Raw genomic sequence first — 57,671 nt, 5'->3', positions numbered from 1 at the left:
CTCCTCCTCGACCGGCCCGAAGCGCTTCCATACGACCTCGCAGGCCAGCGCATCCTGGTGAGTGCGGGCGGGACCCGTGAACCACTCGACCCGGTCCGCTATCTGGGCAACCACAGTTCCGGTAAGCAGGGGTACGCGCTCGCGCGTGCGGCCGCCCAGCGCGGAGCGCAGGTGACGCTCGTGGCGGGCGCCACCAGCGATCCCGGCGAGCCTGCGGCCGTGGACATCGTCCACATCGAATCGGCGCGCGAACTCGAGCACGAGATGTCCCGGCGTGCCCGCGAAGCCGACGTCGTCATCATGGCGGCGGCCGTCGCGGACTTCCGCCCCGTCGACGTCGCCGGATCGAAAATCAAGAAGGGCGACGACGGCCCTGCGCCCATCCGACTCGACACCAATCCCGACATCCTCGCCGGACTCGTCCGCGCGCGCGGTGCGGGCGACATCGCCCGCGACACGGTGATCGTCGGCTTCGCCGCCGAGACCGGCGACGCCGACGGAGGCGTCCTCGACCACGGTCGAGCCAAGCTCCGTCGCAAAGGCTGTGACCTGCTGGTTGTCAATGCGGTCGGCGACGGCAAAGCATTCGGCACCGAAGACAACGCAGGCTGGATTCTCACCGTCGACGGCAACGAGACAGCCCTTCCGTTCGGGTCGAAGACCTTGATGGCGAGCAGAATCCTTGACGAAGTAGCCGTCATCGTGCCTCATAGTTAGGCACACAGCACCGCTTTGTTCTGATTTGAAGTCAGCAGGGGATGACCCCTGTGATTGAGCACCCCGAGAGGAACCGATGACCGCCTCAGCGTCCCGACTGTTCACCAGCGAATCTGTGACGGAGGGACACCCCGACAAGATTTGCGACGCGATCAGCGACGCGGTGCTCGACGCACTGCTCGCCGTCGACCCCAATGCGAAGGTCGCGGTCGAGACGCTGGTCACCACCGGACAGGTGCATGTGGCAGGCGAAGTCAACACGATCGCCTACGTCGACATCCCGACGATTGTGCGCGAGAAGATCCTCGAGATCGGCTACGACTCGTCCACCAAGGGCTTCGACGGCGCGTCGTGCGGCGTGAACGTGGCCATCGGCGCACAGTCGCCGGAGATCGCGCAGGGGCTCACCGACTCGCACGAGAAGCGCACCGGCGGCGGCGGCGATGACCTGGACCATCAGGGCGCGGGCGACCAGGGACTGATGTTCGGGTACGCGACGGCCGAGACCCCCGAGCTGATGCCGCTGCCCATCGCGTTGGCGCACCGACTCTCCCGCCGTCTCACCGAGGTCCGCAAGACCGGCGTCCTGCCGTACCTGCGGCCCGACGGCAAGACTCAGGTGACGATCGAGTACGCAGGCGACACCCCTGTCCGTCTCGACACCGTCGTCGTATCGACCCAGCACGCCGCCGACATCGACATCGACAACATGCTCGCCCCGGACATCCGCAACCACGTCCTGCAGCCGGTGTTCGACGAACTCGAGCTGCCCGTCGCGCTCGACACCAGCAGCCCGCGACTGCTCGTCAACCCGACCGGCAGCTTCGTGCTCGGCGGGCCGATGGGCGACGCCGGCCTGACCGGCCGAAAGATCATCGTCGACACCTACGGCGGGATGGCCCGCCACGGCGGCGGCGCGTTCTCCGGCAAGGACCCGTCGAAGGTCGACCGCAGCGCCGCCTACGCGATGCGCTGGGTCGCCAAGAACGCCGTCGCTGCAGGTCTGGCCACACGCATCGAGGTCCAGGTCGCGTACGCGATCGGCAAAGCCGCACCGGTCGGCCTGTTCGTCGAAGCGTTCGGCACCGAGACAGTCGACGCGGGCACCATCCAGAAGGCGATCTCGGAGGTCTTCGACCTGCGTCCGGGCGCGATCGTGCGCGATCTCGAACTGCTGCAGCCGATTTACGCCCCGACTGCCGCCTACGGGCACTTCGGCCGTACCGACATCGATCTGCCGTGGGAGCGCACTGACCGCGTCGACGAGCTCCGTCGGGCCGCTGGGCTCTGAGGGGTTTCGACTCCGCTCGACCAGCGAAGGCTGGTTCGAGACCGGCGCGGTGAGGTCAGAACGGCGTGAGTGAGACGAAGGACCGCAATCGGCGGTTGCCCGCACCGGTGCGGCCCGTGGCTCGGGTGCTCCCGATGTTGAGCCTTGCCCACCTGGATCGGCCGTTCGACTACCTGGTCGACGAGAAGACCGATGCCGATGCTCAGCCGGGCGTTCGGGTTCGCGTCCGCTTCTCGGGCCGCCTCGTCGACGGCTTCCTGCTCGAACGGCGCGAGTCGAGCGATCACGGCGGGCAGCTCGCGTGGCTCGATCGCGTCGTATCACCCGAACGCGTGCTGACCGATGATGTCGCCGGCGTGTGCCGGGCCGTCGCCCAGCGCTATGCGGGCACTGTTCCCGACGTGCTCCGCCTGGCGGTTCCGCCCCGGCACGCACGCGTCGAGAAGGAAGCGGTCTGCGCGGGTCCCGTGCCGCCCGTCCAGGCGCCCGACCTCGTCGGCTGGTCGCCGTACACGGCGGGGGAGTCGTTCATCCGCGCAACGGTCGACGGCAGGCATCCTCGCGCGGTGTGGCAGGTACTTCCCGGCGACGATTGGGCCCAGCGGATCGCCGAACTCGTGACCGCCGTCGCAGCGTCCGGGAAAGGCGCGATCGTCGTCGTCCCGGATCAGCGTGACCTCGATCGGCTCGGCACCGCGTGCGAACCGCTGCTCGGTGACCGCTGCGTGATGTTGGCGGCCGGCCTCGGCCCTACCGCTCGCTATCGACGGTGGCTGTCAGTGCTGCGCGGTCAAGGGTGTGTGGTGATCGGCACCCGCAGCGCGATGTTCGCGCCCGTCGCCGACCTCGCATTGACGGTCGTGTTCGACGACGGCGACTCAAGCCTCCAAGAACCGCGCACACCGTACCCGCATCCCCGTGAGGTCGCAGTACTCCGAGCACACGCGGCGGACGCGGCGCTGCTCATCGGCGGATACGCGCGTACCGCCGAGGCTCAGGCGCTCGTCGAATCCGGGTGGGCGCACGACCTCGTCGCCCCGCGTGAGACGGTCCGCGCCGCTGCCCCGCGAATCGAGGGCGTCGCCGACGACGACCGACGACTCGGCGGCGACCCGCTCGCCAGGTCGGCGCGCATCCCGTCGACGGCGTTCGACGCGGCCCGCACGTCACTCGCTGCCGGATCCGCGGTGCTGTTCAGCGTGCCACGACGCGGCTACCTGCCGTCCGTGGCGTGCGCGCGGTGCCGCGCCCACGCGCGATGCCGCCAGTGCGGGGGGCCGCTGTCGATGAACGATCGCGGCGACATGTCGTGCCGATGGTGCGGTCGCCCGGAACTCCGCTTCGTCTGTCCTGCCTGCGGTGGAAAGGCCGTGCGCGCGTTGATGATCGGCGACAAGCGGACCGCCGAAGAACTGGGGCGGGCATTCCCCGGAGTCCCGGTGGTCACCTCCGGCGGCGACAAGATCGTCGACGAGATCCCGGCAGGCCCGCGCGTGGTCGTCGCGACGCCCGGTGCCGCGCCGCGAGCACCGGACGGTTACGGCTCGGCGATCCTGCTCGACACCTGGGCTCAGCTCGACCGGGAAGACCTGCGGGCGGGGGAGGACGCTATCCGCATGTGGATGGGCGTGGCATCACTGGTTCGTGCCAAAGGCGACGGCGGCCGCGTCGTGATCGTCGCCGACGCGGCCGGTCCCGCCGTGCAGGCGTTGATCTCGTGGAACCCCGTCGGGTTCGCGGCCGCGGACCTCGCCCAGCGGGACGAGCTCGGCTTTCCGCCCGCGGTCACGATGGCCTCGGTGGACGGCCCGGGGCCGGCCATCACCGCCTTCGTCGAGATGCTCGACCTGCCGGCCGGTGCGGAGACCCTCGGCCCGGTCCCGCTCCCGGCAGGTGCCCGCAGACCAGCCGGGATGGACGCCGACGGCGACGTCGAACGTCTGCTCCTGCGTGCCCCGCGCAGCGTCGGACGTCAACTGGCCGATGCACTACGCGCGGGGCAGACCGTGCGCCACGCACGGCACGACGACACCGCGGGCATCCGCGTCCAGATCGACCCGCCTACGATTGGGTGATTATGAGACTGGTCTTCGCGGGCACGCCCGACGTCGCGGTGCCGACGCTGCGTGCACTGATCGATACGCCCGACCACGATGTCGTAGGAGTGATCACCCGTCCCGACACCACCGCGGGCCGCGGACGACGCGTGGTCCGCTCGGACGTTGGATCCGTCGCGGATGCGGCGGGCATCGACGTCCTGACGCCGCGCCGCATGTCTGATCCCGAGGTGGCGCAGGCCTTGGCCCGGTGGGCGCCGGACCTCGGCGTCGTGGTCGCGTACGGCGGGCTGATCCCGCAGGACGTGCTCGACCTGCTGCCGCACGGCTGGATCAACCTCCATTTCTCGATCCTGCCCGCGTGGCGTGGCGCGGCGCCGGTCCAAGCGTCGATAGCCGCCGGCGACGAGGTCACCGGCGCGAGCGTCTTCGCCCTCGAAGCGGGGCTCGACACCGGTCCCGTGTACGGAACATTGACCGAGCCGATCCGACCGACGGACACCGCAGGCGATCTGCTCGGGCGACTCTCCGAATCCGGCTCCGGGCTGACCAAGGCCGTCGTCGACGGCATCGCGGCGGGCGAACTCGCCGCGGTGCCGCAGGGCGTCGACGGGATCTCCCATGCCGCCAAGATCACGGTCGACGACGCACGCGTCCGATGGGATCTGCCGTCGCACCTGGTGGATCGCGCGATCCGCGCGCACACGCCCGCTCCCGGCGCGTGGACGGCGCTCGGGGACACTCGACTCAAACTCGGTGCGGTGACGTCTGCCGACGACGACCCGGCGGTCCCCGGACCGCTCACCGTCGGGCAACTCGGCGTGACCAAAAAGGCCGTGTTCGTCGGCACCGGGACCGGCGCGGTCCGACTCAGTACGGTGCAGGCGCCAGGCAAGAAGGCGATGAACGCGGCCGACTGGGCGCGCGGCACACGAATCGACGAGAACGGACGGCTCGCATGACACAGGGCGGACAGGGAGTTCAGGGCGGACGGGGAGTTCAGGGCGGACGGGGATCTGGACGCGGCAAGAGCAGGGACCCCAAGACCAGGGATAAGGCCACCGACCCCGCGCGTCGCGTCGCCCTCGACGTTCTCCGCGCAGTCCGACGCGACGACGCGTACGCGAACCTGCTGTTGCCGCGCCTCCTGCGCGAACGCGGCCTCGATCGGCGCGACAAAGCGCTGGCCACCGAACTGACCTACGGGACCGCGCGCACCGCCGGTCTGCTCGACCTGATCATCGCCTCCGCTGCCGGCCGCGCGATCTCCGAGATCGACGGCGACCTGCTCGACGTACTCCGTCTCGGCTCGTATCAACTGCTCCGCACCCGGATCGGCTCGCATGCCGCCGTGTCGACGTCCGTCGACCTCGTCCGCGCCGAACACGGCATGGGTCAGGCCGGATTCGTGAACGCGGTGCTCCGCAAGGTGTCGCAACGCGACGAGCAGATGTGGATCGACGTCGTCGCACCGTCGATGGTCGACGACATCGTCGGTCATCTCGCGGTCACGTATGCGCATCCGCGGTGGATTGCCGAGGTGTTCGCCGAGTCCCTCGGGTCGATCGGCGAACTGCAGGCCGCACTCGCCGCCGACGACCAACGACCGATCGTCCACCTCGTAGCGCGCCCCGGGCAGATCACCGCAGAGGAGTTGGCGCTGATCAGCGGCGGCGAGGAGGGACGGCTGTCGCCGTACTGCGTCTACCTGCCCGAAGGCGACCCGGGATCGCTGGACGCCGTTCGCGACGGGTTCGCCGGGGTGCAGGATGAGGGCAGTCAACTCGTCGCACTCGCGCTCACCCGCGCCGACGTCGGAGAGGACGCGGGCCGGTGGCTGGACCTGTGCGCCGGGCCGGGTGGCAAAGCCGCGCTCCTGGGCTCGCTCGCCGACCTCGACGGCGCAGGCCTCGACGCCGTCGAAGTGTCCGAGCACCGCGCCAAGCTCATCGAGAACATCGTCGACGGACTACCCGTCACCGTGCACATCGCCGACGGTCGCGACAGCGGCCTGGAGCCCGGCTTCGACCGGATCCTCGTCGACGCGCCGTGCTCCGGCCTCGGATCGCTTCGCCGACGGCCGGAGGCACGATGGCGACGCACGCCCGAAGAAGTCCCCCAACTCGTCGAACTGCAGACCCAACTGCTCACCGAGGCGATGCGGCTGGTCCGACCGGGCGGCGTCGTCGTGTACTCGACGTGCTCACCGCATCCGGCCGAGACGACCGGCGTCGTGGCCGCAGTCCTCGGCGCGGTCGACGGCGCCGAGCAACTCGACGCACGGCCGCTCGTCGCGGGCGACGCGGTCGAACCCGAGAGTCTCGGCTCCGGACCGCACGTCCAGCTGTGGCCGCACCGTCAGGACACCGACGCGATGTTCATGGCGGTGCTCCGCAAGCCGGTCACACACTGACAGTGATGTAGCGAGACCGGGATGCCGCGGCACTGGGATTCCACGGTGCTGGGATGTCACGGTGCTGGGATGTCACGCGGTACTGGGGTGCCACTCGGTTCCGGGATGTCGCGCAGTTCCCGACGGCGGCCCGCGTTCTCGTAGACTGCTCCGCATGTGCAATCCCGCCCGCCCGGCTCCGATGATCGCCCCGTCCATCCTGTCCGCCGATTTCGCCGCTCTCGGTGCCGAGATCGCCGCGGTCGGCCCGTCCGACGTCGACCCCGGCGTCGACTGGGTGCACGTGGACGTGATGGACAACCATTTCGTCCCGAACCTGACCCTCGGCATGCCCGTCGTCGAGAGCCTGCTCAAAGCGACGGACATCCCGCTCGACTGCCACCTGATGATCGACGATCCCGGTCGTTGGGCTCCGCCGTACGCCGAAGCGGGAGCGCACAACGTGACGTTCCACGCGGAAGCGACCGACGATCCGTCGAGCGTCGCGCGAGACATCCGTGCAGCAGGCGGAAAGGCTGGGCTCGCGATCAAGCCGGGTACCGCGCTGGAGCCGTACCTCGAGATCCTCCGCGACTTCGACACCCTCCTGGTGATGAGTGTCGAGCCGGGCTTCGGCGGACAGAAGTTCATGCCCGAAGTACTCGACAAGGTCCGCACCATCCGCAAGATCATCGACGGCGGCGCCCTGCAACTGCTCGTCGAAATCGACGGCGGGATCTCCGACTCGACCATCGAGCAGGCGGCCGAAGCCGGCGTCGACTGCTTCGTCGCGGGCTCGGCCGTTTATGGCGGCGACGACCCGGCGGCTCGCGTCGCCGAACTGCGACGCAAGGCCACCGCAGTCCGCGTGAACGCCTGACCGGCATGATTGAGACCGCGATGCGGCAAGCCGTCGGCGTCTCCGCCGACGCGCGCGGCGCGAGTTCGCCCAACCCTCCGGTCGGCGCGGTGATCCTCGACGCCGACGGGTTGGTCGTCGGCGTCGGGCGCACCCAGCCGCCGGGCGGGCCGCACGCGGAGGTGATGGCATTGCGGGAGGCGGGAGACGCCGCGCTCGGCGGCACCGCGGTCGTCACACTCGAACCGTGCAACCACACCGGTCGCACCGGTCCGTGCGCGCACGCATTGATCGATGCCGGCGTCGCCGCCGTCCACTACGGTGTCGCCGACCCCAACCCGTCGGCGGCAGGCGGCGCACAGACCCTGCGGGCAGCCGGAGTCGAGGTGTCCGGTGGCGTCCTCGAAACGGAAGTCCGTCGTGGACCGCTGCGTGGCTGGCTGCGCCGCCAGGAGTCCGGGCGCCCGTACGTCACGGTGAAGATCGCGGCGACCGTCGACGGTCGGATCGCTGCGGCCGACGGGACCAGCCAGTGGATCACCGGGGCCGCCGCGCGTGAGCACGCGCATGCGCAGCGGGCCGCCGTCGACGCGATCATCGTCGGGACCGGGACCGCGCTCGCCGACGATCCGTCGCTGACCGCGCGACGCGCCGACGGATCGCTGTATCCGCACCAGCCGACCCGGGTCGTGATGGGATGGCGCGCGGTCGGCGCGACGGCACGGCTGCGCGACGGGACGTCGCCGTTCGTGCAGGTTCGGAGTCACGACCCCCACGAGGTGCTCGCCATGCTGCCGGATGCGCTCGCGGTTATCGTCGAAGGCGGACCCGCGATCGTCGGAGCTTTTCTCGCTGCCGACCTCGCCGACGAGGTGCACGCGTATCTCGCACCGACCATCCTCGGCCACGGTGCGGCAGCGGTCACCGACACGTCGGTGACGACGCTGGCGCAGGCGCATCGTTTCCGCCGCGAGTCGGTGACCGAACTCGCGGACGATCTGTTGGTGACCCTCATGCGGGACCAGAACTGAGTGCGGGACCAGACCGGACCAGAACTGAGTGCGGGACCAGACCGGACCAGTCAGTCCTGCTGGCGACGCCCGACGAACCAACCGACCACGAAACCGACGAGGACCGTGACCGTCAACGTCAGCCACAACGGCGAACTGACGGTCACCCAGCCGAGTGTCAGATCGGCGCTGTTCGTGTTCGTGAGGATGAAAACGATCACGAGAATGACGAGAATTATCGCGATCCAGTACCGCTTGACGAACGCCAAGACCTCGCGACTCGGCTTCCGGCCGTTCGCGGCGGCACGTCGACGCGGCGCGCGGCCTGCGGTGCTGGCCGACCCGAGACCGTCAGTAGGCCCGAACTGATGCTTAGGCCCGAACTCATTTTTAGGCCCGAACTCATTTTTAGGCCCGAACTCATTTTTAGGCATGGGGGCGGTGGCCTCGCAGTCTTGTCGGGCGGGCTCGGCGTTTTGGCCCGGCGTGAATCTATCTAACACCGCAGGCCGGAACTGGTGCGCGCGACACGTCGTGCCGCCAGCGTGCTACCTTCGAAAGGTAGTTCTCGGGGCGGGGTGAAAGTCCCCACCGGCGGTGATGCCCGGCAACGGGTCGAGCCCGCGAGCGCTCGCACCTCGTGTGCGGGGACAGCAGATTCCGGTGTGATTCCGGAGCCGACGGTCATAGTCCGGATACGAGAGAACGGCAGTGCGGCACGGTGCCGCGACCTGTCTGTCCCGAGCGCTCGCGTGCAAAAGGAGAGACGGTGTTCACCGGAATCGTTGAGGAACGCGGCGAGATCGTCGGCCGCGAAGACCTTGAAGAAGCCGCACGTTTCCGCATTCGCGGACCCCTCGTCACCAGCGACGCGTCCTTTGGCGACTCGATCGCGGTGAACGGCGTGTGTCTGACCGTCGTCGAACTCGGCGACGCGGACTTCGTCGTCGACGTGATGGCCGAGACCTTGAAACGCAGCTCGTTGGACGCCCTGTCCGCAGGAGCGCCGGTCAATCTGGAACGAGCGATGGCCGCAGACGGCCGATTCGGCGGACACATCGTGCAAGGCCACGTCGACGGAGTCGGCTCGGTGGTCTCGGTGTCGCCGAGCGAGAACTGGACCGTGGTACGTGTCGCGGTGCCCGCCGATCTCGCCAGATACGTGGTCGAGAAGGGATCGATCACCGTGGACGGTATCTCCTTGACGGTCTCGAGCATCGGCGCCGACGCGGAATACGGCGATTGGCTCGAAGTGTCGTTGATACCGACGACACTCGCCGAGACCACGCTCGGGACAGTGACGACCGGCGTCCACGTGAACCTGGAAGTCGATGTGATCGCGAAGTACGTCGAGCGCCTGCAGAGCGCCGGCACGGACGGAGGACAGCGCTGATGAGCGAGAAGAATGAGAATCGTGCCGTGTTGGACTCGGTGGAGCGGGCGATCGCCGACATCGCGGCGGGCAAAGCCGTCGTCGTCGTCGACGACGAGGACCGCGAGAACGAAGGCGACCTGATCTTCGCCGCCGAGAAGGCGACACCCGAGCTGGTCGCGTTCATGGTCCGCTACACCTCCGGGTACCTGTGCGTGCCGTTGGAAGGGGACGACTGCGACCGTCTCGGCCTGCCGCCGATGTTCTCGCAGAACCAGGACAAGCACGGCACCGCGTACACGGTGACCGTCGATGCCCGCGACGGCGTCACCACCGGTATCAGTGCGGCCGACCGCGCGACGACGATGCGTCTGCTCGCCGACCCTGCCGCGACGGCACAGGAGCTGACCCGTCCCGGCCACGTGGTGCCGCTGCGCGCGAAAGAGGGCGGAGTCCTGCGTCGCCCCGGACATACCGAGGCCGCCGTCGACCTGGCCAAGCTCGCCGGGCTCCGACCCGCAGGCGCCATCTGCGAGATCGTGTCGCAGAAGGAGGACGGTTCGATGGCGCAGACCGACGAGCTGCGCGTCTTCGCCGATGAGCACGATCTCGCCATGATCTCGATCGCCGACCTCATCTCGTGGCGCCGCCGCAACGAGAAGCACGTCGAACGCGTCGCCGACGCCCGCATCCCGACCACCCACGGCACGTTCCGCGCCGTCGGTTACTCCAGTCCGTACGACGAAGCCGAGCACGTCGCCCTCGTGATGGGCGACATCACCGGCGACGACGGCACCGGCGAGGACGTCCTCGTCCGCGTCCACTCGGAGTGTCTGACCGGCGACGTGTTCGGGTCGCTGCGGTGCGACTGCGGCCCGCAACTCGACGCCGCTCTGGAGATGGTCGCCGCCGAAGGTCGCGGCATCGTCCTGTACATGCGCGGCCACGAAGGGCGCGGCATCGGTCTCATGCACAAGCTGCAGGCGTACCAGTTGCAGGATGCGGGAGCGGACACCGTCGACGCCAACCTCGAGCTCGGCCTGCCCGCCGACGCCCGCGACTACGGTCTCGGCGCGCAGATCCTCGTCGACCTCGGTGTGCGGTCCATGCGTCTGCTCACGAACAACCCGGCGAAGCGAGTCGGGCTCGACGGATACGGTCTGCAGATCGTCGACCGCGTCCCGATGCCGTTGCGCGCCAACGCCGAGAACCTTCGATACTTGAAGACCAAACGTGACCGGATGGGCCATCTGCTCGACGGACTCGATGACTTCGACACCCCGGCCATCCAGGGTCGGGCAATTCAGGAGAACGGGGAAGGCGCATGAGCGGCAGCGGAGAACCGACCCTCGACCTCGACGACGCGACCGGCTTGACGGTCGCGATCGCGGCGTCGCAGTGGCACGAGACGATCTGCACAGCCCTCCTCGACGGCGCGGTGCGCGCCGCAGGACGCGCGGGAGTCACCGATCCGACCGTGGTGCGGGTTGCCGGAGCGATCGAACTGCCGGTGATCGTGCAGGCGCTCGCCCGCACCCACGACGTCGTCGTCGCGTTGGGAGTAGTCATCAAGGGAGGAACTCCACACTTCGAGTACGTGTGCGACGCGGTGACCGCCGGACTGACCCGTGTGTCGCTGGACGAGTCGACGCCGGTCGGCAACGGCGTCCTCACCACTCTGACCGAACAGCAGGCGCTCGACCGGGCTGGACTGCCCGAGTCGGACGAAGACAAAGGCGCACAGGCGATGACCGCCGCGATCGCGTCGGCGTTGACGCTCCGGAAGTTGGCGTGAACCCCGATTCGACGCCCGCCGACCAGTGGGACCTGGTGTACACGCCGCGTTGGATCCGGCGCGTCGCGTTCTGGGCGGCGGGCGTCGTCATCGCGATCCACTTGACGTTCGGGCTACTCCTGGACATCTCCTACACAGGGGTCGGTGTCGGCTGGTCGGACAAGATCGGTCTCATCGCCGTCGGTTTCGTCGTCGCGGGAGTGTGCCTGATGCCGACCCGGGCGCGTCTGCGTGTCGGCCCCGCCGGCGTCGGCGTCCGCAATCTCGTCGGTGAGCGTCTGTGGGAATGGGACGACGTCCAAGGTCTCGAATACCCGGAGAAGGGGTGGTCTGCCCACCTCCTGCTCCCGTACGACGAGCACATCCCGGTGCTCGCGGTACAGGCGCGCGACGCTGAACGTGCCATCGATGCGATGACTCGTTTCCGCGAACTGCAGGGCGAGTACGCGCCTGCGCGCTGATCACGCCGCGCGACTCAGATCGACCGGGACGACGACCTCCAGCGCACGGTTCCGCACCCGACGGAACACGTTGTCGGGGGTCTGCTTCGGCATGACGATCGTGAATCGCGGTTCGTCGACCGGCTGCTGTGCATCGGCCCGCCAGAACACCGGAGCCCAGGCCGCCGGTATCGCCGCCAGCACGTCGGACATTCCCTGGAGAGCGGCGAGATCGTCGCCTCGATCCCACGACACGTTCCCGTTCTTCTGCGCGGAGACGAGCTGACGCGGCCGCGTCGGGACAGTGCGGGCGTACTTGTCCAGCAGGGACGCGGTCGCGAACACGTCTCCAGTCGTGTCGACGTGGATCGAGGTCCCGAAGTCGGTGAGATCGGTCAGGCCGGAGGAGTCGGCGGCTAACGCCCGAACCGCGGCGACCCGTTCGACGAGTTCCGGCTCGCTCTGGCTCGTCCCGGAGACCGGTTCCAGATGTAGGGAGACCGACGCCTCGCCGCCGGAACCGTTCGTCGCCGAGAACCGCAGCACGACATCGTGCCGTTCGACGCTGCGCTCGGGCGGGTGCGAGACCAACTGTTCGGCGACGGCCGCGACCTGAGCGTCCGACAGTCCGCCGCGCAGAGTGACCAGCGAATTCACCGTGCCGTCCGACAGGACCGCGTTATGCCCGGAGACTGTGGCGCCCTCGACGTCGGGCAGGGATCGTGCGAACCCGGCGTACTCGTCGGCGTACCGGTCGGCGTTGTCGAACGAACACCCCGTTAACAGTCCGCCGAGCAGCACGGTCAGCGCCAACACACATGTCGGCAGCAGACGAGTGCATGGCCTCATGGATCGACTGTACGGCTCGCCGCCGGTTCAGACAGTCGGTCGCGCCGACAGCTGCCGCCCTCGTAATCGAACAGAGTTTCTTGTCAGGGGTGAGTTGTAGCATATTGGTAGTTCTCGGGTAGCGCCGGGGGCGGGGGTTGTTTGACAAGTTGATAGCGCGCCGCAGTCCGGGCGAACCCGTTTCACGACTGCTCGTTCCTCGGGGAGAATGCGAGCCGCGGGAGGAGTGCGGCGGCTGTGGCCGGGGTGATGTCCCGGCAGGTGGTGCCCTGTCGTGCGCTCACACGGTCGGCGGATCATGACCATCCACCCGACAGCCGCCTGACGAGGGGCGGGACGACGGCGGCGACGCGGGCGTCCCGAACTGTCTGACACGACGACTACCCTGGAGCCCGTGGCAGACCCGTCGACCTACCGCCCGGCCCCGGGGGCGATCCCGACCGACCCGGGCGTCTACAAGTTCCGCGACGCGCACCGGCGCGTGATCTACGTCGGCAAGGCCAAGAACCTACGCTCGCGACTCACGTCCTACTTCGCCGATCTCACCGGACTGCATCCGCGGACGCGTCAGATGGTGACGACGGCGGCGTCCGTTGAATGGACGGTCGTCGGCACCGAAGTGGAAGCGCTTCAACTCGAATACAACTGGATCAAGGAGTTCGATCCGCGGTTCAACGTCCGCTACCGCGACGACAAGACGTACCCGATGCTCGCGGTGACGCTCAACGAGAAGTATCCGAGAGTGTTCGTGTACCGCGGCGCCCGCAAACCGGGCGTCCGATACTTCGGCCCGTACTCGCACGCGTGGGCGATTCGCGAGACGGTCGACCTGCTGACCCGAGTCTTCCCCGTCCGGACGTGCTCGACCGGCGTGTTCCGCCGCAGCGAGCAGATGGGGCGACCGTGTCTGCTGGGGTACATCGACAAGTGTGCCGCGCCATGCGTGGGGCGGGTCGACGCCGACGAGCACCGGCAGATCGCGGACGACTTCTGCGACTTCCTCGCCGGACGCACCGACACTCTGATTCGGCGGATGGAACGGGACATGACCGCCGCCGCGGACGACCTCGACTTCGAACGGGCGGCCCGCCTGCGCGACGACGTGTCCGCGCTCAAACGAGCCATGGAGAAGCAGGCGGTCGTGCTCGGCACCGGCACCGACGCGGACGTGATCGCGATGGTCGGCGACGAGCTCGAATCGTCGGTCCAGATCTTTCACGTCCGGGACGGCCGGGTCCGCGGCGAACGCGGCTGGGTCGTCGAAGTCCAGGAGAACGCGACTCCCGCCGAACAGATCGAAGCGTTCCTCACCCAGTTCTACGGCGCCGAATCGGAGATGAGTTCGGGCATCCCTCGCGAAGTCCTCGTCCCATTCCTGCCCGACGACCCGACCCAGATGCAGGCATGGCTGTCCGAACGCCGCGGCGCGCGTGTCGACGTCCGCATCCCGCAACGCGGCGACAAACGGAACCTGATGACGACCGTCGAACGCAACGCCGCGGACGCGCTGACCCGCCACAAGCTGCAACGCGCCGGCGATCTCACCACGCGGTCGGCGGCCCTCACCGAACTGCAGGAGTACCTAGGCCTCGACGTCGCGCCGTTGCGTATCGAATGCATCGATATCTCGCACGTGCAGGGCACCGACGTCGTCGCGTCGCTCGTCGTGTTCGAGGACGGGCTGTCCCGCAAATCCGATTATCGGCACTACGGGATCAAAGAGGCTGCGGGCGAAGGACACTCCGACGACGTCGCATCGATCGCCGAAGTCACGCGCCGACGTTTTCTACGGCACCGAGGCGGCGACGCGACGCCGCCCCCGGTCGACGGCGACAAGCCCGCGGCCGTGGTCGCCGAGGCGGGGGCCGACGTGACAGAGCCCGCTCCGGACGCCGGAGGGGAGAAGAAGGCACGCAAATTCGCGTACCCGCCGAACCTCTTCGTCGTCGACGGCGGCGCGCCGCAGGTGCACGCGGCGGCAACCGTGCTGGACGAACTCGGCGTCACCGACGTCGCGATCATCGGACTGGCGAAACGGCTCGAAGAAGTGTGGGTCCCGGGAGATGATGAACCGGTGATCCTGCCGCGCAACAGTGAAGCCCTCTTCCTTTTGCAGCGCGTGCGCGACGAAGCCCACCGCTTCGCGATCACGTTCCACCGCAGCAAACGCAGCAAACGCATGACGGCGTCGGCGCTCGACGGCATCCCGGGCCTCGGCGCGACCCGTCGCACCGCGCTCGTGACGCACTTCGGCTCGGTCGCCAATCTGACGAAGGCGACGGTCGATGAAATAGCGCAGGTGCGCGGCGTCGGGGCGGCGACCGCGCAGGCCGTGCACGATGCGTTGCGGGGCGAGGCGAGTACCGATGAGTCGAAGACAGGCGAGTCGAAAACGGGCGAGTCGAAAATGGGGGATGCCGACGCCGCGGCAGACCCGTCGACACAGGAGGAACCAGTCCATGGTTGACAGCGACGGTTTGACGACGGTGCTCTTCGTGACCGGCATGTCCGGTGCCGGACGGACATCGGTCGCGAATGTGCTCGAAGACGACGGTTGGTACGTGACGGACAACGTGCCGGTGTCCGTGATCGCGCAGGTCATCGAGCAGGTTCGCGCCGAAGGTGTGCAGGGACAGAAGATCGCGATGGTCGTGCGCGCCGGACACTCGTCGTTCGGCGAGTCGGTCGCCGCACTGCGCGACGAACTCGAAGCAGACGGCACCCGCACCGGCGTCATCTTCGTCGACGCGTCCGACGAGGTACTCGTTCGACGGTTCGAGCAGGTCCGCCGCCGACATCCGCTGCAGGGTGACGGAACGCTCGGCGAGGGGATCGCGGCCGAACGGCTGCTGCTCGCCGACGTCCAGGCGGCGGCAGGCACCGTCATCGACACCTCGAACCTCAGCTCGACCCGCTTGCGCGCGATCGTCGAGAGCACATTCCCGAACGTCGGCGGCAGCGCCCTGTCGGTCGCTGTGCAGTCGTTCGGATTCAAATACGGTCTGCCGATCGACTGCGACCTCGTCATCGACGTCCGGTTCCTTCCCAATCCTTATTGGATTCCGGAACTCCGCGACCACAACGGGCGCGACGCCGCGGTCCGCGACTACGTGCTCGGGCAGGACGATGCCCTCGACTTCATCGAGCGCTATACCGAGCTCGTCGGCATCGTGGCCCGCGGCTACCGTCGAGAAGGCAAGGGATACATGACGATCGGGGTCGGCTGCACGGGCGGCAAGCACCGCAGCGTCGCGATGTCGACCGAGCTCGCACGGCGTCTGGCCGCCACCGTCGGCGAGGACGGAGAACCCGCATACAAGGTCCAGGTGACACACCGGGATCTGGGGCGCGAATGACGTCCGGCGGGCCGGGGGCCTCCGCCGGACAGCAGGCCGGGCTGAAGGCCGTCGCACTCGGCGGCGGGCACGGTCTGTTCAACACACTGACCGCCGTGCGGTACCTGACACCGCACGTCACCGCCGTCGTGACGGTCGGCGACGACGGCGGATCGTCGGGTCGGCTCCGCAACGAGCTCGGCGGCATCCCGCCCGGCGACCTGCGGATGGCGCTCGCCGCCCTCATGGGAGCGCCCGCCGCGGTCGACGATCAGCTCGCTCGTGATCCGGCGGCCGCGGCCCGACACAAGCGTTGGTCGCGGATCCTGCAGCACCGACTCGGTGGCTACGGTGCGCTCGCAGGCCACCCCGTCGGAAACCTCATGCTGGCGGGCGTCGAAGAGTTGACCGGCGACGTCGTCCAAGCGCTCGACGCGATGGTCGACCTGTTCGGGATCGACGGACGTGTCCTGCCGATGGCGACGGTGCCGCTGGTCATCGAAGCCGACGTGTCCGGGCTCGAATCGGATCCGCGGATGAGCCGCGTCATCCGCGGGCAGGTCGCCGTCGCGACCACCCCCGGCAAGGTGCGGCGAGTCCGGGTGATCCCCACCGAACCCGCCCCGTGCGGCGAGGCCGTCGACGCGATCATGGCCGCCGACGTCGTGACCCTCGGCCCCGGCTCGTGGTTCTCCAGCGTGATCCCGCACGTGCTGGTGCCGGGGCAGGTGGAAGCGCTTCGCGCCACGACCGCGCGCAAGGTGCTGTTCGTCAACCTCGCGAACGAACCGGGGGAGACCACCGGGTTCTCCGTCGAACGTCACCTGCACGTCCTGCACGCGCACGCCGACTCGATGCGCGTGGACGACGTGGTCGTGGACGCCGCATCGGTGCCCGCCGGATCCGAACGTGACCACCTCGAACGAGCAGCGGCGTCGTTCGGGGCGCGACTCGTCGTCGCCGATCTCGCGGTGCCCGGAACACACGAGCACGATCCGCGCAAGTCGGCGCAGACTCTGGCGCGCCTGTTGGGCGGCGGATCGTGACCGGTAAAGTCAGCTCCACTGCGCTGTTTGCCCGCGGCTCGAGTGATCGAGTCCGGAAGCGTGCGTGTCGGGGGAGAATCGTGTTGTTAACAGGAGGGTGCAACCAGTGGCGATGACAGGTTCCGTCAAAGACGAGCTGAGCCGTCTGTCGGTGACCCAGATCAGTTGCCGGAAGGCCGAGGTGTCGGCTCTGCTGCGCTTCGCGGGGGATCTGCACATTCAGAACGGTCGCGTGATCGTGGAGGCCGAGGTCGACCTCGGAAACGTCGCACGGCGTCTCCGCTACGAGATTCACGATCTGTTCGGGTATGCGGCGGACGTCCACGTGCTCCGCTCGGGCGGGGCGCGCAAGAGCGCCCGGTACATCCTCCGGGTCACCAAAGACGGCGAAGGCCTGTCCAGGCAGACCGGTTTGCTGGACATGCGCGGACGCCCGGTGCGGGGCCTTCCCGCTCAGGTCGTCGGCGGCACGGTCGGCGATGCCGAAGCGGCATGGCGCGGGGCGTTCCTCGCGCACGGGTCACTCACCGAGCCCGGCCGGTCGTCGGCCCTCGAGGTCAGCTGCCCCGGACCCGAAGCCGCACTCGCCCTCGTCGGATCGGCGCGCAGGCTCGGCGTCACGGCGAAGGCCAGAGAAGTACGCGGCGCGGACCGAGTCGTGATCCGCGACGGCGAAGCGATCGGCGTGCTCCTCACTCGGATGGGCGCGCACGACACGCGTCTGGTGTGGGAGGAACGTCGGATGCGGCGCGAAGTGCGGGCCACCGCGAACCGCCTCGCCAACTTCGACGACGCCAACCTGCGCCGTTCGGCACGCGCCGCCGTCGCCGCAGCCGCCCGAGTCGAACGCGCGCTGGAGATCCTCGGCGACGAGGTACCCGACCATCTGGTGGCCGCTGGCTCGCTCCGCGTCCAGCACCGGCAGGCGTCGCTGGAGGAACTCGGTCAACTGGCCGATCCGGTGATGACCAAGGATGCCGTCGCCGGACGCATCCGCAGACTGCTCTCGATGGCCGACAAGAAGGCCCGGTCGGAAGGGCTGCCCGACACCGAGTCGGCAGTCACCGCAGATCTGATGGACGACGCGTAACCGCTCACGTTCGTCACCGGCGCGTCAGCGCCGGCACGTACTCCGCGTGGGAGTCGTCACACCCAAGGCCACCCCGTGACCTCGGGGGAGACGCACACTACGCTGGACACAACGGGTCGCGCGAACACCGCGGCTCTTCACACACCGCTAAGGAGCTCAACAGTGACTGTTCGCGTAGGCGTCAACGGCTTCGGCCGTATCGGCCGCAACTTCTTCCGCGCCGTGGACGCGCAGAAGGCGCTGGGAACCACCGACATCGAGATCGTCGCAGTCAACGACCTGACCGACAACGCGTCCCTCGCGCACCTGCTCAAGTACGACTCGATCCTCGGCCGGCTGCCGCACGACGTCTCGCTCGAAGGCGATGACACCATCGTCGTCGGTGATCAGAAGATCAAGGCTCTGTCGCACCGCGGTCCGCTGTCTGAGCTGCCCTGGGGCGACCTGGGTGTCGACGTCGTCGTCGAGTCGACCGGTATCTTCACCGACGCAGCCAAGGCGAAGGGGCACCTCGAGGCCGGCGCGAAGAAGGTCATCATCTCGGCTCCCGCCAAGGGCGAGGACATCACCATCGTGATGGGCGTCAACGACGACCAGTACGACGGCAGCCAGACGATCATCTCGAACGCGTCGTGCACCACGAACTGCCTCGGCCCGATCGCCAAGGTCCTCGACGACGAGTTCGGCATCGTCAAGGGTCTGATGACCACGGTCCACGCCTACACCCAGGACCAGAACCTGCAGGACGGCCCGCACAGCGACCTGCGTCGCGCCCGCGCGGCAGCGCTCAACGTCGTGCCGACCGGCACCGGCGCTGCGAAGGCCATCGGCCTGGTCCTCCCGCAGCTGCTCGGCAAGCTTGACGGCTACGCCCTGCGCGTCCCGATCCCGACGGGCTCGGTCACCGACCTCACCGCGAACCTTCGCAAGTCTGCCACCGCCGACGAGATCAACGCCGCGATGAAGGCTGCAGCCGAGGGCCCGCTCAAGGGCATCCTCAAGTACACCGAGGACCCGATCGTGTCCTCGGACATCGTCACCGACCCGCACTCGTCGATCTTCGACGCGGGCCTGACCAAGGTCATCGACGACCAGGTCAAGATCGTCTCCTGGTACGACAACGAGTGGGGCTACTCGAACCGCCTCGCCGACCTCATCGGCCTCGTCGCGAAGTCGCTGTAAGCATGGCTGTCCGTACCTTGAAGGACCTCCTCGCCGACGGCGTGGAGGGCCGGGGAGTACTGGTTCGCTCTGACTTGAACGTGCCGCTCGACGGCGCGGAGATCACCGACGCCGGACGCATCATCGCGTCGGCGCCGACGATCAAGACGCTGGTCGAGGCGGGCGCGAAAGTCATCGTGACCGCGCACCTCGGTCGTCCTAAGGGCGAAGCGGATCCGACGCTGTCGTTGGCGCCGGTCGCGGTGCGCCTGTCGGAGGAGTTGGGCCGCAACGTGCAGCTCGCAGGCGATGTCGTCGGCAGCGACGCGCTCGCCCGCGCCGAAGGCCTCACCGACGGTGACGTCCTCCTGCTGAAGAACATCCGCTTCGACCCGCGGGAGACCAGCAAGGACGACGCCGAGCGTGCACAGCTCGCTGCGGCGCTCGTCGAACTGGTCGGCGACGACGGAGCATTCGTCTCCGACGGGTTCGGCGTCGTGCACCGCAAGCAGGCGTCGGTCTACGACGTCGCCAAGGTGCTGCCGGCGTACGCGGGCGACCTGGTCGCAACCGAGGTCGACGTGCTCGCCAAGATCACCGGCGACGCCGTGGAACACCCGTACGCGGTGGTTCTCGGCGGGTCGAAGGTCTCGGACAAGCTCGCCGTCATCGAAGCGCTCGCACCGAAGGTCGACACCCTGGTGATCGGCGGCGGCATGGCGTTCACCTTCATCAAAGCGCAGGGCAGCCCGGTGGGCGACTCGCTGCTGCAGGACGACATGATCGACACCTGCAAGGACCTCCTCGAGCGGTTCGGCGACGTCATCCACCTGCCGCACGACATCGTCGTCGCCGACAAGTTCGCTCCGGACGCGTCGACGTCGATCGTGAAGACCGCGGACGGATTCACCGAAGGAATGGGTCTGGACATCGGCCCGGGCAGCGTCGAACGATTCGCCGCAGTCCTGACCGGCGCCAAGACTGTGTTCTGGAACGGCCCGGCCGGCGTGTTCGAGTTCGACAAGTTCGCGGCAGGCACCCGCGGCGTGGCCGAGGCCATCGTCACAGCCACCGCGGGCGGCGCGTTCTCGGTGGTCGGCGGCGGCGATTCGGCGGCTGCCGTTCGCGCGCTCGGCCTCGCAGACGAAGCGTTCTCGCACATCTCGACCGGCGGCGGAGCGTCGTTGGAATACCTTGAGGGCAAGGAACTCCCGGGCCTGTCTGTGCTGGAGGTGAATGCGTGATGGCCGCATCGAACGGGCCGCGCAAGCCCCTCATCGCAGGCAACTGGAAGTGCAACCTGAACCACCTCGAGGCGATCGCGCTGGTGCAGAAGATCGCGTTCGCGCTTCCCGAGAAGTACTTCGAGAAGGTCGACGTGACGGTGATCCCGCCGTTCACCGACATCCGCAGCGTGCAGACGATCGTCGACGGCGACAAGCTGCTGCTCACCTACGGTGCGCAGGACGTCTCCGAACACGATTCGGGCGCGTACACCGGCGAGATCAGCGGCGCGTTCCTCGCCAAGCTCGGCTGCACGTACGCGGTCGTCGGTCACTCCGAGCGTCGCACGCTGCACGGCGAGTCGAACGAGACGGTGCTGGCGAAGACCAAGGCCGCGCTCAAGCACGGTCTCACCCCGATCGTGTGTGTCGGTGAAGGTCTGGACGTGCGCGAAGCGGGCGAGCACGTCGCGTACAACATCGCACAGGTCAAGGCGTCTCTCGCGGGGCTGAACGCCGCCGAGATCGCCAAGGTCGTCGTCGCGTACGAGCCCGTGTGGGCCATCGGCACCGGCCGAGTGGCCAGTGCGAGCGACGCTCAGCAGGTGTGTGCCGCCGTCCGCGGTGCGCTCGCCGAGCTCGCCGACCAGGCGACCGCCGACGCGGTGCGCGTCCTGTACGGCGGCAGCGTCAACGCCAAGAACGTCGGCGAGATCGTCGGACAGACCGACGTCGACGGGGCCCTCGTGGGCGGTGCGTCACTCAAGTCGGACGAGTTCGCGCAACTCTCGGCGATCGCCGCGGGCGGGCCGCTGCTCTGATCGGCGCTTGCATCGCGTAGACTGTGGCAGGTTGCTCCTATGCGGAGCGACCTGCCACAATGCTTTCCGGCGGCCCACTGGCCGCGACCCACAGACTGACAGGACCATCGACTCGTGACTCTCGCGCTCGACATCGGCTTGATCATCACCAGCCTCCTGCTGATCGTGCTGGTTCTGCTTCACCGGGCCAAGGGCGGCGGACTCTCGTCGCTGTTCGGTGGCGGCGTCCAGTCGAGCCTGTCCGGTTCCTCTGTCGTCGAGAAGAACCTCGACCGTTTGACTATCTTCGTCGGGCTGCTGTGGGTGATTCTGATCATCGGCATCGGTCTCGACATCAAGTTCGGCGCGTAACCCGCAGCAACACGCGCGCACCCGCACCCCACACCCGCACACTCGGCGTCCCGGCCGAGTAGTTTGGGGCACATGGCATCCGGAACGAACTCCGAATCTGTCCGCCGCGCAGTCGCCACGCCGATGGTCGATCGCATCCTGGTCGAGGACGCCGGACGCGCGGCCACCGAACCGCTGCGTGACGACATCAGATTTCTGGGCGGACTGCTCGGCGATGTGATCCGGTCACAGGCGGGCGAGGACGTGTTCGATCTCGTCGAGTCGTCCCGCCGGGATGCATTCGGCATCCGCTATCAGGATGTCTCCCGCGACGAACTCGCAGGCCGCTATCGGGGCCGCGGCGTGTCTCAGCTGATGCCCGTCATCCGGGCGTTCAGCAACTTCGCCCTGCTGGCCAATCTCGCCGAGGACCTACACCGCGAACGGCGACGGCGTATCCACATGATCGCGGGCGACGCCCCACAGGCGTCGTCGCTCGGCGCGACCGTCGCCCGACTCGTCGCCGCAGGCCTCGACGACGAACAGGTGCACCGTCTGATCGCGGACGCCAATGTCGTCCCGGTCATCACCGCGCATCCGACGGAGACCCGTCGCAAGAGTGTGTTCGACGCCCAGAACCGCATCAACGAACTGATGCGAGTGCGCGGACGGACCGAACTGACCGCCGACGAGGAGTCGGCCAACACGCGAGAGATCTCCCGCCACATCCTCATGCTCTGGCAGACGGCGCTCATCCGGATGCGCCGCCTGACGATCAGCGACGAGATCACCACCGGACTCCGCTATTACGGCGCGTCGTTCTTCGAAGTGATCCCGTCGCTGAACAACGACGTCCGGGCCGCTCTGCGCGCCGCGTTCCCCGACGCAGACCTCAATCCGTCGATCATCACGATGGGGTCCTGGATCGGCGGCGACCGCGACGGCAATCCGTTCGTGACCGGCGACATTGTCACCGAGGCCACGTCGTCGGCGGCGGCCACCGTGATGGCACATCACCTCGACGAACTGTCGGCACTGCACCAAGAGCTCAGCATGTCCGTCAGGCTCGTGAGCGGTGTCACCGACGACCTGGCGGCCCTCGGGACGGGATTCGCGCCGGAGACGCCGGAAGGGGTCGACGACGAACCCTTCCGTTCGGCGGTCACCGCGATCCGTTCACGGTTGGCGGCGCGCGCCGTCCAAACCCTCGGCGACGACGTGGTCGGCCCGGCGGACCGGGCCCTCGCCGCCCGGTCCCAGGCTTACGCGGACGCCGGAGAGTTCCTCACCGACCTCGACGTCGTCGACGGTGCGCTGCGGGCCGTCGTCGACGACGCGATCGCCGACGACCGGCTCGCGGCGCTGCGCGAAGCCGTCCGGGCCTTCGGTTTCCACCTGTCGGGTCTCGATATGCGGCAGAACTCGGAGACTCACGAAGAGGTCGTGGGGGAGTTACTCGCGTGGGCCGGGGCGGTCGACGACTACGCGGCGCTCGACGAAAACGCGCGGGTCGCGGTCCTGTCCGCTGAACTGTCCTCTCGTCGACCGTTGACCAGCCCGGACGCGCGATTGAGCGACCTGGCGATCAAGGAGCTCGGAGTGGTCCACGCGGCGGCCGCCGCCGTCGAGCGGTTCGGCCCGAAAGCCGTCCCGGTCTACATCATCAGCATGTGCCAGTCGGTGTCGGACATGCTCGAGGCGCTGATCCTGCTGAAGGAAGCGGGCCTGTACGACGCAGGTGGGGGCTCGCCGTCGTGCAGTGTGCGCGTGGTTCCTCTGTTCGAGACGATCGAGGATCTGCAGGCGGGTGCCGCGATCCTGACCGCCGCGCTCGACGTCCCGTTCTACCGGGAGCTCGTCCGGTCGCAGGGCGACGTGCACGAGGTGATGCTCGGCTACTCCGACTCCAACAAAGACGGCGGATACCTCGCCGCGAACTGGGCGTTGTACCGAGGCGAACTCGACCTCGTCGACGCCGCGCGCACCGCCGGGATCCGGCTGCGGCTGTTCCACGGGCGCGGCGGTACTGTCGGGCGCGGCGGAGGCCCCAGCTATGACGCGATCCTCGCACAGCCGCCGGGAGCCGTGCAAGGCTCGTTGCGTCTCACCGAGCAAGGCGAGATCATCGCCGCGAAGTACGCCGAGCCGGTGCGTGCTCGCCGCAACCTGGAATCGCTGGTCGCAGCGACCGTCGAGTCGTCGCTCCTCGACGTCGAAGGCCTCGGCGACGACTCGGCGGACGCCTATCAGGTGTTCGACGAACTCGCCGCTGCGGCACGAACCGCCTATTCTCGACTGGTCCACGACACTCCGGGATTCGTCGAATACTTCACCGCGTCCACACCGCTCTCCGAGATCGGTGCGTTGAACATCGGCAGCCGTCCGACGTCACGCAAGCAGACCACGGCGATCTCGGATCTCCGGGCCATCCCGTGGGTGCTGTCGTGGACGCAGTGCCGCGTAATGCTGCCCGGCTGGTACGGCACCGGGACGGCATTCGCCGAGTGGATCGGCGACGACCCGGACCGGCTCGCAGTCCTCTCCGACTACTACCGCCGCTGGCCCTTCTTCCGATCGGTGATGTCGAACATGGCCCAGGTGCTCGCAAAGAGCGACATGGGACTGGCGTATCGGTATGCGCAGCTCGTGCCCGACGTCGAACTGCGCGATCGGGTGTTCTCGATGATCGTCGACGAGCATGAGCGCACCATCGCGATGTGCGCGGCGATCACCGGGACCGATGATCTCCTGGCCGACAACGATGCATTGAAGCGGTCGGTGGTCAACCGGTTCCCGTATCTCGAGCCGCTCAATCTGCTTCAGGTCGAGCTGCTGGAACGCTTCCGTGCGGGCGACGACTCGCCCCAGATCCGGCGCGCGATCCAGCTGACGATGAACGGTCTGGCGACGGCGCTACGTAACAGCGGGTAGCCGCGGGCACTGCCTGACGAGTTGGTCGTCTCCGCGACGACTGACGAGATTCGGGTTCTCACCCTGGAGCATCCCGCCACGTGGCGACGGTTACGGCAGCGCGGACGCCGCAGCTCGGTCGAGGAACCAGACGGTGGCCTCGGTTCCGTTGGCTCCTGCGCACGGCCAGTCCGCGCGCGAGGCGCCGTTGTGGGCGGCGGCCACGGCCTCCGCCTTCTCGGCTCCGGAGACGAGGAACCATACTTCCCGCGAGCGGTTGATCACCGGGAACGTCAACGTCAGACGAGCAGGCGGCGGCTTCGGAGAATCGGTGACGGCGACGACGGCCGCGGACTCCTCGGCCGTCGCAGCAGTGTGCGGGAACAGCGAATTGATGTGGCCCTCACCGCCCATGCCGAGCAGGTGGACGTCGAACACCGTGTCGGACCCGACCAGTCGCGCGTAGTCGCGCGCGGCGGCGGTGATGTCGTCGCCGAACTCGCCGTCGGACGGCGCCATCGCATGGATTCGCGCCGGGTCGACCGGGACCGACGAGAGCAGTGCCTCGAACGCCTGACCGGAGTTGCGTTCGGGATGTGACGTGGGGACGAAACGGTCGTCGCCCCAATAGATCTCGACCCGACCCCAGGCGATATCGCCGGAGTCGGATGCGAGCGCGCGGAGCAGCCCGATCCCGTTGGATCCGCCCGTCAGTGCGACGGACGCGACACCGCGCTCCTCCTGGGCGCGTACGACGGCGTCGACGAAACGGGCACGAGCGGTCTCGACCAACTCGGTAGACGAGTCGAAGACGAGAGTCTCGGGCGTCGTCGCCGCTCGATCAGCAGGGAACGTCATATCGACTCCTCAACTTCCACGGCGGGCAGACCGAGCAGTGCCGCCTCGTAGACTTCGTCCGCATCCAGGCTGCGGAGTTCTTCGGCCAGGCATTCGGCTGTGGTGCGTCGCGCGTACGCGACCCGACCGTCCGGGTGCCCGGTGCTGGCGACGGTCCCACTCACGCCGTCGTCGTTCACCGACATCGACAGCGTGGAATCGCTGCGGAAAAGGCGGGCCGCGAGTGACCCGGGACGGCGGACGACCCGAGTCTGCAGCGCGGCGGCCAGCCAGCCGGCGAACAGGTCGAGGCCCGGCATGTCCAGCGGGCCGGTGATCTCGGCTCCGGTGATCGGCGTGTGCGGCGGCCGATCGAGCGCCGACACGAACAGGGCGCGTGTCGGCGTGAGGGCCGACCACGCCAGGTCGGTGTCGCCGGGAGAGTAGCCCGCTCGCCGCTCGGCGAGGAAGGCAGCGGGATCGGCCGACTTCCGCGCATCGGTGATGCGGCGCGAGGCCAGGCGCCCCAGACGGTCCTGCGCCGGGTTCTTCGGCGCGCGGTCCGGCCACCACGTCACGACTGGGGTGTCGGGGAGCAGGAACGGCGTCACCACCGCGTGGGGGTGCTCGGCGAGCTGCCCTGACAGCGTCAGCAACACGACTTCGGAGGCTCCGGCGTCACCGCCGACACGGATCTGCGCGTCCAGCCGGGCGTCGCCGGTCCGGTTGCCGCGTGAGACGACGATGACGCGGCACGGATGTTCGCGGCTGGCCCGGTTCGACGCTTCGACGGCCTCCTCGGTGGCTTCGCCCGCGTCCACGTCGATGATCAGGGTCAGCACGCGGCCGAGCGTGACGGCTCCGCCGCTGCTGCGCATCCGGACGAGCTTCTTGCTGATCGCGGTGGTATCGGTGTCGGGCAGGTCGACGATCATCGACGGCTCCTGTTCTGCGCGGACGTCACGGACGCCTCCAGACGCGACCGGTGCGGCTCATCATCATCTCGGCGGAGTGCGGACCCCACGTCCCGGCCTCGTACTCGTCCGGGGAGCCGGCCGCCGCCCACTCGGCGAGTACCGGATCGAGGATCTGCCAGCTGAGTTCGACCTCCTCGTTGACCGGGAACAATGACGGTTCGCCGAGGAGCACGTCCAGCAGGAGCCGCTCGTACGCTTCGGGCGACGAGACGGTGAACGCACCGCCGTAGCTGAAGTCCATGTTGACGTCGCGTACCTCCATCGACGATCCGGGCACCTTCGACCCGAACCGCAGTGTGACGCCCTCGTCGGGCTGCACCCGGATGACGAGCGCGTTCTGGCCGAGTTCGGCGGTCATCGTGTCGTCGAATGGGAGGTGTGGCGCGCGTTTGAAGACTAGGGCGATCTCGGTGACGCGACGACCGAGCCGCTTACCGCTGCGAAGATAGAACGGGACCCCCGCCCATCGTCGCGTGTCGACCTCCAGCGCGATCGCCGCGAACGTCTCCGTCGTCGAGTCGGCGGCGAACCCCTCCTCGTCCTTGAGACCGACGACGGATTCAGATCCCTGCCAGCCCGCCGCGTATTGGCCGCGCGCGGAGTTCTCCGCGATCGGCAGGATGTTGCGCGTCGACTCGAGGACCTTGACCTTCTCCGTCTGCAGATGGTGCGGCGAGAACGAGACGGGCTCTTCCATCGCGACCAGCGCGAGCAACTGCAGCAGGTGGTTCTGGATGACGTCGCGCGCCGCCCCGATCCCGTCGTAATAGCCGGCGCGTCCGCCCAGCCCGATGTCCTCGGCCATGGTGATCTGCACGTGATCGATGTAGTGCGAACTCCACAACGGGTCGAACAGTTGGTTCGCGAACCGGAGCGCCAGGATGTTCTGGACCGTCTCCTTGCCGAGGTAATGGTCGATGCGGAACACCGACTCCTCGGCGAACACGCTGTTGACGAGTTCGTTGAGTTCGGTCGCCGACTCCTGGTCGTGCCCGAACGGCTTCTCGATGACCACCCGGCGCCAGGAATCGCCGGTCTGGTCGGCCATGCCGGTGCGCCGTAGTTGACTTAACACGACGGGAAACGCGTTCGGCGGGATCGACAGGTAGTAGGCGTGGTTTCCGTCGGTGCCCCGTGCCTCGTCGAGATCGGCCAGGGTGGCCTGCAGTTGCTCGAACGCGGCGTCGTCTTCGAACGTCCCGGGCACGAAGCGGACGCCCTCGGCCAAGCGATCCCAGACTTCGGCGCGGAACCCGGTCCGACAGTTGGCCTCGACGGCCTCCCGGACGACGTCGGCGAAGTCTTCGTGCTCCCAGTCGCGTCGCGCGAACCCGACCAGGGCGAAACTCGGCGGAAGAAGTCCCCGGTTCGCGAGATCGTAGATCGCCGGCATCAGTTTGCGGCGGGCGAGGTCGCCCGTTACACCGAAGATGACCAGCGCCGACGGCCCCGCGATACGCGGGAGCCGCCGGTCGTGCGGGTCACGAAGCGGATTGGACCATTCCGGCTGGGCCGAGTGAGGCACGCTGTTGACTTCCTGTCGCGTCGTTCCCGCGGAGTTCTATCGGTTGGCGTCCAACTGCGCCGCGGTCGCGGTCAGCAGTTCGCCCCACGCCTGCTCGAACTTCGCGACGCCTTCACGCTCCAGGAGCGCGAACACGTCGGGGAGGTCGATGCCGACGTCGGTCAGGGCGTCGAACACCTGTCGGGACGCCGGACCCTGGCCGATGATCGAGTCGGTGTTGACCCACCCGTGGTCGGCGTAGGCCTCGAGCGTCTTGCCGGGCACCGTGTTGACGGTGTTCGGTGCGACGAGCTCACTCACGTACAGCGTGTCCGGGTAGTCGGGGTTCTTCACGCCGGTCGACGCCCACAGTGCGCGCTGGGGCACGGCCCCATGCGCCTGAAGATCCGGGAACCGCGTCTCGGTCTCGAAGACTTCCTGGTAGGCGGCGTACGCGAGGCGTGCGTTCGCCAGACCGGCCTTGCCGCGCAGCGCGAGCGCTTCGGGCGTGCCGATGGCTTCGAGGCGTTTGTCGATCTCGGTGTCCACGCGTGAGACGAAGAACGACGCGACAGAGGCGATCGCTGCGGCGTCGTGGCCGTTTCGCAGGGCGCGGTCCAGCCCGTCGAGGTAGGCGTCCATCACTTCGCGGTAGCGGTCAACCGAGAAGATCAGGGTGACGTTGACGCTGATGCCCTGGCCGATGACGTCGGCGATCGCCGGAACTCCCGCCGCGGTCGCCGGGATCTTGATGAAGAGGTTCTTCCGGTCGACGACGTTCCACAGTTCGACGGCCTGCTCGACAGTCTCGGCGGTCTTGTTCGCCAGACGCGGGTCGACCTCGATCGAGACGCGGCCGTCTGCGCCGCCCGACGCCTCGAACACCGGCGCGAGGACGTCGCACGCGGCACGCACGTCGTCGGTGGTCAACGCAGAGATCGCCGCGTCGACGTCTCCTCCCGACTTGGCGAGGTCGCTGATCTGCGCGGCATACGCGCTGGCACCCGACGAGATCGCGTTCTGGAAGATCGCCGGGTTGGTCGTGACACCGACGATGCTGCGCGTGTCGATCTGCTCCTGCAGACCGCCCGACGAGATCAGGTCGCGCGAGAGGTCGTCGAGCCACACGGATACGCCGGCTTCGGAGAGCGCGACGAGATTGCTGTTCTGAGTCATGTTCTGCTCCAGACCTTTCGGAGGGACGCTCAGCGGCCGAGGAGGCCGCGAGCTGCGGTGGCGACGGCGTCGGCGGTGATGCCGAACTCTTCGTACAGCTTCGCGTACGGGGCTGACGCACCGTAGTGCTCCAGCGAGACGATCGCGCCGCCGGCGACGACGGCGTGCCACGGCATCGCGATGCCTGCTTCGACGGAGACACGCGGTACACCGGTCGGCAGCACCGACTCGCGGTAGTCGGTGTCCTGCTCGTCGAACCATTCGATGGACGGCATGGAGACGACGCGAGCGTTGATCCCGTCGCCGGCCAGCGCGTCGCGGGCCTCGACGGCCAGCGACACCTCGGATCCGGTGCCGATCAGCACGACGTCGGGCGCACCGTCTGTGTCGGTGAGCACGTAGCCGCCGCGCGAGACGCCCTCGAACGACGTCCCGTCCAGGATCGGCACGTTCTGGCGGGTCAGCGCCAGGCCGACCGGGTGATTGCGGCGGGTCAACAGGTGACGCCACGCGTACGCGGTCTCGTTGGCGTCGGCGGGCCGCACGACGTCCAGGTTCGGGATCGCACGGAGTGCGGCCAGGTGCTCCACCGGCTGGTGGGTCGGGCCGTCCTCGCCGAGGCCGATCGAGTCGTGCGTCCACACGTAAATCGGGTCGATCTCCATGAGTGAGGCCAGCCGGACCGCGGGGCGCATGTAGTCGGCGAACTGCAGAAAGGTGCCGCCATACGCCCGGGTGGGCCCGTGCAGGACGATGCCCGAGAGGATCGAGCCCATCGCGTGCTCGCGGACGCCGAAGTGCAGCGTGCGGCCGTACGGCTCCGCCTGCCACGTCGCCGTCGCGATCGAGGTCGGACCGAACGACGGCTCACCGGCCATCGTCGTGTTGTTCGAGCCGGCGAGGTCGGCCGAGCCGCCCCACAGTTCGGGCATGACGGGGGCCAGCGCGCCGAGTACCTTGCCCGACGCGGACCTGGTGGCGACGGCCTTGTCGCCCGGCTCCCACGTCGGAAGCGCATCGATCCAGCCGTCGGGCAGTTCACCTGCGTGGAGGCGATCGAACAGCGCCTTGTTGTCGGGGTTAGCGGCGGCCCAGGCGTCGAAGCCCTGCTGCCACTCCGCGCGGATCGCGGCGGCACGGTCGGCGAGTCCGCGAGTGTGCGCGATGACGTCGTCGGCGACGTCGAAGTTCTTCGACGGATCGAATCCGACGGCCTCCTTGGTCGCGGCGACCTCGTCGGCGCCGAGCGCACTGCCGTGCGCGGCTCCGGTGTTCATCTTGCTCGGTGCCGGGAACGCGATGATCGTGCGGAGCACGATGATCGACGGGCGGTCGGTCACGTTCTTGGCGGCTTCGACGGCCTCTTCGATGCCGGACACGTTCTCGCCGCCCTCGACGGTCTGCACATGCCAACCGTAGGCCTCGTACCGTTTGGCCGTGTCCTCACTGAGCGCGATCGCGGTGTCGTCCTCGATGGAGATCTCGTTGGCGTCGTAGAAGACGATCAGGTTGCCGAGCTGCTGAGTGCCGGCGAGCGACGACGCTTCGGAGGTGACACCCTCCTCGATGTCACCGTCGGAGGCGACGACGTAGATGTAGTGGTCGAACGGGCTCTGCCCGGTGGGCGTCTCCGGGTCGAAGAGTCCGCGCTCACGGCGGGCCGCCATCGCCATGCCGACAGCCGATGCGAGGCCTTGGCCGAGCGGGCCGGTGGTGATTTCGACGCCCTTGGTGTGCCGGAACTCCGGGTGGCCCGGGGTCAGCGAACCCCAGGTGCGAAGCGCGACGAGGTCGTCGAGTTCGAGACCGAAGCCGCCGAGATACAGCTGGATGTACTGGGTGAGGCTCGAGTGGCCGCACGACAGGACGAACCGGTCACGGCCGACCCACGCGGGATCGGTGGGGTCGTGGCGCATGACACGCTGGTAGAGGCTGTAAGCGAGGGGAGCGAGGCTCATCGCGGTGCCGGGGTGGCCGCTGCCGCAGTTCTGCACGGCGTCCGCGGCAAGAATGCGGGCGGTGTCGACTGCCTTGGTGTCCAGCTCGGTCCAGTCGGACGGGTGGACGGGTCGGGTCAGCGCGCGAATCTCGTCGGTGATGGGCACGATCGTGGTGTCTCCTGTGCATCGATGGCTCTTGCCCCCGCGGACAAATGGTGACTTCCAGCCTAGCGGGGCGGTCGACCTGTCCGCGCGGCTGCCGGTAAAGAGCGGGTGTGGCGATCGTCGCACCCGCCCACGCCCGATTCCTCAACGCATGATGCCGCGGTCTACCATCGCTTGTAGTAGCCGTCGGCGTGGACGCGTCCGATACACGGCTAGTGCTGATGTGAGGAGCTTGTGTTGAGGACTCGGGAGAGCGCCGGTGCCGACGTGACTGAGTCCACCGCCTGGACTCGAGTCCGCACGACGGTTCTCGCTTACATCGCGCTCACGAAGCCACGCGTCATCGAGCTCCTCCTCGTCTCGACGATCCCGGTGATGCTGCAGGCTCACCGCGGACACATCGACATCTGGTTGATCCTGGTGACAGTGGTCGGCGGCTGGTTGGGCGCGGCGAGCGCCAACAGCCTCAACATGGTGGCCGACGCGGACATCGATCAGAAGATGAAGCGCACGCAGAAGCGTCCGCTGGCCCGGAAGGCCGTGCCGATCCGGCATGTCCTGATCTTTGGGATCGTGATGGCGGCGGCGTCGTTCGCGGTCCTGTACTTCGGCACGGTCGACGACGACGGCAACCGGTCCTTCCTGCCGTCGATCCTCGTGATGATCACCATCGCGTTCTACGTGTTCGTGTACACGCTGATCCTCAAACGTCGCACCTGGCAGAACGTGATCTGGGGTGGGGCCGCGGGGTGCATGCCCGCGCTGGTCGGCTGGGCTGCCGTGACACACGATTTGAGCTGGCAGCCGTTCGTCCTGTTCCTCGTCGTCTTCTTCTGGACCCCGCCCCACACGTGGGCGCTGGCGATGCGCTACCGCGAGGACTACCGGGCCGCAGGCGTCCCGATGCTCCCGGTGATCGCGTCGGACGAGAAGGTCACCTTTCAGATGCTCGTGTACACGGTCCTCACCGTGATCACGTCGTTCTTCCTCATCCCGCCGACCAGTTGGATCTACCTTGCCGTCGCTGTCGCATCCGGTGTCTGGTTCATCTGGTGGGTCGGGAAGCTGTACGTGCAGACCCGTGCAGGCGTGGAGCTCAAACCACTCAAAATCTTCCTCGTCTCCAACGAGTACCTGGCCCTTCTGTTCTGTGGTCTGGCCGTCGACGCCGTCATCAATCTGCCGACGATCTCCAGCTACTTCTCCTGACTGAGCGCACGGCCGAGATGTCGGACCGAGTCCGGACGCAATAGGCTGTGCGGGTGACAGAGTCGTCGAAACCGACACCGACCGCGATCCTCGTCGGTGCGGCAATCCTCGCAGTCGTGGCGTTCGTCGTCGCAGGCACCGTCGACGACACGGCGATTCGCATCCTCGGTGCGCTCGTCGGCCTGACCGCGACGATCGGCGGCGTGGTCGTCGCCTCGAAGTCGTCACGGACCGCTGGACTCATCGGCGTCGGGGCGATCCCGTTGGCGGTGCTCGTACTCGGCGTCCCGATTGCGGGCCTGATCGACACGGACGACGCGTCGACGTCGGCGGACACGACCAAGACCACGAACCCTCCGCGAGATCAGCTCGTCGCAGAACACAGCCTTGACGCGCAACTGGTTGAGGCGCTCACGCACGCCGACACGATGGTGCCGAACGGGTCGGCGTCGATTCTCTCGCTCAGATTCGGCTGGGCCCCGGAGATCGCGGTGCTGGACACACGCAGCGGGAACAAGGTGACAGCGAGCCGAGACGGTGATGGCTGGAGCATGCCCTCGAGGTCCCGCGCCACCGAACGCAACACGTTCGGTCGAGCAGACCTGGAGAACCTGTCCCTGTCCGACGCCGCGGCCAAGGTCGCCGAGGGTGCGAGGAAGATCGGCGACTCGGGAGTCGTGACGAACCAGACCACGATTGAGATCAGACGCCGCACCGACGACGACCTGCTGCTCGTCTCATTCGACAGCGACGACATCATGCGCAAGATCCAGGTGGACGCGGACGGGAACCTGCCCGACACTCTCGACGCCGGAGCAGTCGACACGGTGATGGTCGCGGCGGCGCGGATCATGAAGGCGGCGGGTGTCGGTGCACGTACGCCGCTCACCGGGTTCGACTTCAAATCGACCATCGATGAGGCCACGATTCCCGCTGCGTCGCCGGTCCAGAGCAGCGGCGGCATCGCGATGGACTTCGACGACGGGCCCGTCGAATCGATCGTCGCGGTACCGGGCGAGTTCCCGAAGGTCGCTCGGCGTGAGGGCCTGGGATACCCGCGGACTCCGAGGTTCGTGTTGAGCGAGCTGTCGCAGGCCTCGGTGCTGCGCGCTCGCGACGACCTCATGCGACGCAACGATTCGCCTACCTACGACGAGGACGTCGTCGGATTTCAGGCAGGCGACATGCCCGGCGACAGCGGCGGTGACGCGCCCGCACGGATCCGGATCTCAGTCGGCCCGGTCAACGGCAACGTCGAAGGCGTCTACTCGCTCAACGGACGTTTCGTCCGCGACGGGTCATGGTGACCAGCGGTCAGCCGCCTCACGCGGACAGCGCCTTGCGGGCCTGGGCTTCCAGCGCGGCGTGGATCGTCGGTGCCTTCGCTACGATGCCCCGTTCGGTGAGTCGGTCGACCGTGCTGATGACCTGCTGCAGGTAGGCGGCTCGCTCGGCGCCCGCCGTCCCGTTCGCGTGATCGAGCAGTTTCAACGCGCGACGGCAGTCTCGGGCATCGTCGTCGCCCAGCTGCGACGTACCGGTGCTGCGAGCGAAACGGTCGGCCCTGTGCCACGCGCTGCGCAGGATCGCGATCGAGTCGATGTACTCCTGACAGATGCTGTCGTCGGTGAACTGCTCAGTTCGCAGCGTGCCCGCCAGTTCGAGTGCGTCGTGGAAGTCCATGATCTCCTGCGCGCTCAAGTCCCACATGCCCGGGTAGCGGAGCAACATCGCCGGATCGAGTTCGTACGCGCCGTACGCGGCCAACACGCCGTCGTGATGCGTGCAGGCACGGTCCCATCGGTGCCGCCGTGTCTGAGATGACTGGGAATGGGATGACTGGGAATGGGGTGACTGGGAATGGGGTGACTGGGGTGTCGGCGTTCGGTGCCGTCCGGAGTCAGTGCGGATCGCCGCCCTCGCTTCGCTATCGCGTCTGAGCTGCGCAGCTTCCACGGAGATGTCGTCGACCCCGGGCCACGCCGCGGCCACCGCCGCGATGCCGAGTAAGACCGCGAAACAGACGAGAAGTGGGACGGCCGAGACCGGGCGGGTGGCGGCGAGCGCGATGACGCCCGCTGCTGCCGCGGCGACCGTGCCGACGCGGATCTGGGTCGCCCGGCTCACGGGATCAGCGCGGTCGCACCGGTGGTGGCGCGGGACTCCAACGCGCGGTGCGCATCAGCGGCGTCGGCCAACCCGAACGTCTGACCGACTGAGACGTGCAGACGGCCCGTCGTGATCGAGCTGAAGAACTCGTTGGCACGCCACTCGAGTTCCGCACGGTCGGCGACGAAGTGGGCGAGTGTCGGGCGCGCAACCGACAGCGATCCCGCCGCGTTGAGACGCTGAAGGTCGAACGGCGGGACCGGGCCGCTCGCCGCGCCGAACAGGACGACGGTCCCGCGGACCGCGGTGGACGCGATCGAAGCGTCGAACGTCGACGCGCCGACCCCGTCGTATGTCACCTGGACTCCGTGTCCGCTGGTGACCTCGTGGACGCGGGCCGCGATGTCGTCGTCGTAGCGGAGGACGTGCGCCGCGCCCGCCGTGCGCGAGAGTTCCTCCTTGGCGTCCGATGACACCGTCGAGATCACGGTGACGCCCCGAGACGTCGCCCATTCGGTGAGGAGCAGGCCGACACCGCCTGCCCCGGCGTGCACCAAGATCGTGTCGCCGGTCGCGGGATGCGCGCTGCCGTCGAGAAGGTAGTGGGCCGTGAGACCTCGCAGGAGCGCCGCCCCGGCCACCTCGTCTCCGACGCCGTCGGGCACCGGTAGCGCCCGGTCGGCTGCGACCACGGTCTTCTCCGCGTACGACCCGGCGGCGTCGGTCCACGCGACGCGGTCGCCGACCGTGAATCCCGTGTCCGGCGAACCCGTTCCGATCACTTCGCCGCACCCTTCGATCCCGGGAACATACGGGGGACGGGACGGGTACAGGCCCGCCCGAAGGTACGTGTCGATGAAGTTGACGCCCGCGGCACGCACGCGAACGAGGAGTTCGCCGGGAGCGGGTTCGGGATCGGGAACTTCGACTGCGGTGAGGACATCGGGACCGCCGTGAGCTGTCACATGGATCGCGCGCATTGGCCCATTCTCGCACGCCGGTATGATCACCCGCATGAGTGAAGAATCCGCTGTGAAGACGCCCGCGACCGCACCGTCCGACGTGGTCTCGTCGATCCGCGGCTTCGTGGCCGCCAACGGGGGCTCCGCGAAAGCCGTGCTTCAGCCGACCGGCCAGGCCGGAGTCCGGGTGACCCTCGTCGGCGACGACGGCGGCGCACTCGGCGACCGGGTCGTCGACGACATGGACACCGCGACTGCGGTCGTCGACGCCGTCGACGGGCTCGAGACCGCTGAGTGGGACCGCGAACTCACGTCGGCTGCCGACGTCCGCCCCGCCCACTGGCGGAAGATGGCCGGTTGGGTCGCCCACCAGAAGCGCTTCCCGAAGCCGCGCAACCGCAAGATCCTCGACTGACCGAGGCACTTCTGGTGCCGGCGGCTGGGTCCGCGCGATCAGGCGGCGGCTTCGGCCACCGCACGATTCGCGCGGACCGCGCTGACCACCAGGTACGTCGCGCCCGACATGAGGACGGCGCTGCCGAACATGTGTAGGACGACCATCCACTCGGGGAGTTCGGTCGCGTACTGGATGTAGCCGATCAGTCCTTGGAACAGAATGATCGCGCCGAACACGACGGCCGCGCGCCGGGCGATCGTCTTCGCGATGAGCGTGATGACGATGAGTCCTGCCGTGATACCGACCAGGGTCCAGACGGCGTCGACGTGCAACTGCGTCGCCTGGGTGGGTTCGAGGCCGTTGCGTTTGGAGTCGATGTCACCCGCGTGTGGACCCGAGCCGGTGACGACCGTACCGAGGTAGACCGTCGCCCACGTGACCGCGTAGACGGCCCACGACGCCACCACCGTGATCCGCGTGATGACCGGTACCGCGCCCGAGAGTTCGCCGACGGCGCCGACTGCGAGGGTTGGCGAGGTGCGGGCTGGCGAGGTGTGGAAGACCAGCCAGGTGGCGAGTGAGATGATCAACATCGTCGCCAGGAAGTGGAACGACACGATCCACGGGTTGAGATTCGTCAATACGGTGATGCCGCCGACGACCGCCTGCAGCGGGACGCCGAGGCCGATGCCCAGCGCCAGTCGGCGCGCCAGCCGGTCGACCGGGCGGTGCCGCATGGCCGCGACGAAGGTCGCGATGGCCACGACCACCAGCACCCACGTGAGCATGCGATTGCCGAACTCGATGACACCGTGGATGCCCATGGCGGCGTGCGGGGTCAGCGAGCCCGACGTGCACTGCGGCCATGTTGGGCAGCCCAACCCGGAGTCGGTGACGCGGACGGCGCCGCCGGTGACGACGAGGAGGATGTTCGCAGCGAGGTCGGCGATGGCCCAGCCGTACAGGAACCGTCGGGTCGGCGTCCGGAAGCCGGCCCACGACCGGACCAACGATTGCTTGCTCGACTGCTCGGTTGCGGACGAAGACGTCACTGGAATCGAAACCACCTCACTGCGAGGGCGCCGCCGACGACCGTCCAGGCAGCCAACACGCCGATGCCGAACAGATCGACCGACGAGTCGAGCGCCTGGATGAGCGCCTCGGTGAGAGCGCCGGACGGGGAACAACGAGCCGCCCAATGGACGGCAGAGGGCACGTGCTCGTCGAAGACGACGAGACTGCTCAACCCGAGCAGCACGAACCAGATTAGATTGCCGAGGGCCAGCACGATCTCGGCCTTCATCGTCCCGCCGAGAAGCAGCCCGAGAACGGCGAACGCGACGGTGCCGAGCGCGATGATCGTGGCGCCGAGAAGAAGCCCGGCGATCGCGGGCCGCCACCCGAGGGCGAGACCGATCGCGCCGATGATGAGCGACTGCAAGACGACGACGATGACCACAGCGCACGACTTGCCTGCGATGATGCCCCACCGCGGGATCGGCGTGGCACCGAGTCGTTTCAGCGCCCCGTACCGTCGGTCGAAGCCGACGGCGATGGCCTGCCCGGTGAATGCGGTCGACATGATCGCGACGGCGAGGATCGCCGGGACGAAGGTCGTCGCGCGGGCGGCAGTGGTGTCGCCGGATCCGGTGTCGATCGGCAGGAGGCTCAAGCCGATCATCAGTGTGATCGGGATGAACATGGTGAGCAGTAGTTGTTCGCCGTTACGCAGCAGGAGGGTCAGCTCCATGCGCGTCTGCGCCGCGACCATGGCGAACAGCGGTGCGGGCGCGGGCGCCGGGGCGAACGTGCCCGCCGGGAACCGGTTCGGAGCGTCGCTGGACGTCTCGCTCATGCGCGCACCTCGCGTCCGGTCAGTTCCAGGAAGACGTCCTGGAGCGAATTCGTGTCGACGGTCAGCGACGTGACGAGGACATCGTTCTGGGCGCACCACGCGGCGACCGCGGACACGATCTGCGGAGTGATGTCCCCGTGCACGAGGTGGTCGCCCGTCTGGCTCCGACTGCACGTGTAGCCGGCCGGAAGCGCGGACGCCAGGGCGTCGTCGTCGACGCCTTCGGCGGTGAGACGGAGCTGGCCTTCGGCATCGCGCCGCACGAGGTCGGCCGGGGTGCCCGACGCGACGGCCCGTCCCCGATCGATGATCACGATGTGGTCGGCGAGCTCCTCGGCCTCCTCGAGATGGTGTGTCGTCAAAAGGACCGAGACCCCGTCGGATTTGAGGCGGGTGATCAACTCCCACACCATGATGCGCGCGTGCGCGTCGAGGCCTGCCGTCGGCTCGTCCAAGAACACGAGTTCGGGTCGTCCGACGAGGGCGCAGGCCAGCGACAGTCGCTGCTGCTGGCCACCCGAGAGGCGACGGAACGGCGTGCCCGCGATGTCAGCGATCCCGAGGACATCCATCAGCCACACCGGATCGAGGGGATCGGCGCAGTACGACGCGCACAGCCGCAGCATCTCCGCGGCCTTCGCTCCCGGATATGCTCCGCCGCCCTGCAACATCACGCCGATGCGGCTGCGCAGGGCGTCGTTCTCGGCGATCGGGTCAAGCCCGAGGACGCGGATCTCGCCTGCATCGGGTCGATCGAAGCCCTCGCAGATCTCGACGGTCGTCGTCTTGCCCGCGCCGTTGGGGCCGAGAAGTGCCAACACTTCGCCGCGACGCATGTCGAGATCGAGTCCATCGACGGCGACGACGTCGTCGTACCGCTTGACCAGACCTCGAATGCTCAGCGTGGTCTCGCCCGCGGCACGATCGACCGAATCGCTCGAAGAGGCAGGGGCGTCGCGCACGATCATCAGCGTAAGCGAGTAACGGCCGCGCACCGGCATCGGGTCGCAACGATGTGCGCGGGGGCACACGTGCGTTCCGGCCCGCCACGGCGGGGACGCGTCATCCTCGTTTGGCTCGGCGACGACGCCACAGCCACAGACGTACCGGACTGTCGATGAAGAACGCCATTGCCGTGATCGCGACCATGAGCAGCCCGGTCAGTAGCCCCTGTGCGACGACGAGCGGCGGGGTGTCCGAACTCGTGGGCATCACGACGACGGACATGATCGCGGAGATGACGACGGTGCCGACTCGGAACCAGCGGGTCGTGGCCCACGCGGCGAGCGGGATGATCGCCCACAGCAGGTACCAGGCCTGTACGAATGGGAAGAAGACGACGAACGTGGCCATCGCGATGCCGAGACCGCCGAGTGGGTGCACGCGGCCCGCCAAGCACGCGAGGAGCCAACGGACGACGAGGATCGCCGCGATCAGCTGACCGATGGGCCGAGCGATATCGAGGATGGCCTGTGTCTGCTCGCCCATCCCGAGCCACAGTCCGACGCGACCGGCGACGACCGATAGCAGAGTCGGCATCGACATCCAGGAGCGGACGATGCCGCCGGTGCTGAGCGTGCCCGTCCAGCCGAACCCGAGGCCGGTGCCCAGACAGATCGCGACGATCACGGCGACCGTCACTGACAACAGGGCCGACGCCGCCTTCGTGAGAGCGAAGAACGATGTCCGCGAGCGGTCCCACCACTGCGCGGGCGGAGCGTTCCGCAGAGCGGGGAGTGTCGCACCCCAACGTCGTGCGAGAGCGATGCCGATGAAGCCGAGTGCGAGCATCGACGAGACCTTGACCATCGCAGACGCGGCGATCAACGCGACGCCCGCCAGGAGGATCCAGCCGGTTCTGGAGGGGAGGAGACGGTCGAGTCGGCGCAGACGTTCGGAACCGTCTATGGCGCGGAAGGACCACTCCATTCCGACCAGCATCATGCCGAGCATCAACGCTTCGTTGTGAATGCCGCCGATCAAATGAAGGACCAGCAGGGGATTGAGCGCGCCGAGCCAGAGGGCGGTGACGCTCGACACCCCGCAGCGGCGGGCCAGGCGGGGGAGCGACCACACGATCATCGCCACGCCGAACAGGGCGACCACGCGGTGCAGCAGGACGGCGACGGTGATGTTCTCCCCGGTGATCGCCGTGATGTGTTCACCGATCCACAGGAACAGCGGTCCGTACGGGGCGGGCGTGTCCTTCCATAGGTTCGGCACCGACAGGGTGAGCACGTGGTCGACGCCGAGTCCGCGCATCGGACTGTAGGTGTACGGATCCATTCCGCGGTACGCGATCGCGCTCTGCGCGAGATACGAGTACACGTCCTTGCTGAGCAGGGGAGGCGCGATGATCAGCGGAGCCGCCCACATCACCATCGTCTGATAGATCTGGCTCCGGGACATTCGGCGGGCCGGACTGCGATGTTCGGCCACCTCGACCGACATGCGCCCGATGGTGAACCTCGACAGGAGCAGCCATGCGAGGACCAGCGTCATCATGCCGCCGATGGACACCGTCAGCGCCGTCGAATACATGCGTGACGGCAACGACAGGATGCGGGTGCCGACGATCGGATTCTGCAGGACCGGCAGCATGCCGGTGCCGAGCGATCCGATCAGGATGAGCACCGAACCGGTGGTGCCGAACAGTTGGATGCGTCGCAGTCTCGACTTCTCGAGCGCGTTGAGCGGTCCGACTTCAGCTTCGTCGGAGTGCATGCGCGCGAGTCGAGTGCCGTATTCCCCGGTAGCGTCGGGATCGCGCTCGACGACGGGGCGGGAGACACCGAGATAATCGAGGCCTCGACGCAGCAGCGGGAGTTCTGGCACACGAGCACTGTATCGGTTGGCGTGCGGTGCGGGCCCGCACGTGCGGCGGTTCCTGGAGCAAGGGCGATTAGGTCACCCTTGCTGGATCGGGGGAATCAATTACGTCACACTTGTGTTGTGAAAAGCATGACCGACTCGAAGCGACTGCTGTGGCAACAGCAAGCAGACGGATCTGGCGCCGATGGCCAGACCCGGGCTGCGGTCGTGTCGTTGCTGGTCGATGAGGGCCCGATGACGGCGAGCGACATCGCCGAACGTCTCGGCATCAGTGCGGCGGGAGTCCGGCGTCACCTCGACATCCTCACTGACGGCGGTGACGTCGAGCTGGCGCCCGCCGGATTCAACAAGGGTGGCCGCGGCCGCCCGGCGAAATGGTTCCAACTGGCGCCTGCCGGACGAGGCAAGCTGCGGCACGCCTACGACGATCTCGCGGGTGCCGCGATCCGATCGCTCCGGGACGTGGCGGGGCAGGCTGCAGTCGAGAAGTTCGCCCGCGACCGCGTGGACGGCCTTGTCGCCGGTGTCGAGCCGGTGTCCGAGTCCGGCTCGGTCATCGCCACCGTCGAACAGATCTCGGCCGCGCTGACGGGCGCAGGCTACGCGGCCGACGTCCGCGAGGTCGGTGCCGGCGTGCAGATGTGCCAGCACCACTGCCCGGTGGCGCACGTCGCCGCCGAATTCCCCGAACTGTGTGAAGCCGAGACCGCGGCCTTCACCGAACTACTCGGCACTCACGTGCAACGGCTCGCCACCATCGCCAACGGCGACTGCGTGTGCAGTACGCACGTACCGGTCCACCGGCCCGCCGACTTGGCCGAACCCCAGAACGTTCTCGACCCGAAGGCGACGTCGCAGCCCGTCGTCGCCGACAACCCCGATGGAAAGGTCCCCCGATGACGGTCACCGATCCCGCCGCCACCCAGCTGTCCCAGGAAGAGACGATTGCGTCCTTCGACGGCTATGGCTACGGCTGGTCCGACAACGACGACGCAGGCGCCGCTGCCAAGCGCGGTCTGTCCGAGGAAGTCGTCCGCGACATCTCGGGTAAGAAGAGCGAACCCGAGTGGATGCTCGAGCAGCGACTCAAGGCATTGCGCATCTTCGATCGTCAGCCGATGCCCAGTTGGGGCGGCGACCTGTCGGGCATCGACTTCGACAACATCAAGTACTTCGTGCGTTCCACGGAGAAGCAGGCCGAGTCGTGGGAGGACCTGCCCGAGGACATCAAGAACACCTACGACCGTCTCGGTATCCCCGAGGCGGAGAAGAACCGACTCGTCGCAGGCGTCGCCGCACAGTACGAGTCGGAGGTCGTCTACCACCAGATCCGCGAGGACCTGGAGGAGAAGGGCGTCATCTTCGTCGACACCGACAGCGGTCTGCGCGAGCACCCGGAGATCTTCGAGGAGTACTTCGGCAGCGTCATCCCCGCGGGCGACAACAAGTTCTCCGCGTTGAACACCTCGGTCTGGTCCGGTGGGTCGTTCATCTACGTGCCGCCGGGCGTCCACGTCGACATCCCGCTGCAGGCGTACTTCCGCATCAACACCGAGAACATGGGCCAGTTCGAGCGGACGCTGATCATCGTCGACGAGGACGCGTACGTCCACTACGTCGAAGGCTGCACCGCGCCGATCTACAAGTCCGACTCGCTGCACTCTGCGGTCGTCGAGATCATCGTGAAGAAGGGCGGCCGCTGCCGTTACACGACCATTCAGAACTGGTCGAACAACGTGTACAACCTGGTCACCAAGCGCGCCAAGGCCGAAGAGGGCGCCACCATGGAGTGGGTCGACGGCAACATCGGTTCCAAGGTCACCATGAAGTACCCGGCCGTGTGGCTGACCGGCGAGCACGCCAAGGGCGAAGTCCTCTCGGTGGCGTTCGCGGGTGAGGGCCAGCATCAGGACACCGGATCCAAGATGGTGCATCTCGCGCCGTACACGTCGAGCAACATCGTCTCGAAGTCGGTGGCGCGCGGCGGCGGCCGATCGTCGTACCGCGGTCTGATCAAGGTGAATCCGGGCGCGCACGGCAGCCGTTCGACGGTCCAGTGCGACGCGCTGCTCGTCGACCAGATCAGCCGCAGCGACACCTACCCGTACGTCGACATCCGCGAGGACGACGTGACGATGGGGCACGAGGCCACCGTCTCGAAGGTCAGCGACGATCAGTTGTTCTACCTGATGAGCCGTGGGCTCACCGAAGAAGAGGCGATGGCCATGGTGGTCCGCGGCTTCGTCGAGCCCATCGCTAAGGAACTCCCGATGGAGTACGCACTCGAGCTCAACCGGCTCATTGAACTGCAGATGGAAGGATCGGTCGGCTGATGGCTGAACTCACCCCGACGAAGGAAGTCGTCGTCAACAAGGGCGAGATGTTCACCTCGTTCGACGTCGACGCGTTCGAGGTGCCCGGCCAGCGCGAAGAGGCGTGGCGGTTCACCCCGTTCCGTCGTCTCCGTGGCCTGCACGACGGAACCGCTCCCGCCACGGCGACCATCGACTATGACGTCGACGGCGTCGTGGACGGCGTAACGTCCGAGCTCGTCGAACGCGACGACCCGCGACTCGGTGAAGGCGGCGTCCCGTTCGACCGGATCGCCGCGCAGGCGTACTCGTCGTTCACCAAGGCTCGCGTCGTCACGATTGCCGCGAATGCTCAGGTCGAGGTCCCCGTCGTGGTGACCCTCGACGGACCCGGCGAGGGCGAGGTCGCGTACACGCACCTGCAGATCCGCGCCGAAGCGTTCGCCAAGGCCGTCGTGGTCCTCGACCAGCGCGGCAGTGGAACGGTCGGCGAGAACGTCGAGATCGTCACGGGCGACGGCGCGCACCTGACCGTCGTCAACGTCCACGACTGGGCGCACGACACTGTGCACGTAGCGGCGCACCACATCTCAGTGGGGCGCGACGCCGTGATCCGCCACTTCGCGATCAGCCTGGGCGGTGACCTCGTCCGACTGTCGCCACACGTGAAGTACCGGGCGCCGGGCGGCGACGCCGAACTGTGGGGCCTGTACTTCGCCGACGCCGGTCAGCACCTGGAGCAGCGTCTCCTCGTGGACCACTCGGCGCCGCACTGCCGTTCGTACGTCACCTACAAGGGTGCGCTGCAAGGAGACACCTCGGACGGGCCGGGCTCCAAGCGGTCCCGCGAGGCGCACACGGTGTGGATCGGCGACGTTCTGATCCGCCCCAGCGCCGAAGGCACCGACACCTACGAGCTCAACCGCAACCTGGTGCTCACCGACAACGCACGCGCCGACTCCGTCCCGAACCTCGAGATCGAGACGGGCGAGATCGTCGGCGCCGGGCATGCCAGCGCGACCGGGCGCTTCGACGACGAGCAGCTGTTCTATCTGCAGTCACGCGGCATTCCCGAAGACCAGGCTCGACGCCTCGTCATCCGCGGCTTCTTCGGCGAGGTCCTCGCCAAGATCTCCGTCCCCGAGCTCCGCGAGCGACTCGAAGCGGCCATCGAAGCCGAACTCGAAATCGCAGGCGCCTGAGCCCCTATCCCCGCATCTCTGCGGCCCCACATCTTTTTGGCCCCACATCTTTACGAAGGAACTACTGATTCCAGTGACTACTCTCGAAATCCGCGATCTCCACGTCGACGTCGCCGACAGCGATTCCGACGCTGAGCCGATCCACATCCTCAAGGGCGTGGACCTGACCATCACCTCCGGTGAGAAGCACGCCATCATGGGCCCGAACGGCTCTGGCAAGTCGACCCTCTCGTACGCGATCGCAGGGCACCCCAAGTACAAGATCACGTCCGGCACCGTCACCCTCGACGGCGAAGACGTGCTGGCGATGAGTGTCGATGAGCGTGCGCGCGCGGGCATCTTCCTCGCCATGCAGTACCCGGTGGAAGTGCCCGGCATCTCGATGTCGAACTTTCTGCGCTCAGCCGCGACCGCGGTCCGCGGCGAAGCGCCCAAGCTTCGGCATTGGGTGAAGGAGGCGCGCGAGGCGATGAACGACTTGGACATCGATCCGGCGTTCGGTGATCGCAGCGTTAACGAGGGTTTCTCCGGCGGTGAGAAGAAGCGTCACGAGGTGCTGCAGCTCGGTCTGCTCAAGCCGAAGATCGCCATCCTCGACGAGACCGACTCCGGTCTCGACGTCGACGCGCTCCGCATCGTTAGCGAAGGCGTCAACCGGTACGCCGACCGCGAGAACGGCGGCATCCTGCTGATCACGCACTACACGCGGATCCTGCAGTACATCAAGCCCGACTTCGTGCACGTGTTCGTCAACGGCCGCGTCGTCGAATCGGGCGGCCCGGAACTGGCCGACGAGTTGGAGCGCAGCGGATACGAGCGTTTCACCGCCGCTGCTGCGAAGTAGCGCAGATGACCGTGGCAACGGGCTTCGACATCGCCGCCGTCCGTGCGGACTTTCCGATCCTGTCGCGGACGGTGCGCGACGACAAGCCGCTCGTGTACCTCGATTCGGGTGCCACGTCGCAGCGGCCGGTGCAGGTGATCGACGCCGAACGGGACTTTGTGCTCAACCACAACGCCGCAGTCCATCGCGGTGCGCACCAGTTGGCGGAAGAGGCGACCGACGCGTACGAGTACGCACGCGACGCCATCGCATCGTTCGTCGGCGTGACGGCTCACGAGATCGCGTTCGCCAAGAACGCGACCGAGGCGCTGAATCTCGTCGCGTACACGCTGGGCGACGACCGGTCGGCACCGCTGTTCGGCGGAACCCGCCTCGGGGACGGCGACACCATCGTCGTCACCGAACTCGAACACCACGCGAACCTCGTTCCGTGGCAGGAACTGGCGCGCCGTACCGGAGCACAGCTGCGTTGGTACTCGGTGACAGACGACGGACGCATCGACCTCGACTCGCTCGACCTCGACGAGACCGTCAAGATCGTCGCGTTCACGCACCAGTCGAACGTGACCGGGGCGGTGGCCGACGTCGCCGAGCTCGTCTCGCGGGCACGCGCGGTCGGCGCATACGTCGTGCTCGACGCCTGTCAGTCCGTGCCGCACATGGCGGTGGACTTCCGGGCGCTCGACGTCGACTTCGCGGCGTTCTCCGGACACAAGATGCTCGGACCGTCGGGTGTCGGCGTCCTGTACGGGAAGTCGGCGCTCCTCGAACAGCTGCCGCCTTTCATCACCGGCGGATCGATGATCGAGACCGTCACCATGGAGGGCTCGACGTACGCCGCGCCCCCGCAACGATTCGAGGCCGGCGTCCCGATGACGTCCCAGGTCGTCGGACTCGGTGCGGCGGTCGACTATCTCGACGCGATCGGCATGGATGCGGTCGCCGCTCACGAGCACGAACTCGTCGTGCACGCGCTGGCACGCCTGAGCGAGATCGACGGTCTGCGGATCGTCGGCCCGCGTGAGGGGACTGCGCGAGGCGGAGCGGTCGCGTTCGACGTCGCGGGCATTCACGCCCACGACCTCGGGCAGGTGCTCGACGACGAGGGCGTCGCCATCCGCGTCGGACACCACTGCGCGTGGCCGCTGCACCGGAAGCTCGGTGTCGCCGCCAGCGCCCGGGCCTCGTTCGCGCTCTACAACACGGTCGACGAGGTCGACGCTCTCGCCGATGCCATCCGCGTCGCCCAGAACTTCTTCGGAGGACGCCCATGAGAATGGAGCAGATGTACCAGGAGGTGATCCTGGACCATTACAAACACCCGCACGGGCGTGGCCTGCGCGAGCCGTTCGACACCGAAGTCCACCACGTCAACCCGACGTGCGGAGACGAGATCACCCTCCGGGTGTCCGTCGTCGACGACGCCGTCGCCGACATCTCCTACGACGGCCAGGGCTGCTCGATCTCGCAGGCCTCGACGTCGGTGCTGTTCGACCAGATCGTCGGCCTCTCGCTCGACGACGCCATGGCCGCGCTCGACTCGTTCAACACGATGATGACCTCTCGCGGCACCGACGCGGGCGACGAAGACCTCGTCGGCGACGGTATCGCCTTCGCCGGAGTCAGCAAGTATCCGGCGCGCGTAAAATGTGCGTTGCTCGGATGGATGGCGTTCAAGGACGCGGTCTCCCAGACCGTTGCGGAAAAGACCGGAGCATAGAAATGACTGACACAGTAGAGACCTCCCTGCCCAGCCCGGACGATGTCGAAGAAGCAATGCGCGACGTCGTCGACCCGGAACTGGGCATCAACGTGGTCGACCTCGGCCTCGTCTACGGCCTCGCCATCGACGACGACGCCGCGGTCAAGATCGACATGACTCTAACCTCGCCTGCGTGCCCGCTCACCGATGTGATCGAGGACCAGACCCGTAACGTCCTCGTCACCAGCGGACTCTGCACCGACATGGAGATCAACTGGGTGTGGATCCCTGCGTGGGGTCCGGACAAGATCACCGACGACGGCCGCGAGCAGTTGCGCGCGCTCGGCTTCACCGTCTAGAGACCCTCGCGCCCGTCGGCGCTAACTGTCGTGCAGGTGGGCGCGCTCGCCGTCCCGGTCGAAGATCGTCAAGATCTCGGCCGTCTTGCGATACGCGCTGAGGTTGTGGGGCGTCATCGTGTCGAACTCGGCGGCTTCGCCCGTCTGGACGTCGATGACCCGGTCGCCCAGAAGCAGCCGGACCGTCCCGGAGAGCACTGTGAACCATTCGTGTCCCGGATGGACGCGCTGGTCCGTCGGTGAGGCCGGGTTCGGCGACAGGCGCATCTTCGCGACGATCACCCCGTTCTCGGCGCGATCGCGCGACAGCAGCCAGGTGACCGCCCCCGGCCACTGATGCGGTTCGGGTCGGATCACTACGTCGTCATCGCCGACCGGCTCCACCAGTTGGTCGAGCGTCGTCCCCAATGCCCGCGCGATCGGGACCAGCTGGTCCAGCGCGACGCGGCGATGGCCGGTCTCTATTCGCGACAGCGTGGACGGACTGATATGGCAGCGTCGAGCCAGCGCATCCAGTGTCCAGCCCTGGGAGACGCGTAAACCTCTGACGCGTTGTCGGACGAGCGCGTCGACGTCGTTTGCCACCGGTTCTTGCTTCATAGGCAAGATTGTATGCTCTCTGGGCAATACGGGGATAGCGTCGGCTGCATGAGCCAGACAGCGAAGAGCACCCCAGAAGAGACACCCGCACCGTACGACGTCGTGATCGTCGGCGGCGGTGCCGCAGGACTGGCGGCAGCTGTCGCACTCGGCCGATCATTGCGGTCGGTACTGGTGATCGACGGCGGAGCCCAACGCAACCTGCCGTCGGATGCAGCGCACAACGTGCTCGGCCGAGAAGGGATCGCGCCGGGCGATCTCGTACGCGAGGGACGGGCCGAAGCCGAGTCGTATGGCGTCGAATTCGTCGATGGAACAGTCAGCGACGCGCGCCGCGATGCGAGCGGGGCCGGCTTCACCGTCGACGTGCACGATGGGAGCATCGTCGCGGCACGCCGAGTAATCCTCGCGACCGGTCTTGTCGACGTCCTGCCCGACATCGAGGGCGTGCGTCAGGCGTGGGGTCAGGGCGTACTGCACTGCCCGTACTGCCACGGCTATGAGGTGCGGGGCAGGCGAATCGGCGTGATCGCAACGGCGGCTCCGCTGGCAGTTCATCAGGCGTTGCTGTTCGCGCGACTGGCCGACCGCGTCACCGTCTTCGCGAACGGTGTGGACTTTGACGACGAGCAGCGCGCAGATCTCGACGTGATGGAGATCGGCGTCGTCGACGGCGCCGTGTCTCGCGTGCACGTCGACGGTCGTGAGGCGCGGGCAATCGAGGTCGGCGGTGAACGTCACGATGTCGACGCGGTGGTCGTCGCGACGCGGATGGTCGCGCGCACCGAACTGTACGAGCGCCTCGGCGGGCAGTCGCAGGAGCATCCGATGGGGCGGATGATCCCCGCGGACGAGAACGGTGCGACACAGGTAGCCGGCGTCTGGACGGCGGGCAACGCAGCCGATCTCGCGGCGATGGTCGCGGTCGCAGCGGGGGCCGGCGTCAAGGTCGGCGCCTTCGTGAACGCCGACCTCGTCGCCGACGACGTGCGCGAGGCGAGGGCTCGGGCCCGAGAAGGCTAGCGGCCTGGAATATGCCTGCCAGGAATATGTCTGGGCTGGGGCGGTGTTGAATGGTGACATGGCAACAATTGATTTGACCGGGACGGACTTCGAGCAGACCGTCAACGACAACGAGATCGTGCTCGTCGACTTCTGGGCCGAGTGGTGCGGTCCGTGTAAGCAGTTCGCACCGACCTACTCGGCTGTGTCGGAGAAGCACGAGGACATTGTCTTCGCGAAGGTCGACACCGAGGACCAACAGCAACTCGCCGCCGCCGCGTCGATCCGGTCCATTCCGACGATCATGGCGTTCAAGGATGGGCACCTCGTCTTCAACGAGGCTGGCGCGCTGCCCCCGCAGGCACTCGAATCGTTGATCGAGCAGCTCAAAGAACTCGATGTCGAGAAGGCTCTGCGAGAGAGCGGACAGTCCGAGTAGTCGCCTGGCGCGGGGTGAAGGTCATTCGGGTGGCGGCCGTCCGGGACGGCACCCGTACCATCTGCTCATGCGAAAGTCTCTGATAGCCATCGCAGCGGCGCTGACGTGCGTGCTGGCGGGCTGTGCCGTGGACGGGACCCCGACACGCGGTCCGATAGAGCTGCAGACCGGCAAGTACGGCTCCATGCAGACTCGGTCAGCCGGTGAAGCGACCTCGGACGTCGCATGGGCGAAGCTGCGAGCCGTGCGGCTGGCCGACCACATGATCTTCGCGCACGACCTCGACCCGGTGATGGTCGATGGGAAACTCCCCACCCAGCCGCTGGCGACCCCGGCGAACGTCCAGGTCGTCATCCCCGATACGGCAGACCTGCCGGTCATGAAGGACTTCGAGTACGGCTTCACGCTGTCGTCCGGGAACGAGAAGAACGACGCCGGCATCAATCACGCCGTGATGGTGTTCCGCGACGACGCCGCGGCCTCCGCCGCCGCACGGCAGCTCTCGGATGTGATGCTCAAACGCACCTCGTACTCGAACTATGAGCGCGTCCGGGTGGCGGGCATGCCGTCGGAGTCGATCACCGTCCATGATGCGGGCGCGGGCGGCAAGCAGACGGTCGCCGCGTTCACGCCGGTCGGACAGCGCTTGATCTACACCTGGGCCGACGACCGCAACCGCTCGTGGCCCGAGCGAATCGTGAAGGCCGCCTACGACCAGCAGAAGCCGCTGCTGGACGCGCTCGGAACGGTGAGCGACGACCGTCGCATCGACCCGGACGGACTGCTGACCGGGACGGTCAGCGAGGACGGCGACAGCAGCAATCCGCTGCACGGGGCGGTCTACGGCCAGCGGGCCGCGGCGCTGTTCTACGGCGACCAGTCCGCCGCACTCGCCGCACTGAAGAAGTCAGGGATCGAGCAGTTCGCGTGGAACGGCACCCAGCTGTACAAGGCGGGCAGCGAAGGCCAGACGGCCGGTTGGATCGACTATCTCGTCAAGGACTTCGAGGACGACTCTTCGCGGAAGGCGGCGAGTCCGCAGGATCTGAACGCCGCACGGTGTCTCACCAGGGACGGCGCCGCTGGCTGTTTCGTCGCCGTCGGACCGTACGTCGGGGAGGCCTACGGTAAGGACCTGGCGGACGCGCAGCAGCAGATCTCCGCCCAGTACGGCTTCATGAAGAAGCTCGCCGGCTGAGTCTTCTCGTATTGCACGGGCGCCAGCACACCGTCGATGCGGCCACGCGCACGCGCAACGGTATCGGCGCCTGGGCGAACACTGCGGCCATCGTCCGCAGCACGCCGACGGCATCGTCACGTCCGCACAGGTAGCGGTGCTGCAGTATCGGGTCGGTGCGGAAGAACGCGTCGAAGAACGCGACCAGTTCGTCCGGACGCAACGACAGCAGAACGCGGAGGCCCAGCGTGCGCAACCGGTAGGCAAGGCGTGCGCGCGTCGACCACAGGGCCTCATGCGGATCGCGGGCCGCGAGGATCGCCTCGACGACGACGTCGGATGCGCGCACCGACTGTCCGACGCTGTACCCGGTGGCCGGGTGCATCAGGCCACCGGCCGCACCGAACCGCAACGGGCTGTTCGCCGTGCGCGCCCACGGCCGCGTGTCGGCCAGAAGCGGGAAGTCGACCACCTCGTCGACTCGCGGCTGTGCGGTGCGGAGCCGATTCCGTTCCGCGAGGACATCGACGTCGATGGGCGGCGCCCCGACCAGGCAGGTCTCCTCGACGAGGCGTCGACCGCCGCCGAGCGCGACCCGATAGCTGAACGACGCCGGCGCGCCGGTGATCGGCAGGCGGTGCGCGGGACGCCAATCCATCAAGACCATCGTCGGGTCGTCAGAGTGGGTCACCGAGCCAGCAGCAGTCTGCCGAGGCCGAGCCGGATGGTCGGCGGCCCGTGCGCCCCGAGCGTCGACCACGTAGCGGGCCCGCACGTGCGAACCGTCCGCGCACGTCACGAGGCGCGCGCTGAGAGTTGCCGCGTAACGGTCGAATACGTCCGCGCCGTCGAGCGTCAACGCGTCTTGGAACAGAGCGGTGTCCAGGATTGCGTATGCGTGCGGCACCACCTGCTCGGTCGGTGTGAACACGGTGACCGACGGCGCCGACGCCGCGATCACCGAGCTGTCGAACCAGTCGGGCAGGTCCGCCGTGTACACCCCGTACGTCGCCGACCACCGGCGGTCGGGGGCGGGGTCGACCACCGCGACCCGTAGCCCCGCGGCCAGCGCCCGGTGCGCGAGAACGCGGCCCGCGGGCCCGGCGCCGACAACGGCGACATCGTAGATCGTGGTCACCGGGGTAAGGCTAGCGGCAAGGCGTGATCACGGCAGCAACACAGGTTTGACGACGGAGCCCGCGCGGAAGTCGGCGATCGCGGTCGCGATGTCGTCGAACGCGTACGTGGTGATCAGCTTGTCGAACGGGAAGCGGCCGTCGGCCCACATCTGCACGAGTCGGGGGATCAGTTCGTGCGGGTCGGCGTCGCCTTCGATCACGCCGCGCAGCGAACGACCCTGCAGCAGGTGACCTTGATTCACGTCGACGGGGTTCTTCGGTCCACGGAATCCGACCGTCACGCAGGAACCGGGCGACGCCAACGCCATCAGCGCCTGGCGGATCACCGGAGCTGCACCGACCGCCTCGACGGTGAAGTCCAGTCCGCCGCGCGTCTCGCGGACGATGTCCTTCGCGAGATCGTCGGACGGCTCATGGACAGCGGTCGCACCGATCTCGAGCGCGAGCTCACGCCGTGCGGGGTTCGGGTCGACGCCGATGATCGGATCGCATCCGGACGCTTTCGCCGCCATGATCGCGGCGAGCCCGACGGGGCCGAGCCCCCACACGCCGTAGCTCTGGCCCGGCTTCGGGCGGTGCACGTTGAAGACGGCGCCCGCGCCGGTCAGCAGGCCGCACCCGAGCGGGCCGAGCGTGGCCAGGGGCAGCGCGTCGTCGACCTTCACCGCGTTCGCGACGCTCGCCACGGCGTGCGTCGCCCACGACGACTGACCGAACCAGCTTCCGTGGACGGGAGAGCCGTCCCTGTCGGCGAGCGTCGTCGAACCGTCCGGCCGGACGCCCGCATAGTTGAGGAGCGCGAACCTCGTGCAGTACGCCGGGGCACCGGCCGCACACCGCTTGCACTGACCACACGATGTGAAACTGCACACCACGTGGTCGCCGACAGCGAGTTCGGTGACGCCGGGACCGACGGCCTCGACGACTCCGGACCCCTCGTGGCCGAGGACGATCGGAGTCTGCTGCGCCAATGCGCCGTCGATGACGGTGAGATCGGTGTGGCACACGCCGACGCCGTGGACCTTGATCAGCACTTCGCCTGCGACCAGGTCCGTGGCGGTCAGCTCCACGATCGACAGATCCCCGCCGACCTCGTTCAGTACTGCAGCTCGCATGTCCGGCCCTCTCGTCCCGTCACTCTCCGAGCGAGCATATCTCGACTTACGGCCAGTGGTGTCGGGGCCCACCGTTTCACGATTCGCCGATAGCCGCCGGTCATCCGTACGATGGATCCTCGTGATCACCGCGACTGACCTGGAAGTTCGAGCGGGCGCGAGGACTCTCCTGTCTGCGCCCGGAGACCATCTGCGTATCCAGCCGGGCGACCGGATCGGTCTCGTCGGACGTAACGGTGCAGGCAAGACGACATCGTTGCGGATTCTGGCGGGGGAGACCCAGCCGTACGCCGGCTCCGTCCGCAACTCGGGGCCCGTCGGCTACCTGCCCCAGGACCCCAAAGAGGGCGACCTGGACGTCCTCGCTAAGGATCGTGTCCTCTCGGCCCGTGGCCTCGACGAGATCCTCGCCTCGATGGCCAAACAGCAGACGCTGATGGAAGAGGCCGCCGACGACAAAATCCGGGACAAGGCGATCGCTCGGTACGCGCGCCTCGAGGAGCGGTTCGCCAATCTCGGCGGATACGTCGCCGAAGCGGATGCGGCCCGCATCTGCAACAGCCTCGGCCTGCCCGACCGTGTGCTGGCCCAGCCACTGCGCACACTCTCCGGCGGCCAGCGCCGTCGAATCGAGTTGGCGCGAATCCTGTTCGCCGCGTCGGACGGATCCGGGAAATCGGATACGACGCTGCTGCTCGACGAGCCGACGAACCACCTCGACGCCGACTCGATCAACTGGTTGCGGACGTTCCTGCAGAACCACGACGGTGGACTCGTCGTCATCAGCCACGACGTCGACTTGCTCTCCGACGTCGTGAACCGCGTGTGGTTCCTCGACGCGGTGCGCGGCGAAGCTGACGTCTACAACATGGGTTGGAAGCGATACCTCGATGCGCGCGCCACCGACGAGCAGCGACGCAAGCGCGAACGAGCCAACGCCGAGAAGAAGGCGTCCGCGCTCCGTACGCAGGCCGCCAAGCTCGGCGCCAAGGCCACCAAGGCGGCGGCCGCCCACCAGATGGTCAAACGCGCCGAGCGGATGATGGACGAACTCGACGACGTGCGTGTAGCCGACAAGACCGCGCACATCCGTTTCCCGGAGCCGGACCCGTGCGGAAAGACGCCGTTGATGGCGTCCAACCTGACCAAGATGTACGGGTCGCTGGAGATCTTCACCGGCGTGGACCTCGCCATCGACAAGGGGTCACGCGTGGTGATCCTCGGTCTCAATGGTGCGGGCAAGACAACGTTGTTGAAGCTCCTGGCCGGGGTGGAGAAGCCGGACCTCGGGGAACTGGAACCGGGCCGCGGACTCAAGATCGGCTATTTCGCGCAGGAACACGACACGCTCGACGACGATGCGACGGTGTGGCAGAACATCCGCCATGCCGCACCGGATGCGGGTGAGCAGGATCTGCGCGGGCTCCTCGGCGCGTTCATGTTCACCGGGCCGCAGCTCGAACAGCCGGCGGGGACGCTGTCCGGCGGCGAGAAGACGCGCCTGGCGCTCGCCGGGCTCGTCTCGTCCGCTGCCAACGTGCTGCTGCTCGACGAACCGACGAACAACCTCGACCCGATCTCTCGCGAGCAGGTCCTGGAAGCACTGCGCAGCTACACCGGGGCCGTCGTCCTCGTGACGCACGACCCGGGCGCTGCCGAAGCGCTGGAGCCGCAGCGCGTCATCCTGCTGCCGGACGGTACCGAGGACCACTGGTCGGACGAGTACCAGGAGCTGATCGAGCTCGCCTGAACGTTCAGGTCGCCGGGGACGATGACGAACGGCCCTCAGGCCGGCTCGGCGAAGACGATGATGTTGTCGCGGTAGCCGAGCGGTGGCCCGATGAACGGGCCGCCGCACGTCACCAAGGCGAGAGTCTCCGGGCCGTCGAGTCGGTTGAGCTCGTCGAACGGCACCGCATCGGTGCCCGTGGCCTTCTTCTGCGCATCCACCACGCGCGAGACCCGGTACGTCAGGTGCTGACCGTCGGCTGTCTCGATCGTCGCCGTGCTTCCGGACGTCAACGTCGTGAATCGAGCCGCGTACCCCGTGCCCTGTGCGACGTCGTCGACGTGTCCGACGACGACGATCGTTCCGGCGCCGGATCCCGGGAGAGCCGAGTCGACCCACCACCCGAGCTTCGAGATGTCGGTGGGCGGCAACAGCGTTCCCTGTGCATCGGTCGCGACGGCTTGCGTTGGCGCCGACCGACCGTCGATCACCAACTGTTCCGGCGCGGACGGCTCGTGCGCCACCGCGATGACCGGTGCAGGTAGGTCGGCCTGCGCCTGGGTGGAGCCCGGGGCGGCCTCCTGCGCACCGCAGGCACCGGTCGCGACCAGCACCACGACTGCGGCGGCCACGACGAGCGCCCGACCCAGGCGCGACATCAGTGCGTCCGACCGGTGGGAATCGAAGTCAACGGCTCGCGCTGGCTCGGATTACGGATGATCACCGGCTGCTCGATCGGGGAATCGTACAGTTCCAGGTACCGAGTTTGGGACGGGGACACCTCGACGAACCGGACCGTGGGGTCGAGCACGTAGCCTGTGGGCGCGCCGATCTCCTGGATGCGATAGCCGCCCGGGGCGAGCTGAACCGATCCGGTGCCTGACGGGCCAGTCACCAGCACGACGCTCTGATCGCTGTGGGCCGCTGTGACACGGTAGCGCGCACCGGGCAGCAGCGCGCCGGTGATCTTGTCGCGCTTGGTGATCGACACCGCGCCCACCTGCCCCTCCCGGGACAGGGAGACGATGAACGAGGTGCTTGCGCCGACTGCCAGATCCGCGCTGGAGGGGTCGACCCAGGCCCGGTTGTATCCGTCCGGGATCGCCGTGATGTGCGCGGACACGACGCCCGCGGGCATGTCGACGGTCGCGAGGGTGGCCAACGTCTTCACGACGCCCCCGGATCGGAGTTCCACACTGACGCCGGAGACGGGGATGTGGGTCTTCAGATCGATGGCCTGCACCGTGACGGATCCCGTACCGGCCTCCGGCGGCGTGATTGTGGAACTCGGCGGGGTGGTCGTCGTGCTCGGGTCGGGCGTGCTGGTGGTCGTGGACGGCGGCGTCGTGTCGGCCGGCGTGACCGTCGAACTCGGCGGGGTTGTGGTGGTCGCGGTGGTCGACCCGGGCGACGTCGTCGACTCCGCCGAGGCCGGGGGCACGGTCATCGCGACGGCCGCGGCCAGTGCGACCAGCACTGCGGCCACCGCGACGAGTATCCGATTGAGGTTTCTGATCATGTCCGTCTCCTCAGGACTGCCGGGTGACACACGCACCACGGCGGTGGGTCCCGACATGACCTACGTCGTTCACCGGAGACGGACGGTTACGGTCGGAGCAACACGGTCATTCATCTGAATGGTCGACAGTCGCGAGCCTTCGGGTCGGTCAGCTGCCGAGGACCTGCTTGCGCAAATCGCCCTTGACGAGTTTTCCGGTCGGTGTGCGCGGAAGTTCGTCGATGAACTCGATCGTCCGCGGAACCTTGTAGGCCGCCAGTTCCGCCCGCGCGTAGTCGATGAGCTCGGTCGCCAGCTCGTCGGACGCATGGACGCCGTCGACCAGTTGCACAAATCCGGTCGCGGCCTCGCCGAGATCGTCGTCAGGTAGGCCGATCACACCGACGTCGTACACCGACGGATGGTTGATGAGGACGTTCTCGGCTTCCTGCGGGTAGATGTTGACGCCACCGGAGATGATGACGAACGCCTTTCGGTCCGTCAGATAGAGGAAACCGTCGTCGTCGAGGTAGCCGAGGTCGCCGGTCGTAGCCCAGTTCGGGTGCTGCGGATGCTGCGCGGCAGCCGTCTTCGCCGGATCGTTGTGGTAGGCGAACGGCATCTCGTCGCGTTCGAAGAACACGGTGCCGACCTCACCGGTCGGAAGGTCGTCACCGTCGTCGTCGCAGATGTGGACGACGCCGAGCGCCGCTCTACCGACCGAGCCCGGCCGGTCGAGCGAGTCCTGCGAGCCGATGAGCGTGACGCCTGCGGCCTCGGTCGCCGCGTAGTACTCGTTGATGACCGGACCCCACCAGTCGATCATCGCCTTCTTCACTTCTGCCGGGCACGGAGCGGCGGCATGGATCGCGACCTTCATGCTCGACACGTCGTACTTCGCGCGCGTCTCGGCGGGGAGCTTCAGCATGCGGACGAACATCGTCGGCACCCACTGGCTGTGCGTCACCCGGTACTCTTCGATCAGCTCGAGCGCGTTCTCGGGATCGAAACGGTCCATGAGGACGACAGTGCCGCCGAGCGCGTTGACCATCGCGCAATAGCGCAGGGGAGCCGCGTGGTAGACGGGGGCGGGCGACAGGTAGACCGTGTCCGTCCCGAAGCCGTACACCGGACCGAAGACGAGCGAGATCAAGTCGGGAGCCTCGTCGACCTGGACGTCGGGCATGTTCGGTTTGATGCCCTTCGGCCGCCCCGTCGTTCCGGACGAATACAGCATGTCCATGCCGCGCGGCTGGTCGGTGAGCGGCTCGGCAGACGCGTCCGCCTTGACCTGGGCGTAGTCGGAGAAGCCGGGTAGACCGTCTCCCCACGCCACCCGGCGACGTGCGTCGCTCAACGCCGGGATCTCGTGTGCTCGCGCGACCGCTTCCGCGACGGTCGACGACGCGAACACCGCCTTCGCGTCACAGTCCTCAAGGATGTAGTTGACTTCGGGAGCGGTCAGATGGTGGTTGACGGCGGTCACGTACATCCCGCTGCGGATCACCGCCCAGTAGACGTCGAACACGCGCAAGTCGTTGTCCGAGACGATCGCCACGGTGTCGCCCGGGACCAGCCCGAGCTCGTCGCGCAGGAAGTGCGCGATCCTGGTCGACGCATCCGTCAGCTCCGCGTAGGTGACGGTCTCGCCGGTCGACGGACGAATGACCGCGGCCTTGTCGGGAGTGGTCGAGGCGTGGGTTCCTGGGTACACGTAACGCTCCTTATGTCTCGGTGACACACAGACCGTAACCGAGCGCCCGCTCGGTGCGTACCCGTTTGCGTGACAACGTCTCTGGGCACGAAAGAAGCCGTCGTCTCGACCCTGTTCGGGTCGAGACGACGGCTTCGTAGCGGGGTCAGGCGGCGCGCGGCCGACGCCCCCCTGTTTC

53 protein-coding genes and 1 riboswitch (1 of these 54 running past the window's edge) are annotated in these 57,671 nt (G+C 67.7%); of the genes, 34 read left to right on the top strand and 19 right to left on the bottom strand.

The window, feature by feature from the left end:
- From coaBC to ribD, 7 genes are all read left to right on the top strand, one after another.
- Nucleotides 1-717, top strand: the 3' portion of a protein-coding gene (gene coaBC / locus L5G33_RS05855; protein WP_236997233.1) for a bifunctional phosphopantothenoylcysteine decarboxylase/phosphopantothenate--cysteine ligase CoaBC. It extends 513 nt beyond the left edge of the window; 717 of the gene's 1,230 nt are visible here — the last part of the coding sequence; its start codon lies beyond the left edge, outside the window; it ends in the stop codon at nt 715-717.
- Between the two features lie 76 nt (nt 718-793).
- Entirely contained in the window at nt 794-2,008 is a 1,215-nt protein-coding gene (gene metK, locus L5G33_RS05850; protein ID WP_236997232.1) for a methionine adenosyltransferase, read from the top strand.
- Nucleotides 2,009-2,142: 134 nt separating this feature from the next.
- Entirely contained in the window at nt 2,143-4,083 is a 1,941-nt protein-coding gene (locus tag L5G33_RS05845; protein WP_236997630.1) for a primosomal protein N', read from the top strand.
- Nucleotides 4,084-4,085: 2 nt separating this feature from the next.
- Nucleotides 4,086-5,027: a methionyl-tRNA formyltransferase gene (gene fmt / locus L5G33_RS05840; RefSeq protein WP_236997231.1), complete on the top strand. Its 942-nt coding sequence runs from the start codon at nt 4,086-4,088 to the stop codon at nt 5,025-5,027.
- Complete coding sequence (locus L5G33_RS05835) at nt 5,024-6,478, top strand: RsmB/NOP family class I SAM-dependent RNA methyltransferase (protein WP_236997230.1); 1,455 nt, start codon at nt 5,024-5,026, stop codon at nt 6,476-6,478. Before fmt ends, L5G33_RS05835 begins: the two co-directional genes overlap by 4 nt.
- Before the next feature lie 154 nt (nt 6,479-6,632).
- Complete coding sequence (gene rpe / locus L5G33_RS05830; protein ID WP_236997229.1) at nt 6,633-7,337, top strand: ribulose-phosphate 3-epimerase; 705 nt, start codon at nt 6,633-6,635, stop codon at nt 7,335-7,337.
- Nucleotides 7,338-7,342: 5 nt separating this feature from the next.
- Complete coding sequence (gene ribD / locus L5G33_RS05825; RefSeq protein ID WP_236997228.1) at nt 7,343-8,347, top strand: bifunctional diaminohydroxyphosphoribosylaminopyrimidine deaminase/5-amino-6-(5-phosphoribosylamino)uracil reductase RibD; 1,005 nt, start codon at nt 7,343-7,345, stop codon at nt 8,345-8,347.
- A 50-nt stretch (nt 8,348-8,397) separates the two neighbouring features.
- Here ribD and L5G33_RS05820 read toward each other — a convergent pair whose 3' ends face one another.
- The gene (locus L5G33_RS05820) at nt 8,398-8,760 is read right to left on the bottom strand and encodes a LapA family protein (RefSeq protein WP_236997227.1); all 363 of its coding nucleotides are present in this window, start codon (nt 8,758-8,760) and stop codon (nt 8,398-8,400) included.
- A 126-nt stretch (nt 8,761-8,886) separates the two neighbouring features.
- A riboswitch (FMN riboswitch) is annotated at nt 8,887-9,037 on the top strand.
- A gap of 58 nt (nt 9,038-9,095) precedes the next feature.
- Between L5G33_RS05820 and L5G33_RS05815 the strand changes: the two genes are divergently transcribed.
- From L5G33_RS05815 to L5G33_RS05800, 4 genes are read left to right on the top strand one after another with little or no spacing between them, the layout of a single operon-like run.
- Entirely contained in the window at nt 9,096-9,719 is a 624-nt protein-coding gene (locus L5G33_RS05815) for a riboflavin synthase (RefSeq protein WP_236997226.1), read from the top strand.
- Entirely contained in the window at nt 9,719-11,026 is a 1,308-nt protein-coding gene (locus L5G33_RS05810) for a bifunctional 3,4-dihydroxy-2-butanone-4-phosphate synthase/GTP cyclohydrolase II (RefSeq protein WP_265742567.1), read from the top strand. The genes L5G33_RS05815 and L5G33_RS05810 overlap by 1 nt, the downstream gene beginning before the upstream one ends.
- Nucleotides 11,023-11,493 (top strand): 6,7-dimethyl-8-ribityllumazine synthase, encoded by a 471-nt coding sequence (gene ribH / locus L5G33_RS05805; RefSeq protein ID WP_236997225.1) that lies wholly within the window; start codon nt 11,023-11,025, stop codon nt 11,491-11,493. The genes L5G33_RS05810 and ribH overlap by 4 nt, the downstream gene beginning before the upstream one ends.
- Nucleotides 11,490-11,954, top strand: coding sequence for a PH domain-containing protein (locus tag L5G33_RS05800; protein ID WP_236997224.1), 465 nt, complete (start codon nt 11,490-11,492; stop codon nt 11,952-11,954). Before ribH ends, L5G33_RS05800 begins: the two co-directional genes overlap by 4 nt.
- Here L5G33_RS05800 and L5G33_RS05795 read toward each other — a convergent pair whose 3' ends face one another.
- A complete protein-coding gene (locus tag L5G33_RS05795) occupies nt 11,955-12,782 on the bottom strand; it encodes a hypothetical protein (RefSeq protein ID WP_236997223.1) in 828 nt (275 codons plus the stop codon).
- A 394-nt stretch (nt 12,783-13,176) separates the two neighbouring features.
- On the opposite strand from L5G33_RS05795, the gene uvrC reads away from it, so the two are divergent.
- The 9 genes from uvrC to ppc all read left to right on the top strand — a co-directional run bounded on the left by uvrC (nt 13,177) and on the right by ppc (nt 24,719).
- Nucleotides 13,177-15,249 carry an excinuclease ABC subunit UvrC gene (gene uvrC, locus L5G33_RS05790; protein ID WP_236997222.1) on the top strand — a complete coding sequence of 691 codons (2,073 nt, stop codon included), beginning with the start codon at nt 13,177-13,179 and terminating at the stop codon, nt 15,247-15,249.
- Nucleotides 15,242-16,138: an RNase adapter RapZ gene (gene rapZ / locus L5G33_RS05785; RefSeq protein WP_236997221.1), complete on the top strand. Its 897-nt coding sequence runs from the start codon at nt 15,242-15,244 to the stop codon at nt 16,136-16,138. The genes uvrC and rapZ overlap by 8 nt, the downstream gene beginning before the upstream one ends.
- Nucleotides 16,135-17,163: a gluconeogenesis factor YvcK family protein gene (locus tag L5G33_RS05780; protein ID WP_236997220.1), complete on the top strand. Its 1,029-nt coding sequence runs from the start codon at nt 16,135-16,137 to the stop codon at nt 17,161-17,163. Before rapZ ends, L5G33_RS05780 begins: the two co-directional genes overlap by 4 nt.
- A 112-nt stretch (nt 17,164-17,275) precedes the next feature.
- On the top strand, nt 17,276-18,253 hold the full coding sequence (gene whiA / locus L5G33_RS05775) for a DNA-binding protein WhiA (protein WP_236997627.1): 978 nt from the start codon (nt 17,276-17,278) through the stop codon (nt 18,251-18,253).
- Nucleotides 18,254-18,415: 162 nt separating this feature from the next.
- Nucleotides 18,416-19,435 carry a type I glyceraldehyde-3-phosphate dehydrogenase gene (gene gap, locus L5G33_RS05770; protein WP_236997219.1) on the top strand — a complete coding sequence of 340 codons (1,020 nt, stop codon included), beginning with the start codon at nt 18,416-18,418 and terminating at the stop codon, nt 19,433-19,435.
- A gap of 2 nt (nt 19,436-19,437) precedes the next feature.
- On the top strand, nt 19,438-20,658 hold the full coding sequence (locus tag L5G33_RS05765) for a phosphoglycerate kinase (RefSeq protein WP_236997218.1): 1,221 nt from the start codon (nt 19,438-19,440) through the stop codon (nt 20,656-20,658).
- Complete coding sequence (gene tpiA / locus L5G33_RS05760) at nt 20,658-21,458, top strand: triose-phosphate isomerase (RefSeq protein WP_236997217.1); 801 nt, start codon at nt 20,658-20,660, stop codon at nt 21,456-21,458. The genes L5G33_RS05765 and tpiA overlap by 1 nt, the downstream gene beginning before the upstream one ends.
- 114 nt (nt 21,459-21,572) lie before the next feature.
- Nucleotides 21,573-21,809: a preprotein translocase subunit SecG gene (secG, locus tag L5G33_RS05755; RefSeq protein ID WP_236997216.1), complete on the top strand. Its 237-nt coding sequence runs from the start codon at nt 21,573-21,575 to the stop codon at nt 21,807-21,809.
- 72 nt (nt 21,810-21,881) lie between these two features.
- Nucleotides 21,882-24,719, top strand: coding sequence for a phosphoenolpyruvate carboxylase (gene ppc, locus L5G33_RS05750; RefSeq protein ID WP_236997215.1), 2,838 nt, complete (start codon nt 21,882-21,884; stop codon nt 24,717-24,719).
- A 90-nt stretch (nt 24,720-24,809) separates the two neighbouring features.
- On the opposite strand, the gene pgl is transcribed toward ppc, so the two are convergent.
- From pgl to tkt, 5 genes are read right to left on the bottom strand one after another with little or no spacing between them, the layout of a single operon-like run.
- On the bottom strand, nt 24,810-25,556 hold the full coding sequence (gene pgl, locus L5G33_RS05745) for a 6-phosphogluconolactonase (protein ID WP_236997214.1): 747 nt from the start codon (nt 25,554-25,556) through the stop codon (nt 24,810-24,812).
- Complete coding sequence (locus L5G33_RS05740) at nt 25,553-26,470, bottom strand: glucose-6-phosphate dehydrogenase assembly protein OpcA (RefSeq protein WP_236997213.1); 918 nt, start codon at nt 26,468-26,470, stop codon at nt 25,553-25,555. Before L5G33_RS05740 ends, pgl begins: the two co-directional genes overlap by 4 nt.
- Before the next feature lie 25 nt (nt 26,471-26,495).
- Entirely contained in the window at nt 26,496-28,037 is a 1,542-nt protein-coding gene (gene zwf, locus L5G33_RS05735) for a glucose-6-phosphate dehydrogenase (RefSeq protein ID WP_236997212.1), read from the bottom strand.
- Between the two features lie 36 nt (nt 28,038-28,073).
- Nucleotides 28,074-29,192, bottom strand: a complete 1,119-nt coding sequence (gene tal, locus L5G33_RS05730) for a transaldolase (RefSeq protein ID WP_236997211.1) — start codon at nt 29,190-29,192, stop codon at nt 28,074-28,076.
- 29 nt (nt 29,193-29,221) lie between these two features.
- Nucleotides 29,222-31,297, bottom strand: coding sequence for a transketolase (gene tkt / locus L5G33_RS05725; RefSeq protein ID WP_236997210.1), 2,076 nt, complete (start codon nt 31,295-31,297; stop codon nt 29,222-29,224).
- A gap of 237 nt (nt 31,298-31,534) precedes the next feature.
- On the opposite strand from tkt, the gene L5G33_RS05720 reads away from it, so the two are divergent.
- Together L5G33_RS05720 and L5G33_RS05715 are read left to right on the top strand one after the other, a co-directional pair.
- Nucleotides 31,535-32,506, top strand: a complete 972-nt coding sequence (locus tag L5G33_RS05720) for a heme o synthase (RefSeq protein WP_265742566.1) — start codon at nt 31,535-31,537, stop codon at nt 32,504-32,506.
- Between the two features lie 53 nt (nt 32,507-32,559).
- Nucleotides 32,560-33,813 (top strand): GumC domain-containing protein, encoded by a 1,254-nt coding sequence (locus L5G33_RS05715; protein ID WP_236997208.1) that lies wholly within the window; start codon nt 32,560-32,562, stop codon nt 33,811-33,813.
- Nucleotides 33,814-33,829: 16 nt separating this feature from the next.
- Here L5G33_RS05715 and L5G33_RS05710 read toward each other — a convergent pair whose 3' ends face one another.
- Nucleotides 33,830-34,633, bottom strand: coding sequence for a hypothetical protein (locus L5G33_RS05710; RefSeq protein ID WP_236997207.1), 804 nt, complete (start codon nt 34,631-34,633; stop codon nt 33,830-33,832).
- Nucleotides 34,630-35,595: a quinone oxidoreductase family protein gene (locus L5G33_RS05705; RefSeq protein WP_236997206.1), complete on the bottom strand. Its 966-nt coding sequence runs from the start codon at nt 35,593-35,595 to the stop codon at nt 34,630-34,632. Before L5G33_RS05705 ends, L5G33_RS05710 begins: the two co-directional genes overlap by 4 nt.
- Before the next feature lie 34 nt (nt 35,596-35,629).
- On the opposite strand from L5G33_RS05705, the gene L5G33_RS05700 reads away from it, so the two are divergent.
- Nucleotides 35,630-35,992, top strand: coding sequence for a hypothetical protein (locus L5G33_RS05700; RefSeq protein WP_236997205.1), 363 nt, complete (start codon nt 35,630-35,632; stop codon nt 35,990-35,992).
- Between the two features lie 38 nt (nt 35,993-36,030).
- Here L5G33_RS05700 and L5G33_RS05695 read toward each other — a convergent pair whose 3' ends face one another.
- The 4 genes from L5G33_RS05695 to mptB all read right to left on the bottom strand — a co-directional run bounded on the left by L5G33_RS05695 (nt 36,031) and on the right by mptB (nt 40,664).
- Complete coding sequence (locus L5G33_RS05695) at nt 36,031-37,026, bottom strand: COX15/CtaA family protein (protein ID WP_236997204.1); 996 nt, start codon at nt 37,024-37,026, stop codon at nt 36,031-36,033.
- On the bottom strand, nt 37,023-37,829 hold the full coding sequence (locus tag L5G33_RS05690) for an ABC transporter permease (RefSeq protein WP_236997203.1): 807 nt from the start codon (nt 37,827-37,829) through the stop codon (nt 37,023-37,025). Before L5G33_RS05690 ends, L5G33_RS05695 begins: the two co-directional genes overlap by 4 nt.
- Nucleotides 37,826-38,797 carry an ABC transporter ATP-binding protein gene (locus L5G33_RS05685; RefSeq protein ID WP_372476863.1) on the bottom strand — a complete coding sequence of 324 codons (972 nt, stop codon included), beginning with the start codon at nt 38,795-38,797 and terminating at the stop codon, nt 37,826-37,828. The genes L5G33_RS05690 and L5G33_RS05685 overlap by 4 nt, the downstream gene beginning before the upstream one ends.
- A gap of 94 nt (nt 38,798-38,891) precedes the next feature.
- Nucleotides 38,892-40,664 carry a polyprenol phosphomannose-dependent alpha 1,6 mannosyltransferase MptB gene (gene mptB, locus L5G33_RS05680; RefSeq protein WP_236997201.1) on the bottom strand — a complete coding sequence of 591 codons (1,773 nt, stop codon included), beginning with the start codon at nt 40,662-40,664 and terminating at the stop codon, nt 38,892-38,894.
- A gap of 126 nt (nt 40,665-40,790) precedes the next feature.
- Here mptB and L5G33_RS05675 point away from each other — a divergent pair, with 126 nt between their 5' ends.
- From L5G33_RS05675 to L5G33_RS05645, 7 genes are all read left to right on the top strand, one after another.
- Nucleotides 40,791-41,561, top strand: a complete 771-nt coding sequence (locus tag L5G33_RS05675) for a helix-turn-helix transcriptional regulator (RefSeq protein WP_236997200.1) — start codon at nt 40,791-40,793, stop codon at nt 41,559-41,561.
- Nucleotides 41,558-42,994 carry a Fe-S cluster assembly protein SufB gene (gene sufB, locus L5G33_RS05670; RefSeq protein WP_236997199.1) on the top strand — a complete coding sequence of 479 codons (1,437 nt, stop codon included), beginning with the start codon at nt 41,558-41,560 and terminating at the stop codon, nt 42,992-42,994. The genes L5G33_RS05675 and sufB overlap by 4 nt, the downstream gene beginning before the upstream one ends.
- Nucleotides 42,994-44,175, top strand: coding sequence for a Fe-S cluster assembly protein SufD (sufD, locus tag L5G33_RS05665; protein WP_236997198.1), 1,182 nt, complete (start codon nt 42,994-42,996; stop codon nt 44,173-44,175). Before sufB ends, sufD begins: the two co-directional genes overlap by 1 nt.
- Nucleotides 44,176-44,248: 73 nt before the next feature.
- A complete protein-coding gene (sufC, locus tag L5G33_RS05660; RefSeq protein ID WP_236997197.1) occupies nt 44,249-45,019 on the top strand; it encodes a Fe-S cluster assembly ATPase SufC in 771 nt (256 codons plus the stop codon).
- 5 nt (nt 45,020-45,024) lie between these two features.
- Entirely contained in the window at nt 45,025-46,293 is a 1,269-nt protein-coding gene (locus tag L5G33_RS05655; protein WP_236997196.1) for a cysteine desulfurase, read from the top strand.
- Entirely contained in the window at nt 46,290-46,739 is a 450-nt protein-coding gene (gene sufU, locus L5G33_RS05650; RefSeq protein WP_236997195.1) for a Fe-S cluster assembly sulfur transfer protein SufU, read from the top strand. The genes L5G33_RS05655 and sufU overlap by 4 nt, the downstream gene beginning before the upstream one ends.
- A 2-nt stretch (nt 46,740-46,741) precedes the next feature.
- Complete coding sequence (locus L5G33_RS05645) at nt 46,742-47,080, top strand: metal-sulfur cluster assembly factor (protein WP_236997194.1); 339 nt, start codon at nt 46,742-46,744, stop codon at nt 47,078-47,080.
- 21 nt (nt 47,081-47,101) lie between these two features.
- On the opposite strand, the gene L5G33_RS05640 is transcribed toward L5G33_RS05645, so the two are convergent.
- The gene (locus L5G33_RS05640) at nt 47,102-47,680 is read right to left on the bottom strand and encodes a helix-turn-helix domain-containing protein (protein WP_236997193.1); all 579 of its coding nucleotides are present in this window, start codon (nt 47,678-47,680) and stop codon (nt 47,102-47,104) included.
- A gap of 48 nt (nt 47,681-47,728) precedes the next feature.
- On the opposite strand from L5G33_RS05640, the gene L5G33_RS05635 reads away from it, so the two are divergent.
- From L5G33_RS05635 to L5G33_RS05625, 3 genes are all read left to right on the top strand, one after another.
- A complete protein-coding gene (locus L5G33_RS05635; RefSeq protein WP_236997192.1) occupies nt 47,729-48,703 on the top strand; it encodes an NAD(P)/FAD-dependent oxidoreductase in 975 nt (324 codons plus the stop codon).
- 58 nt (nt 48,704-48,761) lie between these two features.
- Entirely contained in the window at nt 48,762-49,121 is a 360-nt protein-coding gene (gene trxA / locus L5G33_RS05630) for a thioredoxin (RefSeq protein ID WP_236997191.1), read from the top strand.
- A 67-nt stretch (nt 49,122-49,188) separates the two neighbouring features.
- Entirely contained in the window at nt 49,189-50,319 is a 1,131-nt protein-coding gene (locus L5G33_RS05625; protein WP_236997190.1) for a DUF7373 family lipoprotein, read from the top strand.
- On the opposite strand, the gene L5G33_RS05620 is transcribed toward L5G33_RS05625, so the two are convergent.
- Both L5G33_RS05620 and L5G33_RS05615 read right to left on the bottom strand, forming a co-directional pair.
- Complete coding sequence (locus L5G33_RS05620; RefSeq protein WP_236997189.1) at nt 50,297-51,436, bottom strand: lycopene cyclase family protein; 1,140 nt, start codon at nt 51,434-51,436, stop codon at nt 50,297-50,299. The genes L5G33_RS05625 and L5G33_RS05620 overlap by 23 nt on opposite strands.
- 27 nt (nt 51,437-51,463) lie before the next feature.
- Entirely contained in the window at nt 51,464-52,552 is a 1,089-nt protein-coding gene (locus L5G33_RS05615; protein WP_236997188.1) for an NAD(P)-dependent alcohol dehydrogenase, read from the bottom strand.
- 121 nt (nt 52,553-52,673) lie between these two features.
- On the opposite strand from L5G33_RS05615, the gene L5G33_RS05610 reads away from it, so the two are divergent.
- The gene (locus tag L5G33_RS05610; protein WP_236997187.1) at nt 52,674-54,302 is read left to right on the top strand and encodes an ABC-F family ATP-binding cassette domain-containing protein; all 1,629 of its coding nucleotides are present in this window, start codon (nt 52,674-52,676) and stop codon (nt 54,300-54,302) included.
- Between the two features lie 35 nt (nt 54,303-54,337).
- Here L5G33_RS05610 and L5G33_RS05605 read toward each other — a convergent pair whose 3' ends face one another.
- The 3 genes from L5G33_RS05605 to L5G33_RS05595 all read right to left on the bottom strand — a co-directional run bounded on the left by L5G33_RS05605 (nt 54,338) and on the right by L5G33_RS05595 (nt 57,493).
- Nucleotides 54,338-54,940: a class F sortase gene (locus L5G33_RS05605; RefSeq protein ID WP_236997186.1), complete on the bottom strand. Its 603-nt coding sequence runs from the start codon at nt 54,938-54,940 to the stop codon at nt 54,338-54,340.
- On the bottom strand, nt 54,940-55,800 hold the full coding sequence (locus L5G33_RS05600; protein WP_236997185.1) for an MSCRAMM family protein: 861 nt from the start codon (nt 55,798-55,800) through the stop codon (nt 54,940-54,942). Before L5G33_RS05600 ends, L5G33_RS05605 begins: the two co-directional genes overlap by 1 nt.
- A 148-nt stretch (nt 55,801-55,948) precedes the next feature.
- A complete protein-coding gene (locus tag L5G33_RS05595; RefSeq protein WP_236997184.1) occupies nt 55,949-57,493 on the bottom strand; it encodes an acyl-CoA synthetase in 1,545 nt (514 codons plus the stop codon).
- Nucleotides 57,494-57,671 lie beyond the last annotated feature (178 nt).

Origin of the sequence: Gordonia liuliyuniae, assembly GCF_021738805.1 — a bacterium.
GTDB classification, from domain to species: domain Bacteria; phylum Actinomycetota; class Actinomycetes; order Mycobacteriales; family Mycobacteriaceae; genus Gordonia; species Gordonia liuliyuniae.
The sequence above is the reverse complement of the archived record's forward strand: the minus strand, read 5'-3'. Positions and strand labels throughout refer to the sequence as shown.

What these genes read in the sequence shown, in the direction of transcription:
- metK (WP_236997232.1), top strand. Translation starts at nt 794, where the DNA reads ATGACCGCCTCAGCGTCCCGACTGTTCACCAGCGAATCTGTGACGGAG.
- L5G33_RS05640 (WP_236997193.1), bottom strand. Translation starts at nt 47,680, where the DNA reads ATGAAGCAAGAACCGGTGGCAAACGACGTCGACGCGCTCGTCCGACAA.
- fmt (WP_236997231.1), top strand. Translation starts at nt 4,086, where the DNA reads ATGAGACTGGTCTTCGCGGGCACGCCCGACGTCGCGGTGCCGACGCTG.
- L5G33_RS05655 (WP_236997196.1), top strand. Translation starts at nt 45,025, where the DNA reads ATGACCGTGGCAACGGGCTTCGACATCGCCGCCGTCCGTGCGGACTTT.
- L5G33_RS05690 (WP_236997203.1), bottom strand. Translation starts at nt 37,829, where the DNA reads ATGAGCGAGACGTCCAGCGACGCTCCGAACCGGTTCCCGGCGGGCACG.
- L5G33_RS05685 (WP_372476863.1), bottom strand. Translation starts at nt 38,797, where the DNA reads ATGATCGTGCGCGACGCCCCTGCCTCTTCGAGCGATTCGGTCGATCGT.
- ribD (WP_236997228.1), top strand. Translation starts at nt 7,343, where the DNA reads ATGATTGAGACCGCGATGCGGCAAGCCGTCGGCGTCTCCGCCGACGCG.
- ribH (WP_236997225.1), top strand. Translation starts at nt 11,023, where the DNA reads ATGAGCGGCAGCGGAGAACCGACCCTCGACCTCGACGACGCGACCGGC.
- tpiA (WP_236997217.1), top strand. Translation starts at nt 20,658, where the DNA reads ATGGCCGCATCGAACGGGCCGCGCAAGCCCCTCATCGCAGGCAACTGG.
- sufU (WP_236997195.1), top strand. Translation starts at nt 46,290, where the DNA reads ATGAGAATGGAGCAGATGTACCAGGAGGTGATCCTGGACCATTACAAA.
- L5G33_RS05700 (WP_236997205.1), top strand. Translation starts at nt 35,630, where the DNA reads ATGAGTGAAGAATCCGCTGTGAAGACGCCCGCGACCGCACCGTCCGAC.
- sufD (WP_236997198.1), top strand. Translation starts at nt 42,994, where the DNA reads ATGGCTGAACTCACCCCGACGAAGGAAGTCGTCGTCAACAAGGGCGAG.
- L5G33_RS05820 (WP_236997227.1), bottom strand. Translation starts at nt 8,760, where the DNA reads ATGCCTAAAAATGAGTTCGGGCCTAAAAATGAGTTCGGGCCTAAAAAT.
- L5G33_RS05795 (WP_236997223.1), bottom strand. Translation starts at nt 12,782, where the DNA reads ATGAGGCCATGCACTCGTCTGCTGCCGACATGTGTGTTGGCGCTGACC.
- L5G33_RS05765 (WP_236997218.1), top strand. Translation starts at nt 19,438, where the DNA reads ATGGCTGTCCGTACCTTGAAGGACCTCCTCGCCGACGGCGTGGAGGGC.
- L5G33_RS05705 (WP_236997206.1), bottom strand. Translation starts at nt 35,595, where the DNA reads ATGCGCGCGATCCATGTGACAGCTCACGGCGGTCCCGATGTCCTCACC.
- L5G33_RS05780 (WP_236997220.1), top strand. Translation starts at nt 16,135, where the DNA reads ATGACGTCCGGCGGGCCGGGGGCCTCCGCCGGACAGCAGGCCGGGCTG.
- L5G33_RS05810 (WP_265742567.1), top strand. Translation starts at nt 9,719, where the DNA reads ATGAGCGAGAAGAATGAGAATCGTGCCGTGTTGGACTCGGTGGAGCGG.
- L5G33_RS05845 (WP_236997630.1), top strand. Translation starts at nt 2,143, where the DNA reads ATGTTGAGCCTTGCCCACCTGGATCGGCCGTTCGACTACCTGGTCGAC.
- pgl (WP_236997214.1), bottom strand. Translation starts at nt 25,556, where the DNA reads ATGACGTTCCCTGCTGATCGAGCGGCGACGACGCCCGAGACTCTCGTC.
- L5G33_RS05675 (WP_236997200.1), top strand. Translation starts at nt 40,791, where the DNA reads ATGACCGACTCGAAGCGACTGCTGTGGCAACAGCAAGCAGACGGATCT.
- trxA (WP_236997191.1), top strand. Translation starts at nt 48,762, where the DNA reads ATGGCAACAATTGATTTGACCGGGACGGACTTCGAGCAGACCGTCAAC.
- rapZ (WP_236997221.1), top strand. Translation starts at nt 15,242, where the DNA reads ATGGTTGACAGCGACGGTTTGACGACGGTGCTCTTCGTGACCGGCATG.
- L5G33_RS05740 (WP_236997213.1), bottom strand. Translation starts at nt 26,470, where the DNA reads ATGATCGTCGACCTGCCCGACACCGATACCACCGCGATCAGCAAGAAG.
- sufB (WP_236997199.1), top strand. Translation starts at nt 41,558, where the DNA reads ATGACGGTCACCGATCCCGCCGCCACCCAGCTGTCCCAGGAAGAGACG.
- L5G33_RS05615 (WP_236997188.1), bottom strand. Translation starts at nt 52,552, where the DNA reads ATGCGAGCTGCAGTACTGAACGAGGTCGGCGGGGATCTGTCGATCGTG.
- L5G33_RS05625 (WP_236997190.1), top strand. Translation starts at nt 49,189, where the DNA reads ATGCGAAAGTCTCTGATAGCCATCGCAGCGGCGCTGACGTGCGTGCTG.
- L5G33_RS05600 (WP_236997185.1), bottom strand. Translation starts at nt 55,800, where the DNA reads ATGATCAGAAACCTCAATCGGATACTCGTCGCGGTGGCCGCAGTGCTG.
- L5G33_RS05645 (WP_236997194.1), top strand. Translation starts at nt 46,742, where the DNA reads ATGACTGACACAGTAGAGACCTCCCTGCCCAGCCCGGACGATGTCGAA.
- L5G33_RS05605 (WP_236997186.1), bottom strand. Translation starts at nt 54,940, where the DNA reads ATGTCGCGCCTGGGTCGGGCGCTCGTCGTGGCCGCCGCAGTCGTGGTG.
- L5G33_RS05835 (WP_236997230.1), top strand. Translation starts at nt 5,024, where the DNA reads ATGACACAGGGCGGACAGGGAGTTCAGGGCGGACGGGGAGTTCAGGGC.
- whiA (WP_236997627.1), top strand. Translation starts at nt 17,276, where the DNA reads ATGACAGGTTCCGTCAAAGACGAGCTGAGCCGTCTGTCGGTGACCCAG.
- rpe (WP_236997229.1), top strand. Translation starts at nt 6,633, where the DNA reads ATGTGCAATCCCGCCCGCCCGGCTCCGATGATCGCCCCGTCCATCCTG.
- L5G33_RS05635 (WP_236997192.1), top strand. Translation starts at nt 47,729, where the DNA reads ATGAGCCAGACAGCGAAGAGCACCCCAGAAGAGACACCCGCACCGTAC.
- tal (WP_236997211.1), bottom strand. Translation starts at nt 29,192, where the DNA reads ATGACTCAGAACAGCAATCTCGTCGCGCTCTCCGAAGCCGGCGTATCC.
- ppc (WP_236997215.1), top strand. Translation starts at nt 21,882, where the DNA reads ATGGCATCCGGAACGAACTCCGAATCTGTCCGCCGCGCAGTCGCCACG.